We start from the raw sequence: 44,916 nt of genomic DNA, 5'->3' as shown, positions 1-44,916 counted from the left end.
GGCACGTCCGGGACCGGGCACGTCCGGGACCGGGCACGTCCGGGACCGGGCACGTCCGGCCCTCGTCCCGTCCCCTGTCCCTCGTGTCCCCTGTCCCGTCCCGTCCCTGCCCCTCGTCCCGGACAGGGCCCGTCGGCCCCCGAACCCGCCTCGGAAAGGGACCATCGGCCCCGTTCGAGAAGACCATCGGCCGCCGCGCCGGCCACCGCCGCCGGTGGATGCTGACGGCGACCGATCCGGAGGAATCCCGTGCACGATCACACAGCCTTCCCTCGAGGCCGATCCCACCGCTGCCGCTCACGGTGGGAACCGCGCGCGCCCAGGTCCGGTCACCGTCCGGCCGCCCGCCCCGTCTGCCCTGACTCCAGGGCGGCCGGACACACTCCCGGACCGCCGCGAAGGGCGGGACGATGATGAGTGCCGCAGGGGCCATCCGCCACCAGCGCCACAACGCGGGGCAGCGGCCGTTCATCGTCATCTGGGAGTCCACCCGGGCCTGCCCGCTGGCCTGTCTGCACTGCCGGGCCGAGGCCGTGCCCGACCGCGACCCCCGGGAGCTGGACACCGTCGCCGCTCAGGACCTGCTGCGCCAGGTGGCGGCCTTCGGGCAGCCGGCCCCCCTGTTCGTGATCACCGGAGGGGATCCCTTCCAGCGCCCCGACCTGACGGACCTCATCGCCTACGGCCGGAGGATCGGCGTCCGGGTCGCCGTCTCCCCGTCCGGCACCCCGACGCTCACCGAGGAACGGCTGCGCGCCGTGCACGCCGCCGGCGCCTCCGGGCTGTCCCTCAGCCTCGACGGCTCCACCGCCGAACTCCACGACACCTTCCGCGGGGTGCCCGGAGTGTTCCGCTGGACCCTGGACGCCTGGGACGCGGCGCGCGCCCTCGGCCTGAAGGTGCAGATCAACACCACGGTCACCCGGCACAACCTGCACGACCTCCCCGACATCGTGCGCCTGGTCGCCGAGCACGGGGCGATGCTGTGGAGCGCCTTCTTCCTGGTGCCCACCGGCCGCGGCCGCACCCTCGGCGTACTGACCCCCGACGAGGTCGAGGACGTCCTCAACTTCGTCTACGACGTGGGCCTGACCATCCCCGCCAAGACCACCGAGGCCCATCACTTCCGCCGGGTCGTGCTCCAGCGGCAGATCCTCACGAACAAGGGCGAGGACCATGTCGCGGCGCTCGGACTCGGCCCCCTGTACAGGGAGTTGCGCGACCGGGCGGCCGAACTGGGCCTGGCCGACGCGGTGCGCCGGGTACGGCGTCCGCCGCTCGACGTCAACGCCGGCCGCGGCTTCGTCTTCGTCTCGCACACCGGATCCGTCCACCCCAGCGGCTTCCTTCCGCTCGGCGCGGGCAGTGTGCGCGAGCGGCCGCTGACGGAGATCTACCGCACCTCCGAGCTGTTCACCGGCCTGCGGGACGCGGACCGGCTGGGCGGCAGGTGCGGGGCGTGCGAGTTCCGCCGGGTCTGCGGCGGCTCCCGCTCGCGCGCCTACGGCGTCACCGGCGATCCGTACGCGGAGGAGCCGTGGTGCGGCTACGTCCCCGGATCCTTCCCCTACCAGCGCGAACTGGCCGCGCTGACGGCCGGCGGCTCCCGTCCGCGACCGCCCGCCGGCCTCCGTCCGCCCACAGGCCCCCGGCCGACCGCCGCCCCGGGCGGCAAGGAGCACCACCGTGCGCAGCAAGACCGATGACCTGACCGCCGGAGGCACCCGGCCGCCCAGCAGGTTCAAGGCGTCCGGACAACGCGGCCGTCACCTGGCCGCCCACGCCCTGGTCGCGGCCTGGGCGGCGCTCGCCCTGCTGGCGGCGAGCGAGCGGCAGACCCTGCCGGTGGCCCGCTGGCTCGCGATCCACCTGTTCCTGCTCGGTGCCGCCACCACCGCGATCGTGGTGTGGAGCGAGCACTTCGCGGTCGCCATGCTCCACACCCGGCTGCCCGACCGGCGATGGAGCAACACACGGCTGGCCGGTGTCAACGCCGGGGTCGCCGGTGTCCTCACCGGCGTGTGGGCTGATCTGCCCGCCCTGACCGGCGCCGGCTGCGCGCTGCTGATCGCCGCGATCACCGCGCACCTGGTGGTGCTGGTCCGCATGGGGCGGGGAGCACTGGGCGGACGGCTCGCCCCGATCGCCGACTACTACCGGGCCGCCGCCGCGGCGCTGCTCGTCGGCGCGGTCCTCGGCTGGCTGCTGGCCACCGGCCGGGGCGGCCCGCGGCACTACACCGGGCTCGAGCTGGCCCACGTGCACATCACGCTGCTCGGCTGGATCGGACTGCCCGTACTGGGCACGCTGTTCATGCTCTGGCCCACCGTCCTGGGCGTGCGCATGGCCGAACGCACCACGCGGCTGGCCCGCCGGGTACTGCTGCTGACCGGCGGCGGCCTGCTGACCGCGGTCGCCGGACTGGCGGCCGGACAGCGCCCCGCCGCCGTTCTCGGCATGACCCTCTACGCCGCCGGCGTCGTCGTCACCGGGTACCTGTTCGCCCGTACGCCGCGCAGGAGTCCCGCGGTCTCCGCGGCGGCCGCGTGGATGCTGGCCGCGGCCATGGGATGGCTGGTCATCGGCGTGATCGCCGACCTGGGGCTCCTGACCGCCCGGCCGCTCGCCGCGGTCCAGGAGGACCTCGGCACGCTGGTCCCCGTACTGCTCGTCGGACTCGTCGCACAGGTCCTCGTCGGGGCCCTGACCTATCTCCTTCCCGTCGTGCTCTCCTCCGGTCCCAAGGAGCGGGCCGCGCTGCGCGCGGTACTGGAGCGGTACTGGCCGGCGCGGCTGGCGGTCCTCAACCTCGGCGTCGCCCTCATGGCGCTGCCGCTGCCCGGCCCGGCCGGTACCGCGGGCGGGCCGCTCGCCGGGGCGGCCGCGGCGGCGTTCCTGGCCCTGGTGGTGGCCGTGCTCGTCCGCGGCCGCCGCGGTCCCTCACGGACGGCCGACGGATCCGGCGCGGCACGGCGCCCCGTCCTGTGGGGCACCGCCGCGGGCGCCGTGGTGACCGTGCTGGCCGTCCTGGTGGCGAACAGCGGTGGTGACACGGGCGGTTCCGACGTCGCCGCCGGAGCGGCGGGCGCGGGCTCCGGGGTCACCCGTACCGTCGCCGTCACCCTGGCCCACATGCGGATCCGCCCGGCCCGGATCGAGGTCGCCGCCGGCACCACCCTGCGGCTGGAGGTCACCAACAGCGACGCCATGCGCCACGACCTCAAGGTCGAGGACGGCCCGGCGACACCGATGCTCGCCGAGGGGCACACCCGCACCCTCGACGTCGGGCGCATCACCGGGAACCGCGAGGCATGGTGCACCCTGCCCGGCCACCGGGCGGCCGGGATGGCGATGTCCATCGTCGTCACCGAAGACACCGGCAGCAGCAGCGGCACCGACGCCGCGGGTGCGCACGACCACGACCACGGTTCCATGGCCGCGGCCTCCGACGGCGGTCTCGACCTCTCCGCCGACTTCTCCGCGGGCTGGCGGCCCCGCGACGCCGCACTGGCCCCCGTGCCCGGCGGAACGCTCCACGAGGTGGAACTGCGCGCCGCGCACACCGAGGTCGAGGTGGCCCCGGGTGTGAAGCAGCAGATGTGGACCTTCGGCGGCAGCGCCCCCGGCCCCACCCTGCACGGCAAGGTCGGCGACGTCTTCGAGGTCACCCTGGTCAACGACGACACCGGCATGGGCCACGGCGTCGACTTCCACGCCGGCTCCCTGGCCCCCGACAAGCCCATGCGCACGATCCAGCCCGGCGAACGCCTGGTCTACCGCTTCCGTGCCGAGCGGGCCGGGGCCTGGCTGTACCACTGCAGCACCTCACCGATGCTCCAGCACATGGGCAACGGAATGTACGGCGCCGTGATCATCGACCCGCCCGGCCTGAAGAAGGCCGACCACGAGTACGTGCTGGTCTCCTCCGAGCTCTACCTCGGCACCCCGGGCAGTACCGCCCAGGTGAAGAAGATGCGCGACGACACCCCGGACGCCTGGGTCTTCAACGGCATCGCCGACCAGTACTCCCAGCGGCCCCTGAAGGCGAAGGCCGGTGAACGGGCCCGCTTCTGGGTGGTCGCCGCCGGACCGAGCGACGGCATCGCCTTCCACATCGTCGGTACCGTCTTCGACACCGTGTACAAGGAAGGCGCCTACCTGCTCCGGCCGGACGGGCCGGGCGGCTCGCAGGTGCTGGACCTCGCCACCGCGCAGGGCGGCTTCGTCGAGACGGTGTTCCCGGCGGCCGGGCACTACGCCTTCGTCGACCACGACATGCGCCACGCCGAGGCCGGAGCGCACGGCATGGTGGAGGTGAGCGACTGATGGGCACCGTCGGCTGGTGGTCCCTCGTACGCTTCGCGCACGTGACGGGCGCCGTCCTGTGGGTCGGCGGTCAGCTCGCCCTGTCCCTGGTGATCCTGCCGCTGGCCCGCCGCCTGCTCGCCCCCGGGGCCAAGGACCGCTTCACCGCCGCGGCGGGACGCCGGTTCGGGATGCTGACCGGGGCCGTGTTCCTGCCGGTGCAACTGGGCACGGGCTGGGCCATGGCCTGGCACAGGGGCGTCACCTGGGCCTCGCTCGCCGAGCCCGGCTACGGCCGCACCCTGGCGGCCAAGCTCGCCCTGTTCGTCATCGTCATGATCGCCGCGGCGGGCCACGGCATCGCCCAGGCCAAGGGCCGCCAGGAGCTGGCCCGGGCCCTGGCGGTCGTCTCCCTCGTGGGCTCCCTGGGCGTGGTCCTGCTCGCCACGGCGCTGCCCTCCACCTGACCTCGACCGTCCCCCGTCCCACCGTGTGAAGGAGCCTCGATGCAGACCCGGAAAGTCGACGCCGCGACGGTTCGTACCCTGCTGGCCGCGGCGGTGGCGGCGCCATCGATCCACAACACCCAGCCCTGGCGGTTCGGCCTGGACCCGGACACCGGAGTGATCCAGGTCCGCCTCGACCGGGGCCGTCGGCTGCCGAAGGCCGATCCCCGGCTGCGCGCCCAGCACCTGTCGGTGGGCGCGGCCGTCTTCAACCTCCGGGTGGCCGCCGAGCACCTCGGCTGGGACCCGGTCGTCCGGCTCTGCCCGGACCCGCACGATCCGGACCTGCTGGCCACCGTGTGGCTGGCCAGGCCCGCCCCGGACGCGCCGTCGCCCCTGCGCGACCTGTACGACGAGGTCGAGCGCCGCCACACCAGCAGGATGCCCTTCACCGGCCGCCCCGTGCCGGAACCGATCACGTACGAGATGATCAGCTCGGCCCGGGCCGAGGGCGCGCACCTGGACGTGCCGGACATCATCGGCACGCGGCGCCTGCTGCGCCTGACGCAGGCGGCCGAGGCCCGCAACGCCGCCGACCCGGCCCGGGTCGGCGAGGAGCGCTCCTGGGTCACCGTGCCGGGGGCCGACGCGTCGTACGGCATTCCGGTCACGGCGCTGGGCGCGCGGGACGCCTCCGGCCGGATGCCGGTGCGGGACTTCACCGCCGGGCTGTCCGTGCCACGGCTGCCGGCCCTGCGCTTCGAACGCCACGCGCAGGTGGCCCTGTTGTGGACCGCCTACGACTGGCGGGAGGACTGGCTGAGGGCGGGGCAGGCCCTGGAGCGCGTACTGCTCACGGCGACCCGGCACGGGGTGCGCACCTCGGTGCTGCACCAGGCGATGGAGTGGCCTGACCTGCGGGCGGCGATGGCCGGGGCCAAACGGCGGTGCGGCCCGCAGGTACTGATCCGCTTCGGATACGGCACCGACGGGGGCCGCACGCCGCGCGCCTGCGCGGACCCCGTACCGGAGGCGGATCCGGGGGCCGCGGGCTTTTCGGGAGGGTCCTGAGCGGCGGGGAGGGCGTGCGGGCGGGACCCGGTTCGCGGGGAGGCCGTGCGGGCGGGTCCGAGCGGCCGGGAGACCGCCCGCGCGGACCCGGACCGCGGGGAGGACGTTCGGGCGGGGTCCGGCCGGCGGTCACCGCCTCAGGCGTGTCACCTGAGGTCGCGTCCGGTGACCATCTCCGATTCGATCCGCACGAACACCGCGTTCCGCAACGGCATCCAGGACGTCGGACCGACCTGCGACAGCCGTTCGCACTCGGCGGCGTCGGTCACGACGGTGGCCCGTCCGGTCACGACCACGCTCCAGCCGGACCGGGTCTCCACGTCGAACTCGTCGGCTTCGAAGGCGACCACGACGCCGTCGATCGCGCGGACGAGTTCCGAGCCCGACGAGGTGCGCAGCAGAACGGAGTCGTCCGTGTCCAGACAGAAGTTGACCGGGAGGACCGCGGGCAGTGCCTGCCGGGTGTACACCACGCGGCCGACCGGGACCTTGGCCAGGAGGCGCAAGCACTCCTGCCGGTCGAGTTCGTGAAATCTGTCTTCCTGGGACATCCCGTCATCGTCCCTCCACGAGCCGGGACCGTGTAGGGCCGGTCGGCCCTACCGAGGGGGTGCCGAAGGGCCTGTCCGTGCCGGACGGCCCGGCGGCACGTCCCGTGCCGGAGGACGGCCCGGCGGCACGTCCCGTGCCGGAGGACGGCCCGGGGACTCGTTCCCGCGGGCGTCAGCCGGGCTCGCCCACCGGCAGGGCCTCGCGCACCATGAACACGTCCACCGGATCCTCCGTCTCGACCGTGAACCCGTGCCGCTCGTACAGCCGCCGGGCCGGACTGCCCCGCAGCACGTTCAACCGGACCCGGTCGCCGGAACGGTCGCACCGCTCCAGCAGTCCGCCCAGCACACCCGAGCCGATGCCGCCCCCCTGGAGGCGGGGAGCCAGGTAGAAGTGTTCGAGCCACCGGGCGTCGTCGTCCGGTCGCAGGGCCACGCAGCCGGCGAAGGCCCGGGAGACCTCGATCACCCAGGTGTGCGCCGGTTCGAATCCGTCCCGCAGCCGTTGCCGCACCCGGTGCGGGTCGTACCGCCCGAGCCGCTCCAGATCCGCCCGCAGCACCACGGCACGCAGCTCGGCCACCGCCTCGACGTCCCGGAGCGACGCGGGCCGAAGGTTCCAGTCGGCCATGACGATCACACCCTCGCCCTGGATCCCGTCCGGTCCCGCGGGTCCGTCCCCGCCGCCGGACTCCGGCCCGCAACGCCCGGTGGACCCCCCGGCGCGATCAGAGTCCCGCCGCCTTCCGTTCGGCCTCCGTCAGCGGAGGGCCGTCCAGAAGGGGTTCCTTCCGGCCGAGGAAGACACGGAAGAGCATGTCGGGCGCGAGGAGCCGGGCCGGGGGCCGCTCCATGCTCATGACGTCCAGGAGCACCCGCAGGGCGTGGGGGTTGCGCGCCCCGGCGTCGACCGCGCGGTCGATGAACCCGGCGGCGACACGCTCCAGTCTGCCCGGCGTCTCGTCCGTGGCGCCCGGGTAGAGGACGTCCTGGCCCACGGCGAGATCCCAGGCCTGCCCGACGGGGCGTGCCGCGCGACGCTGGATGTGCCTGGCCGTTTCCGGGGAGTCGAGGGCGTGCCCGGCGAGCACCCGTTTGAGCGCCAGGACGCTCTGCGCGGCAGCCGTCAGGCCGTGCCCGTAGACGGGGTTGTATCCGGCGACCGCGTCTCCCAGGACGGCGAAGCCGGCCGGCCACCTCGGCGACTTCTCGAAGTAGCGCCGCTTGTTGGCCGTGCTGTGGGTGGTGACGACGTCGCTGATCGGCTCCGCCCCGGCGAGGAGGTCTCCGATGACCGGATGGGCGAGGGAGCGGGCGAAGGGTACGAACTCGCCGTTGTCGCGGCTGGGCCGGCCTCCTCTGGTGCCGGAGAGGGTGACGAGCCACCGGCCCTCCTCGACGGGGAGGATGATCCCGCCCCTGCCCGGCGGCCGCCTGGGGTCCGCCTGTACGTTGACGATGGGGAAGTCCTCGCCCGTGGAGGCGGGGGCCCGGTAGAACCGGCTCGCGTAGCCCACGCCGGCGTCGACGACCCGCTCCTCCACCGGCGGCAGGCCGAGGTCCGTCAGCCAGACCGGCGCGCGGCTCGCGCGTCCGGTGGCGTCGATGACCAGGGCGGCCGAGAGCACCCCGTCTCCCACGGAACCGCGTACGCGCACCCCGGTCACGCGGTCCGCGTCCCCTTCGAGGGCGATGAGTTCGGTCCGCTCCCGCAGGGTCACGCGGGGAAGCCGGAGGACTTCGGTACGGATCGTCGAGTCGAGCAGGTCGCGGCTGCACACGAGGTTGAGGTGGCGGGCGTCGTCGAACCGCCTGAACCACTGTCCGGAGGGCGCCTTGCTGACCATGCCCGACATGATCGGCACGCGGCGGGCGCCGCGCGTGACGAGCCGGTCCGTGATGCCGGGCAGCAGGTTCTCCAGGGCCCGCACCCCACCCGACCAGAGCAGATGGGCGTGGCGGGCCTGAGGCAGTCCCTTGCGCGGGGCCGGCAGCCGGGGCAGGACGTCGGACTCGACGACCGTGACGTCCGCGTGGTCGGAGAGCACGGCGGCCGCGAGCATGCCGGTCATGCCTCCTCCGATCACGAGCGCGGCAGGGCGACGACCGGACGATCTCTCGGGCATTGGCGGGAGCACCCTTTCTGGCGGCCGTCCGGCCGTGAAGGCCCCTGGCGGACAATTGCCGTCAGAAGCACCGGAGTTCGAACTGCGGGGGACAACGTACCGTCACGTCCACGTCCACGGCCGCCGGGGCGCGGGCCGGGGCGGCGTCCGACGTGCCCGGCACCGGCCGACGGCGCGGCCCTTCTGACGGGAGCGGCGCCTCGTACGCGGTCGGGACCGCTCCGTCGCCGCGGTCATTCTTGGCGTACCTCTTGCAGGGCCGCCCGCCGACGGGCTGCCGCGACGATGGGCGAGGTCTCGATGGCCCGGGCGAGCCTGACCCTGGTGTGGGGTCTCTCCACGGTTTCGAGGAGCTTCACCTCGGGTGTGCGGTAAGCGTTGTGACGGCCCGTCACATGTATGCGGGCCGCGGCCAGCATGGCGGCGTCCGCCACCACCCTCGCGTCCTCCAGCACCGTCTGCGGCGCACCGGCGGCCGGGTGCGGGCCCGGGGCGGCGGGGCGGGGCGAAGGCCGCGGCTTCCGTGTGCCGATCCTCGCCCACCGGCCGCGGACGCCCGGGGAAGGGCCGAAGTCCGCCGGTGGGACCGACTGGCGAAGCGCCTCGGCGTAGGCGGCGTCACGGATCTCCCTGTCCAGGTAGGGCACGCAGGCCAGGACGCCGTCCAGGATCGTGATCTCCTGCTGGGTCAGCCGCACCACGGGAGAGGTCCACCAGCGGAATTCCGCTGTGGCCGGGCCGCGCAGCTCGCGCAGTTCCGCCCAGAGCGGTTTCTGGAGCCGGTAGCGGTTCCAGGCGCGCACGTTGTCCGCGAGAGGGGGGCCGAGGCGGGGCAGCGCGAAGCCGGCGGCGACGAGGACGCCGGCCGTCGCGACCAGGGGCGGTGACACGTCGGTGCTGAGGAAGTCCCAGTCGTGGCCGGTCCAACGGGCTGCCATGGAGGTGTACTTCGCGACCTGGTAGGACAGGTCGAAGCAACTGCCGATGCCGATCAGGGTCAGACCGGTGCGGGTGATGCCGGTGATCATCCGGAGCCAGCTGAGGCACATGCCCGTCAGGGCGACGGTGGCGAAGGTGTGGAACACCAGGTACAGCAGGATCATTTCGCGCATGTACGGTGTGCCGGCGTAGTAGGTGTCCATGTCCCGCGTCCGCTCGACGGGCACGTCGGCCAGCGCGAAGAGCACCACGATCCCGATGATCACCAGCGTGTAGAGGGCCACGACCAGGAGCGTCCGCCGCTTGAGCGCGGAGTGCGGCCCGCCCCGCCACGCGATCATCAGGACGAGGTACGCGGCGCTCAGCGCGGACATGCCGGAGTACACCAGCGGTCCCGAGAAGTTGGCTATCCCGGTGAACGCGTTGACCGCGGTGATCGTCGGGGGCGCGGACAGGACGCACACGGCGGAGCCGATCAGCAGGATCGCGCTGCTGGGCAGGGTCGCGGGGTCCCGCCAGGTCGCCTTCAGGGAGGGGGCTTTGACCGCGACGGCGATCAGCAGGATCGCCCCGGGGACGTAGAACACCAAGCCGCTGCCGTTCATCGCTCACGGCCTTCCGGGTAGGGGCTCGTGCGCGGGTTCACCGCGAGCCCGGGCGCGAGGACCTCACTGCACGGCCGGGTCACGGTACGGGTGCGTAACCGTGACCCGGAGGAGGCGAAGGACTCCGCCGGGTCCGCGGGCGCACCGGTCCGGCGGGGGAGCGGCGCGGCCGTGGGCCCCGCGGGTGGGGTGGCGGAGGGGCTCATGTGGGTGATTTCTCGCCATCCTCGACGTGTTCGGCGGCAGGGCGGGACGGCACCGCGCGATCCGCGTGGACGGCGGCCACGATGGGGGAGCTGTGCAGGGCGCGGGACACGCCCACGAGAGCGGCGCGCGCGGTCGGGACGGCGGAGTCCCCGGGAACGCGCGGTACGCGGGTGCAGCCCTGACGAGTGGCCTGCGAGGCCGCGCGGATCATCGCCGCCTGACCGATGAGGACGGCGTCCGGACCGGTGCTGCCGGAGGCTTCGGCGGCCGATTGCGCGCGTGCGCGGAACTCGTCGTCGAGCTGTGGACGCACGAGGCTCAGCCCGTCCTGGATGCCTGCCTCGCGTCGGGTCAGGTGGACCTGGGGCGAGGCGTACCAGCGGATGGGCGCGGCGAGGGACGTGCCGGGGCTGGCGCCGCTCAGTTCGTCCCACAGCGGCCCGAGCCGTACGTAGGCGGCGAGGGTCCGTCCGGTGGTGACCACCCAGGGCCCCACCAGGGGCAGCAGGAATCCGACGATGGCGAAGGGGGCGGCCATGGCCGAGAAGAGAGGGGAAAGGGTGGTGCTGAGCACGTCCCAGTCCAGGCCGCTCCTGTGAGCGGCCACCGCGGCGAGCTTGAGGCCGCTGAAGGAGAGGTTCAGCAGCCAGCCGACGCACAGGATCCACAGGCCGGCACGCAGCCAGCCGCGGACCTGGAGAGCCCAGCGCCAGCACATCAGGGTGGTGACCAGAGCGGCGGTCATGTGCGCCAGCAGGTACAGCATGATCATCTCGCCGATGAACGGCGCCGACGCGTAGTACGTGTCGAAGTCGGTGCGGCGTTCGACCGGAGCGTCACCCAGGCCGAACAGGACGATCAGGACGGCGACGACCAGCGTGTACGCGAGGAGCCAGTGCCGTGAGACGCGCCGCACGTGCTCGGGCGGCCCACCGCGCCAGTGGACGATCAGCAGCAGGCAGGAGGCGCTGAACCCGCTGATGATGATGTACACCAGCAGACTCGAGACGTTCGGGACACCGCTGACGTCGTTCACCGCGGCGATCGTCGGGGGAGCCGCGAAGAAGAACCCCGCGCCGCCCACGGCGATGACGACGCAGACCGACCGGATGAGCGGGTCGCGCCAGGCTCTCCACAGGTCCGGAACCTTCACGGCGAAGCAGATCCACAGAGCGGCGGCGGGTATGTAGTAACCGAAGGAGTTCACGGCTCAGACCTGCTGACGGCGGTTTCCCAGCGACGCGCTGATGCGTCCGGCGATGTCACCGCGGCCCGTGGGTATGGCGCCGGGCTCGCTCTCCAGCCAGACGCGGAACCGCGTGGCCGCCAGCAGGCCGAACGTCTCGGCGGTCCTCTCCTCGTCCTGCTTGAACTCGGAGCGCGCGGCCACCCTGCGCACCGTTTCGTCGAGCGCGGGCAGATCCGGGCGGCTGGAGAGCATCCGGGTCGCCACGGACCGGCCCACGGCGTGGTTGCCGCAGGCGCCGTCGAGCAGGTGCCATACCTCGTGGAAGAAGATCGCCAGTTGGTGGAGCGGGGTGGCCCGCTCGTCGATCACGATGATGTCGCGGTCGGGCAGGTCGAGCCAGAGACCACTGGCCGTCCGGTGCGGGAACTCCTTCCGCAGGACGACGAGTTCCCGCCCCGTCTTCGCGCTGACCGAGCGGATCAAAGCGTCGAACAGGGCGTCCGGCTCCGTGGGGACCGGTAGTGCGACACCGGCGACCAGTTCGTCGACGAGACGACGCATGACCCTTCCCTTACGCACTGTTCTCCCCAGGAAGTGCGAGAAGCCTGCGGCTTCGTGTCGGCGTTCTTCGCTCTGTGCCCGTCGGCGCCGATGCGGCACGGCGACGCGGTCGGTCTCCGTACGCAATATGCCAAACCCGGGCTTGCTGTGCACGGACAATCATTCGGAGGCGGCGCCGCGGTGGGTCGTATGATGCTGAACAAGTCCGATAAAAGCAGACCTGTGAGTGCTCGGCCGGATGACTGGTTATGGCCGTCGCCCGTCCGCCGGGAAGTGTCCTCCACGCACCCCGCTCCACGGTCCGGTGGCGAGGCGGACGAGCGCCCGTGCTCCGTCCGGACGGCCCGCGGGAGACCGGACGGCCGTGCCCGCCTCGCCCGGTCGTCCACCGGGCGGCCCGAAGGAGAAACGGTCATGACCACATTCCCCACCGCGCGAGCCGTCCGGACGACCCCGGAGGGCCTGCTGTGGGAGCCCAGCGAACGCTGGGTGCGCGGCCGCCGGGGCGAGGTGACCGTCGTGGACAGCAGGCACCCCGTCCTCGTGTGGGAGCCGGAGGTACCGGTGCCGACGTACGCCTTCCCGCGCGAGGAGGTGCGCGAGGACCTGCTCCGGCCCGCGAAGAACCCCCCGACGGGCAGTCACACCGGATCGCGCGTCTTCTACGACCTCGAGCTCGACGGCGAGCTGCTGGAGAACGCGGCCTGGACCTTCCCCGCGTCCGACCTGGCCGGCCACATCGCCTTCGAGTGGTTCCGGCGCGTCGGCCGGGGCCTGGACCACTGGTACGAGGAGGAGGAAGAGATCTTCATCCACCCGCGCGACCCGCACAAACGGGTGGACGCCGTGGCGAGCAGCCGTCATGTCCGGGTCGAGATCGACGGCACCCTCGTCGCCGACACCGTCCGCCCGGTCCTGCTCTTCGAGACGGCACTGCCCACGCGGTTCTACATCCCGCGCGAGGACGTCCGCCTGGAACTGTTCGTCCCCACCGACCACCGCACCGGCTGTCCCTACAAGGGCACGGCCGAGTACTGGTCGTGGCGGGGCGGTGCCGCCGTCCCGCCGAACATCGTCTGGAGCTACCCGGATCCGCTGCCCGCGGTGGGCACGATCAAGAACCTCCTGGCCTTCTACAACGAGGCGGTCGACATCACCGTGGACGGCGAGGCCCTGGAGCGTCCCGTCACCCCGTTCACCCGGGCGCTCTCGGAGCAGACCCCGAGGTGAGGGAGAAGTCGCCGTCCTCCACGGGCAGTTCGGTGTGGGAGGATCCGGCATGGTCAGGTACCTGAGATTCTTCTTCGAAGCCGGCGTGGACACACCGCTGTGGCCGGAGGACATGGACAGCGAGTACGGCTACCCGTGCGATCTGGAACGCCTGCCGATCAGTCCGGCCCTGCGGGCCGAGCTGGCGCGGCTGTCCACGTGGTACCAGTCCTCGATCGACTGGGAGTACCCGCCGAATCCCTCTCCCTGGACCGGCCTGGAACAGCAGCTGTTCAAAGAGCAGGCGCACACCGCGCTGGAGTCCCTGCGCGACGAGTTGGGCGCGGAGTGGAAGGTCCGGGACGAAAGCCTGTTGTGACGGCGCGCGGGTGACCGTCCGGCCGTGACCGCACCGGTGGACGCGGTGGCCGTTCAGCCCCGCAGGTGGCCCACCACGGACCGCACCGCGCGTTCCACGGCGCGGCGCGCCTGCCCGGAACGGTCGGTCGTCTCGAAACCGTGGCGTCCGCCCGATACGTCGATCACCTCGACATCGGCCTCGCACTCCTTCGCGGCGGCCAGGAACTCCTCGACCGTCACCGCGATCCCGGCGCGCTCCCGTTCCACCCGGGTCAGCACGATCGGCAACCGTTCCGCGCCTCGTACGGCGACCGCCGGACGGAACCGGGGATCGACCGTTCCCCAGCCCGGCACCGGTGCCAGGACCGGATAGGTCGCCGCCACGCACCGCAGCCACGGCGGGGGCGCCGCGAGCCAGTCCGCCGACAACAGCCCGCCGACGGAGAAGAACCACAGAGCCACGCGGTCCGCGTCGACGCGCGGATCGGTCCGTACGAGGTCGACCGCCTCGGCGATGTCCTGGGCGGCCCGTCCGCAGTCGGCGAGATCGTGCAGCCGGTGGTCCAGCGTGACGCCGACCGCCCCCAGGCCCGCCACGGAGCGGGCGTAGCCGACGAACCCCGGCCAGTCGCGCGGGGTCGGCCGCACGTCGGGGTGGACCGGACCGCCGTGGACGAACACCACCGCCGGCCAAGGCCCCCCGGCTTCCGGGAAGCCGGCGGGGAGGTCACCCGGAAGGGTCCCGGGGAGATCACCGGGGAGGTGGAGGTCGACCCGTCCGATCCGCTCACGGCGCCGTCGCGGTACGTCCAGCAGGAACGGGCGGAGGTGCCCCGGCCGCTCGCCCGCCGCGGCGGTCACCCGGTGGCCTTCCCCCGCGGCGGCCCGCAGCAGTGTCGCGGCCACCTCGTCCGCGCGGGAGAGCATCGGCCAGTGCCCGGTGCCGAGTTCGAAGAAGGTCACCCGGGGGTCGGCGAGGGCCCGGAACCGGGGGTCCCCCATCCTCACCAGGTCCTCGACCATCGCGATGCCGGAACCGTTGCCGGTGCACAGGACGCCGGTCGACGGCAGCGCGGAGACCGCTCCCGTCAGGCGCAGCGGCTGGGTGAGCGTGCCCGCCGGCTGCGGGACGGCCCTCTCCGCCAGCCGTGTCAGGACGGCCGGTGGGATGTCGGCGACGCTGCCCCAGCGCTGCCACGCGTCGAGCGCCGGCGGAGGGACCGGCCGTGCGCCGTCGGCCGCGCCGGGCCCGTGCGACAGCCGGTCGCGGACGGCCTCGTCCGGCACCAGCGTCAGGGCCTGGTCGCCGTTCCGGTGCATGCCCGCGTCCAGGTGGACGATCCGGGCGATCCGTTCGGGACGCCGGTCGGCCGCGCCGAGCACCGGGAAGATGCCGTAGCAGTGACCGACCAGGACCACCTCCGCCGCGTCCACCTCGTCGATCAGCCGCAGCAGATCGTGGATGTGCGTCTCCAGGTCCGTGTCAGGACCCGCCGGACGGTCCGGGTCACCCATGCCGGTGAGCGTCACCGGATACGCCCGCGCCCCCGACTCCCGCAGCCGGGCGGCCACCTCCCGCCAGACCCAGCCGCCGGTGTGGGCCCCCGCCACCAGGACGAACGCCGTCATCACTGCCCCCTCTCACGATGGCCCGCAGGGACTGGCGTACCGCCGCCCCGCGCTCGCCGGTACGGTAGGAACTCCCCCTGAGGGAGGTTCAAGTCCGTGTCCCCCGACAGCACGTGGAGCATCGGAGAGCTCGCCGAGCGCGCCGGCGTCACCGTCAAGACCGTCCGCTTCTACTCGGACCGAGGGCTGCTGCCCGAAGAAGCCCGCAGCGGCGGCGGCCACCGCCGCTACGGTCCCGAGGCACTCGACCGGCTGCACCTGATCCGCTCCCTGCGCACCCTCGACCTGCCGGTCCCCGAAGTGGAGCGGGTCCTCGACCAGGACGACACGCTGGAGGACGTCGTCGCGGGGCAGCTGCGGCGGATCGGCTCGCGGCTCACCGCCCTGCGCTGGCAGGAGGCCGCCCTCCGACTGGTCCAGGACTGCGCCCCGGAGGAACGCGCCGCTCGCCTGCGGCTCATCGGCGCCGTGCCCGTCCCGCCCAGCACCGCACCGCTGGCGCGCTTCTGGCGGCGCTGGCTGCCGCCGCGGCTCCCGGCCCGGCTCGCCTCCGTGATCGTCGAGCACTCCGTGCCGCAGCTTCCCGAGGTCCCGACACCGGCCCAGGTGCTGGCCTTCACCCGGCTGCACGCCTTCGTGACCGCCCCCTGCCCCGGCACGGGCAACGGCCAGCCCGCGGCACACGGACCCGGCGGGGGCCGTCCGGACGTGCTCTACGACGGTCTCGTCGAGGCGTACGCGCTGGCGTCGTCGCAGCTGCGGGCGGAGCGGGCACCGCGAGCGGGCGAGGCGCTCGACTGCTTCGTCTCCGCCTACGCCCGCTCACGCGGCACGCGGGACACCCCCGCCTTCCGCCGCGGGCTCAGCGGGCAACTGGCCGCGGATCCCCGCATCGACCACTACTGGAGTCTGACCGCCGAGGTCACGGCCTCCCCGGACCCGACCCCCGGCGCCACCCACGACTGGCTCCGCGCCGCGCTGGACGACCAGCTCGCCGGGACGGCGGACTGATCACCCGGCCGCGTCCGCGGGCCCGTCGCTCAGAACGACCACCGTGTGTGGGTGTAGACCCCCTCGTCGCGGCCGAAGCCGTACGCCGTCGCCGGAGACACCGCGAACACCGTCGCGTGCCCCTTCCGGAACGCGTCCCCGATCCCGTGGAAGGTGCCCTCGGGCGAAGTGATGTGCGGCCCGTACTTCGCCTCGTACGCCGCGATCACGCTCTCCAGCGTCGTCGGATCGGCGACGGGCTCCGCCCTGCCCTCGACCACCAGGTCGAGCCCCGCCGTGAGCGAGTTCCCCCCGGTGGTCAGCGCGCAGTGGCCGTCATGGGCGAGATTCTTGGCCTTCTGCTCCCCGGCACCGGTGGAGAAGTACAGCACCCCGTCGTGCCACGCGGCGATCACCGGGGTGACGTGCAGCCGGCCGTCGGGCCGCACCGTGGACAGCCAGAAGATCTCGGCGGTCTCCAGGTACCGCCGGGCCTCGGCCCACTCGGTGGCGGTGACGTCGGCGGCACCCGGGCGGGGGCTGAGCGCGGAGCTGTACCGGGCGTCGAGCTCCGTGGTGGGTTCCTTCGCGGGTTCCTGCGTCGGCATGACGGATCTCCCTCGCTCTCGCGACGACTGCGCCTGTCCTCGATGAGACCGGTCGGCCGCCCCGGACTCATCGCGCCGCGCCTGCCCGATTTCCTGTCGCCACCCCGGTGGGGGAGGGGCGACACGGTCGTCACCGGCGCGGCCGACCCCTGGTCCGGCCTGTGCCGACGGTCGCACCAGGTCCGATCGCGTCCGATCGGGTCCGATCGGCTCCGGCCGGGGAACGCGCGTCCGGGCCCGCGTGCCGGCCGGATCAGGAAGCGACCAGGGCGCTCAGCCCGTAGTCCAGCTCCGCGCCGTCGACCAGCAACGCCTCGACCGTGCGCGTACGGGGATCGATGTCGGCCACGATCCCGTCGCCCGCGTAGCGGGGGTAGCCGGTCTCGCCGGTCTCGCCGGTCGCTTCGACGACCGCCGATCGCACAGCCACGTCCTGCGCGGACGCGGTGTCCTTGTTCTCGACGTACTCGGGGACCAGCAGGACGGTGAAACGCTGGGATTCGGTGGTCACGCTCCGGTATTCAAGCGCCTCATCCGGCTCCCGTCGCGCAGGCGCACGGTACTTCTTCGCCCTCGGCACCGTCACGTGTCGCGGTCACGCCGGTCACACCGGTCACGGTCCGTCGGGTACGGGGACGTCCGCGGGCTCGAGCGGCATGGTGCCGGCAGAGGGCCCGGGAACGGATCCACCGCGCAGTTCCGGTGTCCTCGCGCCGACCCAGAGCACCGCGAACAGGCACAGGAGCCCACCGCTGACCAGGGCGGTCGTACCCGAGGTCCAGCCGGCGACGACACCGCCGCGCAGGTTGCCGAGATGGGGGCCGGCCTGGCCGACGATCTGCTCGGCCGCCGTCACCCGGCCCAGCAGGGCGTCCGGCGTGTGGGTCTGTACGATCGTGCTGCGCGAGATCACCGAGACGGCGTCCCCGGCCCCGGCCAGGGCCAGGAGCACGAGGCCGGCCCACGGATCACGCACCAGGCCGAAGGCGGCGAGCGCCCCGCCCCACAGCCCCGCCCCGCACAGCATCACCGGTCCCGGACGGCCCAGCCGTGTGATCGTTCCGGACAGCGCGGACGCGGCGATGCCGCCGACGGCGAGCACGGACAGGAACAGACCGAGGGTGCGTGGACCACCACCGAACCGCTCGGCGTTGACCAGGGGGAACAGGCTGGTCGGCATCGAGAGCACGGTGGCGGCCAGGTCGGTGACGAGGGCGCCGCGGATCGCCCGGTGCCCGGCCAGGAAGCGGAGGCCGTTCAGCACCCCGTGCAGCCCGGCCCGGGACGGTTCGCCCGCGGGCGGCAGGGCGGGCAGCCCGAACGCGCCGTAGAAGGAGAGCCCGAAGGACAGGGCGTCGACGAGGTAGCAGGTCCCGATGCCCGCCCGGCCGAGGAGGATGCCGCCGAGCGCCGGGCCGACGAGCATCATGGCCTGACCGGTGACCTGCTGGAGCGCCAGACCGGCCGCCACCTGCTCCTTCGGCAGGAGCCTCGGCACGAACACCCCGGCCGCGGGACCGGCGACCGCCGAGCAGCAGGACTGCGCGGCGACCAGCGCGAGCACGCCCGCCACCGGGACGTGTCCGGTGAAGCCCTGGACCGCGAGCAGCAGGGAGACGGCCGCCTGACCGACGGTCGCGTACAGGAAGATCCGCCGCCGGTCGCCCCGGTCCGCCCAGGAACCGGCGAACAGCCCGAACACGATCATCGGCAGCGCCTGCGCCAGTCCCACCGCGCCGGTCCAGACCGTGCTGTGCGTCATTTCCCAGACCTGGTACATGACGGTGACCATGGTCATGAAGCTGCCCAGCACGGACACGGTCCGGCCGATCAGCAGGCGCCTGAAGACGGGGGACGTACGCAGTGGCCGGACGTCGATCAGGGTCCGGGTGATGCTCATGAAGGGCGGCGGGAGGCGCGGGGGTCGTTCACGTCGCGCAGGGTAACGGGCGCCTTCCGGCCCGGGCGAATTGTTTCGGCCCGGTCTTCGCCGCCCCCCGCCGGACGGACCGGCGGCGTCAATCCGTCCGACGGCGGGCCTGTATCACCTCGCGGTGGACGGCCCAGGCGTCGGCGACCGGACCGAGGTGGCCGAGCTTGTCCGGGTTGAGCACCGAGCGGATGGCCCGGATCCGTCCGTCGAGCACCTCGAGGGACAGGGTGTGCAGGATCCTGCCGTCCGGGGCCCGGAAGACCGCGCCGGGCTGACCGTTCACCTCGTGCGGCTCGAACGTCACCTCGACCCGGGCCATCAGGGGGAAGGCCGAGGCCAGGAGCCGGGCCACGTTCTCCGCGCCGACGACGGCCCTGGCCAGGTTCGGGGCGTTGCCGCCGCCGTCCCCGACCATCTGCACATCGGCCGCCAGCAGACTCCGCAGCGCGTCCACGTCACCGTCCTTCAACGCGTCGAAGAACCGTGACGCCAGTTCCTGCCGCTCCTGGCGGTCCGCCGTGAACCGCGGCCGGCCCGCCTTCATGTGCTGTCGCGCCCGCACCAGCAACTGCCGGCACGCCGCCTCCGAACGTCCCACCGCCGTGGCGATCTCGTCGAACCCGAAGGCGAACACGTCCCGCAGCACGAACACCGACCGCTCCAGCGGGCTGAGCCGTTCCAGCAGCAGCAGGGCCGCCATGGACACGGAGTCGGCCAGCTCGGCCGAGCGCTCCGGATCCTGGTACGGATCACTCAGCAGCGGTTCGGGCAGCCACGGACCCGTGTACTCCTCTCCTGCCCCGCCCCGGCCCGTCCTGGCCGGGCTCCGATCGTTCACGCCCCGAGCCCGAGCCCGGCAGCCGGGACCGAACCGGCCGCCGACGCCGTTCAGTGGAGCTGTCCGGGCTCGTACGCGCCCGTCGGCCGGGTGATGACGTTCAGTCGGTTCACCGCGTTCATCGGTTCTCCTTCGTTTCCTCCCCGGCCTTCAGGCCGGGGTGGGGGTACCTCCTGCTTGCGGGGGAGAAACGAAGCTCCTGCGGAGCAGGGCAGGGAGAGGCGAATCGCTTCCTGGGCGATTTGGCGTCTGCGGCCACTCGCGGACATCCGCTGCTCACACGGGAACTGATAGAATGTGAGGCGTGACACAGCAGGTCAAGCGGGCGTTCAAGTACCGCTTCTACCCCACGGACGAGCAGGCGGCCGAGCTGTCGCGCACGTTCGGCTGTGTCCGCCTCGTCTACAACAAGGCGCTGGAGGAGCGCACGCGGGCCTGGTACGGCGAGCAGCGCCGGATCTCCTACGTGCAGTCGTCGGCCGCGCTGACGGAGTGGAAGAAGACCGAGGAGCTGGCCTTCCTGTCGGAGGTGTCCTCCGTCCCGCTGCAGCAGGCGCTGCGCCATCTCCAGACGGCGTTCGGGAGCTTCTTCGCCAAGCGTGCGAAGTACCCGCACTTCAAGTCCCGGAAGAAGTCGAAGGCGTCGGCCGAGTACACCCGCAGTGCCTTCAAGTGGCGTGACGGGAAGTTGATGCTGGCGAAGATGGCGGATCCGTTGGACATCCGCTGGTCGCGTCCGCTGCCCGAGGGTGCGGAGCCGACCACGGTGACGGTGTCCCGTGACGCGGCCGGCCGCTGGTTCGTGTCCCTGCTGTGCGAGGACACCATCACCGCCGTGCCCGCCGCCACGGCGGCGGTCGGTATCGACGCCGGGATCACCTCCCTCGTGACCTTGTCCACCGGCGAGAAGATCGCCAACCCTCGGCATGAGCGGCGTGACCGCGCCCGCCTGGCCCGTGCGCAGCGTGAACTGTCGCGGAAGGCCAAGGGCTCGGCCAATCGGGAGAAGGCCCGGCGCAAGGTCGCCGAGGTCCATGCGCGGATCGCCGACCGGCGCCGCGACTTCCTGCACAAGCTGTCCACTCGGCTCGTCCGTGAGAACCAAACGGTCGTGATCGAGGACCTGACCGTCCGCAACCTGCTGAAGAACGGCAAGCTCGCGCGCGCCGTCTCGGATGCGTCGTGGACGGAACTGCGCTCCATGCTGGAGTACAAATGCGTCTGGTACGGGCGCGAACTCGTCGTGATCGACCGCTGGTTCCCCAGCAGCAAGCTGTGCGGGGACTGCGGAGCGGTCCGCGAGAAGCTGCCGCTGAACGTCCGCGAGTGGACGTGCGGCTGCGGCGCGGTGCACGACCGCGACGTGAACGCGGCACGCAACATCCTGGCCGCCGGGCTGGCGGCTTCTGCCTGTGGAGACGGTGTAAGACCTCAACGGGAGTCCTCCCGGACGGGGCAGCCGTCGGTGAAGCAGGAAACCCAGCGGGCGACCGCTGGAATCCCCCGCCTTTAGGCGAGGGAAGAAGTCAAGAAGGAGACCAGCATCACCAGAGCCGTGAGCTGTTCCCCGTCGTAGTGCTCGGCGGCGTGCGTCCCCACCTCGTCGCCGATCTCCTGGGCCGCGTCCGCGATCCGGGTACCCTCCTCGGCCAGCGCCAGCGCCAGCGCCAGCGCCAGCGCCAGCGCGGCGCGCTCGGCCTCGGTGAAGACCGCGGCCTCCCGCCAAGCCGTGACCAGGTTCAGCCGTACCGGGGTCTCGCCCGCGGCCTCCTTGGTGTGCATGTCGACGCAGACGGCGCATCCGTTGATCTGGTTCACCCGCAACGCCACCAGCTCCTGCGTCGTGGCCGGCAACGACGAGTCCTTCAGCACCTTTCCGGCCGGCATGAAGTACTTGAGAACCTTGCCGGCGGTCGGGGCGGCGAAGTAGTCCAGTCGCGTGTCCATCGTGGGCTCCTCGTGCTCGTCGGTGATCACACTCTCGAGACGAGGCACCTCGGCCGCCTGTGACACGATCGGATGTGATCCACGTCATGCCGCGCCCGCCGACAAGTGATTTTCGGCCACTGGGTAAGATCCGCGGTCGAAGCCGGCCCGCTCGGGCGGCCGAGGTCCGTGGGGGACTCCGATGACGTTCCGTCCGCGTGCCCTGCGCGCCGTCCTGCTGCTCGCAGGCTTCTTCCAGATCGGCATCGCGCTCCTGGCCGCCATGGCGGTGCTGGACTGGTTGCTGGTGACCCGGTTGTTCACCGCGCGGGCGGCCCGGTTCGAGGGCATGATCATCGCCGTCACCGTGCTGCTGGCCGTGATCATCCTGCGGGGCATGTTCACCTTCCTGCGGGCCGGATGCCTCGGACGCATGGATCATGGCGTCGCCGTCGGCCCGGACGATCAGCCCGAGCTGTGGGCCGAGGTCCGGGCCGCCGCCGAGGTGGCGGGCGAACGGCCGCCGGACGAGCTGTACCTGGTCGCCGAGGTGAACGCGGGGGTCGCCGAACAGAGCCGCCTGCTGGGGCTGTTGCCCGGACGGCGCCGGATGCTGCTGGGTCTGCCGCTGCTCGCCGGTCTGACCGTTCCCCGGCTGCGCGCCGTCCTCGCCCACGAGTTCGGCCACTACAGCGATCGCGACGGCAGGCTCGGCGCTCTCACCATGCGCGGCCGGAAAGCGGTGCTCCACACGGTGGAGATGTTCCACGAGGGCAGCACCGCTCTCCACGAGGCGATCGGCGGCCTGTATGTGGGCTACGCCCACGTGTTCCTGCGCGCCTCGCAGTCCGTCGCCCGCGACCAGGAACTCACCGCCGACCGGATGGCCGCCGAGCACGCGGGCCGGGACGCGACGGCCGCGACGCTGCGAGCCCTGCCGGTCCTCGCCGCCGCCCACACCCACTACATGAAGACCTACGCGGGGATGGGCGAGCCGTTGGGAGCACTGCCTCCGGTGGGCGAGGTGTACGGCGGGTTCCGCCGCCTGCTCGCCGCCCGGCCCGGCGAACTTCTCACCACGTTCTCCGCCGGGACGCGTCCCCCACGGCCGCACCGCTACGACTCACACCCGCCGGACGCCGAACGGATCGCCCTGATCGAACGGTTGAGCGCCGACGGCCGGGCCGACGGCGGAGACGGCCCGCCCGCGCTCGGCCTGCTGCACGACGCGGATGGCGTGTTCGTGGCGATGGAGGCACGCGGACTGCCGGACGGGGTCGCGCGGCTGCCCCGTATGCGCTGGGAGGACCTGGTCCTGGCCCGCGCCGTCGCGGATGCCGAGGACTGGTCCCGGCCGCTGCAGGTCGCCGTCGCCAGGGCGCTGCGCTCCGCGGCCCCGGCCTTGGACGCGACGCTCGTCCACCGGACCGACGTGACCGCTCCGCAGGAGGAACCCGTTCCGCCCGGCCTCGACGAAGTGCTGGACGCGATCGACCGCGGACTGCTGTGGCCGGAGGTGGCCGACCGTCTGCCCAAGCCTCCCCAGGCGGCCCGGCTGACCGGTCCGTCGGCCCGGAACTTCATCCGGCCCAAGGTCTTCGACGGGCTCGCCGGTCTTGTCCATCTGCACCTCGTCCGGAGCGGACACGCGGTTCCCGACACCGGCTGGTCGGGGCGGCCGGGGCTCGCTCTGCCGCAGGAGTGGGAGGAGGGCCTGGACGACGCCCTCGACGCGGCCGTGGCCGACACGCCCGACACCACACCGCTGCGCGCGCTGCTCGTGAGCAGCGCGACCGTGTCCGCGTAGCGGCTGTTCGGACGGCTGGTTAGCCTGCCGGGATGTCGCAGCTGACGCTCACGCCGCTCCGCTTCTCGCCGGAAGAGATCGCCGAGGTGGTCGGTCTCTACGCTAGCAACCCGGAGTACTGCCGTGCCGCCGGCGAGTACGACCCCGAGCGTGTTCCGGCCGACCGGGTCGAAGCGGACCTGCGGGAAGAGGCGGGGACCGAGGGCTGCGAGGTCCTGCTCGCCCGTGACGAGCGGAACCGGGCCGTCGGCCTGGTGTGCCTGTTCGACCGCCATCCCGTCGACGGACACCCGTGGATCGGGCTGCTGCTGGTGCACGGGAGCCTGCACCGGCAGCGGATCGGCGGACGGCTGGCCGGACTGGTGGAGGAGCGGTACCGGCGCGAGGGCAGGGACGGCATCCGGCTGGCGGTCCTGGAGAACACTCCGGAGTCCTCGGCCTTCTGGACCTCCCTGGGCTGGCAGGAGATCGACCGCCGTACCGACCGTCAGCACGGCCGCCCGTGCATCGTCATGCACAAGCGGCTGGCCTGAGGCTCTCCACGGACCCTCCCCGCCGCGTTCACCGGAGCGCGAACGACGCCCGCTGTCGCCACCGCGATCCGTCGTGGACCATGAGATCGACCGACGCCACGCGGGTGACGACGGGCAGCCGGCCGCGAAGGTCCGCCTCGGCCTCGTCCAGGACGGCGTCGTCCTGCCCCTGGGCGATGGTCAGATGCGGCACGATCTCGGCGAACTCGCCCCCGAAGGGCGGGGTTTCGGGCCACCGGTCCACCAGGGCCTCGGTGAGCGCGCGAAACGGCGCGTCCGGCTCCGGGGCGAGGTACAGGACGCCGGGGAACCGCCCGCAGCGTTCGAACCCGGCCTCGAAGGATTGGTGACGCCCGATCACGTCGTCGACGGCGGCCAGGGTCCTCCCGTCGAAGCGGCTCTCGTGGAGGAAGGGGAAGAGCACCGTGACGTGCGGCGGCATGCCCGAACGGACGGCCGGGTCCAGCCGGTCCCGCCACGCCCGGACGACGGGCTCCGCCTCGGGGACCCTCACCACCAGTCCCGAACCGCCCGCTCGACCGCTGCCAGAATCATCGTTCGTCATCGCCCCTGTCTATCCGTGGACGAGGAGGGCCGCGGCCGGTTTTTCGCGCCATGTCGCCGGCGCGGCCCCTCGCTCCCGCTCACCCGTCGCCCCGTCAACTTCCGCGCATGGCGGGGGAAGGGCGTTCCTTCGTGTTACGGCCGCAGGCCCGCCTGCCTGAGGGTCAGCCTGGACAGGTCGGCGATGACCCGCTGGTCTCCGCGCCGCCAGGCATCGGCGAGGCCGCCCGGCGGGGCGGGGATCGCGGCGAGATCGCGCTGCGGTCCGGTCAGGGCGCGCAGGGCGAGCAGGTCGGCGCCTCCGGGAGCGTCGAGGAGACGGCGGGTGGTGGCGCTGCGCCGGATCCAGCGCAGGCGCGGCGGAAGCCACAGCACCAGGACGAAGGCCACCGAGAGGACGATCAGGGCCACCGTGGCCAGCAGGGCCACGCGGCCCACCAGGTCCTCCAGCGACTGTCCGGCGTCGGAGAGACCGGTGGCGGCGTCGGCGGCGGACCGGAGCGGCTTCTTCAGGGAGCTCCCGACGAACGGCACCTTCGAGGCCGCGTCACCGGCGTCGTCGAGGTCGCCCGCGAGGCTGTCGCCCGCGCTCTGGGCCTTCCGCCCCGGCTCGGCCAGCAGCATGATCGCGTGGTGGACCACCAGGGCGAACCTCACCGCGGCCGCGATCAGTGCCACGGCGATCAGATCGGCCACGATCTGACGACTCCGACGCGCTGGGGTCTGGGCGTAGAGGCGCATGGGCGTGCTCCTGTTCCGGCGATGCCGTGGACCGGACCGGCCGTACGAGGTGCGGCGGGTCGTGCCGCCGGGACTCGGCCGGTCGTGTGTGCGTACGGGGGAGTGGAAGCGGGTTTCGAGGAACGGATTTCCACGGCCGGTGAGTTGAATCGGAGTGGCCGGGCGGCGGTGCCGTACCGGATGCCGACAGGGGCGCGGAGCGGGCCGAACGGTTTCCCGGGCAATGGTGACATTCCGTCAGGGCGGCGTCCCGTCTTTCACGCGGTCGTGCACGGCGTGGTGTGCCGGGGAGGCACCCCCGGCGGTGGTGACGGACGTACCGGCCGTGGAGCGATGCCCCGGTCAGCCGCGTCCCGCTCGGGCCAGGGCCCGGCCGGCCTCGGAGGAGAGGGTGGCGACGAGCTCGGCCGCGGGCGGCAGATCGGTGACGAGGTCGACGCCCTCGCCCGCCCAGACCGGCAGCGGGGGCACGTCCCCGTTCGCCACGTCGGCCCGATACGCCAGGCGGGCCGCCGCGGGGTCCGCCGCGAGTTCTCCCTCCCGGCCCCGCCACCGGTCGAGGTACGGGTGGCCCAGGGTGCGGGCCGTGTACTTCGACGGCCATCGGGACCCCCGGACGATGTCGAGGACGCGGTTTCGCTCCGTGTCCTGCCCGCGTCCGCCGACGAGCGCCTTCGCGGTCGAGGGATCGACGAGGGCCTCGGCCGTGGCCTGGAAGCGGGTGCCGATGACCGCCCCGGCGGCACCCAGAGCCAGGACGGCCGCCAGGCCCCGGCCGTCCGCGATCCCACCGGCCGCCAGCACCGGCACCTCCCCGGCCAGGTCCACGACGACCGGTACGAAGGGGAGCGTGGAGCGCCCGCGCCGGGCCCCGTGCCCGCCGCTCTCGGTGCCCTGCGCCACGATGACGTCGGCGCCCAGGTCCACGGCCCGTCCGGCCTCGTCGAGGTCGGTCACCTGGATGATCACGGCCGCGCCGGCCTCACGGACCCGTTCGGTGTACGGGCTCGGATCGCCGAAGGAGAACATCACGGCCGTGGGGCCGTGCTCCAGCGTCTGCTCGATCACGGCCGTGCCGGCCGCCCAGGTCTGGAACCCGACCCCCCACGGCTTTCCGGCCCCCGCCACGATCGGCAGCTCCCGCGCCAGCCAGTCCGGGTCGCCCCCTCCGGCGCCCAGCAGGCCGAGCCCGCCTCCGCGCGAGACGGCCGCCGCCAGCTCGCCGCCGGCGGATCCGCCCATCGGCGCCAGGGCGATGGGATGCCGGACACCGAACATCGTCGTGAACGCGGTCGACAAGGGCATGACGGCCATCATCGCCCCTCCACCGGGCCGTGCCCAGGGGGCGTCCGTCCGCCGCTCCTCCTCGCGGGCGAGGACGCCACGGGCGACCCGGTCCCGTCCGTCGGACCGCCCGGCCCGGCCGTCCTGTCGGCCTCGACGGTGCCGGTGCCCCTCACCCGGAGTGCGCGAAGGCTCCGGCGGTCACAGGGAGGTGAGCAGGCCGTCGAGCGGGGCGGGGACGCGGTCGGGGGAGAGCGCCTCCACGAGGACGCGGCCGTAGCGGATCTTGCGGCCCTTCTTCGTGGCGAGGAAGCGCCGCAACTGCCGCTGTGCGGTGCGGCCTTGCTGTGCCGGCTGGCGCAGAAAGGTCTGGAAGGCCCGCAGATCGCCCTCCGCCCGGATCAGTTCCTCCACCCGGGACACACCCAGAGCGCGGATGAGTTCGTCCTCCAGATCCGCCGCGCAGACGAAGAACTCCTGCCGCGCGTCGGTCCCGTCCTCGCTTCCCGGTCCCAACGCGCGGGCGTAGTAGCCGCGTTCCGCCTCGTCGCACAGTCCCGTGAGACGAAGGCCGAGGCCCGGTGGTCCGAGGAGACGGGCGAAACGCCCCACGCTCATGGCGCCGTTCATCGCCAGGACGCAGATCCCCTCGGACGCCAGGTCCCGGCCTCGGCGTTCGGTGAGCGCGTCGACCGCCGCGAGATCGCTCGGTCCTTCGAGCAGAACGGCCGTCCTCACGGACAGCCGCGCGGCCAGCTCGCGCGCGAGGTCACCGGAGCCACCGGCCGCCCAGGCGGTGACCGCCTCACGGAACGCCCCCATGTCGGTCATGCGCCGAGTCTGATTCCCTCCCGTGCGGCACGGCAACGAATTTGTTCCTCGGCGTCGCCGGGGTCCGCAGCGCGGAACGGCGAACGGAAGTCCTCACCGCGTACTCGGACGTCAGCGTGAGTATGCTCGCGGAGTTGTCCGTCATGAAGCGGCGGAGTGGTGGCGGGTGTGGGGGTCCATTCAATGATGACGTCGCAGCCCGGGGCCACCGGCGTGGCTTCGCCCGAACTGGACCGCACCGCGGCCTGGGGGACGGAGGAGCCGTCGGTGCTCCTGGTGGAGGACGACCCGGGCGACGCGCTGCTCGTGGAGGAGATGGTCGCCGACAGCGCGCTCGGCATGAGCCTGCGCTGGGTGCGCTCGATGACCGAGGCCTGCGACGTGCTCGCGTCCGAGGTCCCCGACTGCGTGCTGCTGGACCTCCATCTCCCGGACGCCCAGGGCCTGGAAGCGGTGTCGAGGGTGCGCGAGCGCGCCGAACACGTCGCCGTCGTGGTCCTCACCGGACTCGCCGAGGAGGGGACCGGTCTGGCGGCCGTAGCCGCCGGCGCGCAGGACTACCTGGTCAAGGGCCGGGTCGAACCGGAACTGTTCGGACGGGCGGTCCGCTACGCGATCCAGCGCAAGCAGGCCGAGCGCGACGCCGTGGCGCTGCAGGCCAGCCAGATGCAGGCCCAGGAGAACGCCCGCCTGGAACGGGGCCTGCTTCCGCGCCCGTTGCTGCGCGGGGACGGCGTGGAGGTCGTGACCCGTTACCGGCCCGGCCGCGCGCACGCGCTGCTGGGCGGGGACTTCTACGACATCGTGCAGAGCGCCGACGGCACCGTGCACGCCCTGATCGGTGACGTCTCCGGGCACGGTCCGGACGAGGCGGCGCTCGGGGTGGCGCTGCGCATCGCCTGGCGCACCCTCGTGCTCAGCGGTGTCACCGGCGCCGACCAGGTGGGGCGGCTCGAGGAGATCCTCCTGGCCGAGCGGGCCAGGAGCGGGGTCTTCGCCACCTTGCTCATCCTCAGCGTCGGCCCCGGTCGAAGACGCGTCCGGATGGTGCGGGCAGGTCATCACGGAGTGCTGCTGCGCGGGCACGACGGGGTCGAGTGGGTGGAGATCCGGGGCGGCCCGGCGCTCGGCATCATCCCGGGAGGGGCGAGCTGGCCCGTGGAGGAACTGGAGTTCCCCGAGGGCGCGGCGCTGGTGCTGTTCACCGACGGCCTCTTCGAGGGGCGCGTCGGCCGCGGCACCCAGCGGCTGGGCGAGGAGGGACTGCTGGCGATGGCCCGTGAACTGACCGGTCTGGCCCCGGCCGCGTTCGTCGACGGGCTGATCGACCGGGCCGAGGCCCTGGCCGAGACGCAGGGCGGCCTGGCCGACGACGTCGCCGTCCTCTACCTGCGGTGGGGCTGATGAGTGTGAAGAGCGTGCGGGACGACAGGGACTTCGAGGACGGGACGGGAAACATGACCGGCGAGCGGTGGGCCGGACGCCGGCTGACGGTGCAGGGCTGGATCAGACTGGTGCTGGCACTCATGGCACTGGTGGTGGTCGTGGGCGCCGGGGTCGGCGCCGGGCTGCTCCAGCGGACGACCTCGGTCACCGACCACCTGCTCCTGGACGTCGAGCCCGCGCAGACGGAGGCGTACCGGTTGCAGTCGGCCCTGGTGAACCAGGAGACGGGGGTCCGCGGCTACGCCATCGCGGCCGACCGCCAGTTCCTGGCGCCCTACACCCAGGGCCGCGAGGACGAGGAGCACGCCGTCGCCCGGATGCGCGCCCTCATCGGCGACCGCCCCGAACTGCTCGGTGAGCTGGAGACGGTGGAGAAGCGGGCGGACGACTGGCGGCGCACCTACGCCGAACCCCTGATGGACGGCATCACCACGGGCGAACCGCGCACGACCGACGCGGCGACCGCCGAACGCGGCAAGAAGTCCTTCGACCGGATCCGCGGCGCGTCCGCCCGGCAGATCGCCGGGCTGGCGGCGGCGGTCGACGAGGGCCGGGACCAGCTGGACTCCGCGCGCGCGTTCCGCGACGCGGTGCTCATCGGCATGGTCGTGGCCTTCCTGCTGACCGGCGTGGTGCTGACGATCCTGATCCGCCTGCTGGTGACACGACCGCTGGACGACCTGCGGATCGCCACACGCCGGGTGGCACAGGGAGACTTCGACCACGTCATCACCGGTGGCGGTCCCGTCGACCTCACCGCCGTGGCGCGTGACGTCGAGAACATGCGGCAGCGGATCGTCGCCGAGCTGGACTCCTCCCGCGAACAGCGGGAGGCCCTGGCCCGGCAGGCCGCCGACCTGGACGCGCAGGCCGTGGAGCTGCGCCGTTCCAACGCCGAACTCGAACAGTTCGCGTACGTGGCCTCCCACGATCTGCAGGAGCCGCTGCGGAAGGTCGCCTCCTTCTGCCAGCTCCTGGAGAAGCGCTACGGCGACCAACTGGACGACCGCGCACGGCAGTACATCGACTTCGCCGTCGACGGCGCCAAACGCATGCAGATCCTCATCAACGACCTGCTCACCTTCTCCCGCGTGGGCCGCGTCAACGACGCCCGCCTCCCGGTCGACCTGGACCAGGCGCTCGGCAAGGCGCTGGCCAACCTGGACAGCGCGGTCACCGACAGCGGCGCGCGCATCGACCGGCCGGACGAGCTGCCCCGGGTCGTCGGGGATCCGACCCTGGTCACGATGCTCTGGCAGAACCTGGTCGGCAACGCCGTCAAGTTCCGCCGCCCCGACCGTCCGCCCCACGTCCGCATCACCTGCGAGCGGGACCCGGAGGACACCGGTTCCTGGCGCCTGTGCGTCACCGACAACGGCATCGGAATTCCCGGCGAGTTCGAGGAGAAGGTCTTCGTCATCTTCCAGCGGCTGCACAGCCGCGACGCCTACGGTGGAACAGGCATCGGCCTCGCGCTGTGCAAGAAGATCGTCGAGTACCACGGCGGCCGCATCTGGCTCGACACCGCCTACACCGACGGCACCCGTTTCTGCTTCACCGTCCCGTCCGCCGACGCGGCGGACGCCCTTCACGACAGCACCGAGGACAAGGCACTGATATGACGACTCCCGCCGGAACCCCCATCGACGTCCTCCTCGTCGAGGACGACCCGGGCGACGAGCTCATGACGCGGGAGGCGTTCGAGGACAACAAGATCGGCAACACCCTGCACGTGGTGCGGGACGGAGAGGAGGCGCTCGACTTCCTCTACCGGAGGGCCGCCCACGCCGACGCGCCGCGGCCCGACCTGATCCTCCTGGACCTCAACCTGCCCAAGTACGACGGCCGGCAGGTTCTGGAGAAGATCAAGTCGGACCCGGCCCTGTCCCACATCCCGGTCGTGGTCCTCACCACCTCGGCGGCGGAGGAGGACATCCTGCGCAGCTACAAACTGCACGCCAACGCCTACGTCACCAAGCCGGTCGACCTGGACCAGTTCATCGCGGCCGTCCGTCAGATCGACGACTTCTTCGTCCAGGTGGTGCGCCTGCCACGGCAGAACGGCTGATCAGGAACCGGCGTCCGCCGGCTGCCAGGTGGCCCGCACCAGAGCCCGTTCGACGCCCGCCAGATAGACGGCCGCGGCGAGCCAGGCCCGTGCGTAGCGGTCCGGGTCGGCCCCGCCCGTGCGGCCGAAGACGTCACGGGTGCGTCGGTCGGCCTCCGCGGTGAGGCCGGCCGCCAGGTCGGCGGCCGTGTGGAAACCGCCGCGTCGCAGGGCCGCTCCGTCACCGCGCAGGTCGCCGTCGCGCGCGGGTTCCGCGACGGCTCTGCGGCCGCCCGAGACGGCGACCTCGACCAGCCGCCGCAGCCGCCACAGGGGGGCCTGCGCCAGCGGGTCCGGCGGGATCTCGCACGGGCCGTCCGCAGGGGGCGCGGCGGTGGCGGTCATGACCTCCGGAGGCGGGAAGTGCGCGCCCTCCAGGCGGTCGTAGCCCAGGTCGGCGTGGCCCTGCCACTCCGCGGGCAGCCGCAGGGTGGCCTCGGTCTCCGGCAGCGGGGCGACGGCCAGCGGGCGGAGCGTGGCGGCGCGGTCCGGGTCCAGACGGCCGACGACACGCAGCCGCAGCCCCGGCCGGGACGCGAGCCGACGGAAGTTGGCCGTGTGGGCGAGGCCGGGGTGACCGCTCGACGGGACCAGCCGCATCAGGGTGCCCTCCGTGTCCGGCCGCCCGGAAGGCAGTTCCCTGGCGATCAAGTGGTCGCCGGCCGCTCCGACGAGGACGAGGTCGCAGCCGACTAGCTCGCGCGCCGCCCGCTCGGCCTGCTCCGGGTCGGCGTCCGGCGCCGCCGTGAGCCGTTCGGCGACGGCTTCGGCGAGCGGGCGGGCGAACAGCGCGGCGAGCGGACCCGAGGTCCACGACCCGCCGGCGAGCGGAGTCGCCCGCACGCCCTTGCCGGAGCCGAGACGGCCGTCGGAGGACACCGTCGCGCCCGAGACCAGCAGCCCGCCCCGGGAGAGCTGGGCGTGATCGAGGTTGCCCGAGCCGAGCGCCACGGTGGCGGTGGCCGCGCCCTGGGCGCGAGCCGGTCCGCCGGGTTTGACGTCGGCGACCGAGAACCAGCGCCCGTCCTCGGAGACGAGGTGGGTGACGACGCCGCCGTAACCGGTGGCGGCGATCACCGGTTCCCGGCAGACCCCGTGGACCCGCAGGCTGCCGCCCGGCCGGTAGGCGCGGCGGGCCGTGCCGATCAGCGCTGGCTCCGGGCCCCCCGCGGCCAGCAGGGCCGTGGTGAGCAGCAGTTCCCGTACCTGAGCCACGAGGTCGGCCAGCCGGTGGCCGTCATGGCGGGCACGCGCGCCACGCAGCCCCCGTACGACCCGCAGCGCGGCCGCCTCGGCGCGGTGCAGCCCGGCGAGCCGGGCCGTGTGCGCGGCCCTGAGCAACTCGGCCTGGGGGACCGCGCCCGCGGCGGGCACCCCGGCGGTGAGCAACGCCGCGGCCGCCGACCACAGTCCGGACGCGGCGGCCAGCTGGGCAGCCGTGAGGGGGACGGTCTCCTCGGGCTCCGCGGCCGTCCCGGTGGTGGGCGACACGGCGGGAGCGGCGGTGTCCGCGGCGCCGAGGGCCGTGCCGTCGCCCGCGGGGGGCACACTGTCGCCCTCGGTGTCCGCGGTGTCCGTGGTGTCCGCTCCGGTCTCCGGGTCGGCCAGCGGGCAGGCGCCGAGGACGGCGGCCCTGTGCAGACACCGGGGAGCGAGCAGACAACTGCACACCGCCTGGTCCGGGTCCGTGACGGAACCGGACGGACCGGGGGTGAGAGCGACCTCCGCGTCCTCACCGCACCGCACCCGTCGGACCGTGCCGTCGACGACGACCGGCAGGGCCGCGTACGACTCGATCGCGGCGTCCAGCTTCTTGCGCAGCCTGGTGGTCAGGCCCTCCACGGCGGCGGCGACCACATCGGGTGCCGCCGGGGGCAGTTCGGCGTTCATCGGGTCTCTCCGCGGAGACGGTCGCCCACCCAGCGGGCGAGGGCGAGGGGACTGAGCGCGGCGACGGGCATACCGGCCGCGACGAGCTGCTGGGCGACGGGCACCGAGTAACGAGGGGTACCGGTGTCGTCCAGGGCGGCGCATCCCATCAGATGCACCCCGGAGTTCGCCAGGGCCCGTACCTCGCCGAGGAGCCCGCCCAGCGGGTAGCCCTCCTCGAAGTCGCTCACCACCACCACGAGGGTCCGGCTGGGCACGGTGACCAGGGAACGGGCGTGGCCGAGCCCGGCCGCGATGTGGGTGCCGCCGCCGACGCGCACCTCCAGCAGCAGCGACAGCGGGTCGTCGACCCGGTCCGTCAGGTCGATCACCTCCGTCGAGAACGCGAGGAAGTGCGTGGACAGGGTGGGCACGCCGCCCAGGACGGCCGCCGTCAGGGCGGACCAGACGACGGAGGCCTCCATCGACCCGGACACGTCGACCACGAGGATCAGACGCCAGTCCGCCTCCTTGCGCGAGCGGGTGCTGAAGACCGGCCGCTCCGGCACCACCACGGTGCGCCCGTCGGCCGTCCGGCGCGCGTGGGCGAGGTTGGCCCGCAGGGTGCGCGGCAGGTCGAGCCGGCCGCCGGGCCGCCTGGTGGGACGGGGCGTCGCGAGTCCGGTGAGGGCCGGGCGCATCCGGGTCGCGAGCTCCTCGGCCAGCTCGTCGACCAGGCGGCGTACGAGCGGACGCAGAGCGGCCAGCTGCTTCTCGGGCATTCCGCCCGCGAGGGACAGCACCGAGGTCAGCAGGTCGACCGACGGACGCACCGCGGCGGGGTCGAGTTCGGCCAGTACGTCACTGCGGCCCTGGTCGGCGGCGCGGGCCAGCACCTCCTCCCGGACCTCTGCCCCGAACAGGGCCTCCAGTTCCTCGGCCCACTCACGGGCCGTCGGGAAGGACGCCTCGCGGCCACCGCCCCGACCCGGGGAGCCGCCCTCCCGGCCGAGGTCGGAGGAGCCCTCTCCGCGGCCGGTGCCGTACAGCTCGTCGAGCGCGTGCGCGTACCGGCGGGCGCTTCGCGGGAGCTTGTCGGTCTCCCGGCCGAGCAGCAGTCGCCAGCGGTCGGTGGGCGTGATCCGCGGCTCGGCGGACGGCGCCGCGGTGGCGGGCGCCGCCACGGCGCGCGACGGGCCGGAGTGCGCGGGGTTCCCGGGCCGGCCGGGGACCGCGCCGGCCTCGGGGCCCGCCGTCGGCCCGGTGCCCGTCCCGGCGGGCAGGCGCAGTGCGCGAAGGGCGGCGAGTCCCGCCGCGTCCGCGGCCGTCCACAGGGCGAGGAGCCCCGGCGAGGCGGTGAGCGACAGATCGGGACGGTCACCGAGCCGCTCGGTCACGGTGTGCAGGAGACGGTCGCGGCCTGCGGGGGTGAGCGTGTCGAAGCCCCCGCGCAGGGCGGGCAGCCGGTCGAGGAAGCCCTGGTCGGTGAGCGTGTCGATACGCTCGAGGAGCGGGTCGAGCGCCGTCGGCGCCGCCTGGAGCAACGCGGCCGCGCCACTGAGCAGACCGCCGAGCCGACGGCCCAGCGCGTGGCGTGCCTCCGGTGCGGTGGCCGTGTCGATCCAGCCCGCGGCGCGCGCGCCGAGGGCCGCCGCGTCGTCGAGGTCGAGCAGCACCCGGGCGGCCAGCGCGGCGCCCTGGACGAGCGGGGAGCCCGTGCGGGCGAGGGCGGCGAGGGCGTCGTCCATCCGCAGTCCGAGGCGCTGCTCACCGGCCCGCGAGGCCAGCTCGACGATCGCGGCCGTGTCTTCCGGCCGGTCGCTGCCCGCGAGTCCCGGCAGCGCGCGGACCGCGGACTCCAGCAGATCGGTGGCCAGTCCGGCGGCGGTCCGCCGGGTGTCCGGGGTGGTGCCGGGCAGATGGCCGCGGCCCAGGGCCTCCAGCAGGTCGAGCGCGGCGAGGAGCTCGGGCAGCGTGGCCGAGGCGGGGAACAGCGTGGCGGCATCGGCGAGCCGCTCGGACACCAGCGCGGGCAGGTCGCAGCGGGCGGCGGCGCCGAGCGCCGCGAGGACGTGGGCGCAGGTGGGCCCGCCGTCCGCGGACTCCCTGCGGAAGGTCTCCCGCAGGGTGCCCTCGGCGGCCAGGGCCGCGGTCACACCCCGCATCCCGGCCAGGTCCAGCCGTACGGGGACGGACGGTGTCCACGACACCCGCCACCGGGTGGTCAGGGCGGCCCCGTCGCCCGTACCGGTCACCGCCACGGTCTCGCCGTAGCCGACGCCGCACACGGCGAGTCGCTGGAGCAGGACTTCGCGGCGGCCGTCGAGATCCGAACGGAGCGGGTCCAGGCGCACCTCGCGTGCCGCGGGGTCGTCCGGGCCGGGCAGCCGCAGCGCGGCGACCTCCGCCTCCACGCACGGGCCGAGACCGGAGCGCGGTGTGCCCGGCGCGATCCGGCCCCGGTCGGTGCCGACCAGGACCACTTCGAGCGCCCGGGCGAGGGCCCGGCCGCGTCCCAGGGGCTCGCCCTGGCCCATCACGCTCGTCAGCGCCTCGACGACCTCGCCGCGTCCCGGTGCCGCGAGCCCGCGCACCCGTGCGAGGTCGCCCGCCATCCGCACGGTCTCGGCGGCCTCGCCCGTTCCGGCGGGGTGCCCGGCCGCGCGGAGCTCCCGGCACACGTCGGTGACCGCTCGCGCGGCCGCGTCCCGTACCAGCCCGGGGTCGCCCCCGGCCCGGAACACCGCCTGCTGCCAGCGCGGGTCCCGGATGCCGGCCGGGTAGCCGGAGCGGGAGTCCAGCAGATCGAAGGCGTAGGGGACGAGGGAGGTGACGACGTCCGGGTGCTTCGCGCCGGCGCCGTGAGCGACCGCCGTCGGCACCGCGTCGGCGGCACCCGGCGCCGGAGCCGCGCCGGGCGCCGGGACGGCCGCCGTCAGCGCCGGGGCGTGGAACGCGCCGACGACGGCCGCGACCCGGCGACCGTCCCCCGCGGCACGGGCGATCGTCTCGCGCATGTGGGCCTCACGGGCGAGGTCCAGCGCCGGTGCGCCGCCCGAGGCCTCGGCGTCGCTGCGCAGTGCCCAGCCGACACCGAGCGCGGCGCGGCGGATCGCCTCGGGGGTGGATCCCGGGGCGAGGACCTCCACGCAGCGGTCCCACAGGTCGTCACCCTCACGGCCGGTCCCGGACGCGGCGAGCGCGTTCCCGAAGGAGACGGCCGCGCCCGCGGGCGCCTCCTCGGCGACCGCGGTCCGCGTATCGCCCGACGGGAGGGAACCCTCCGCGGTCCACCGGGGATCGGACATCGGCAGGTCGCAGCACACGACGTCCGCTCCGCGCTCCCGCGCCCAGCGGACCGCCGCCAGCTCCGGGGAGAAGTCGGCGAACGGATAGAAACCGAGCCGTCCGTTCTCACCGGCCCCGGCGAGCGCGACCGGCGCGACGGTGCCCGGCGCGCCCAGATGGGGCAGCCACGGCTGGAAGTCGGCGGGCAGCTCCACGCACACGACCTCCGCCCCGCAGGCGTCGAGCAGGGCGGGCACCGCCGCGGCGAGCGCCGGGCTGTGGTGCCGTACGCCCAGCAGGTACGGAGCCTCGGAGCCGGCGAGGGCGGCGACGGCCGCCCGTGGATCCTGGGGGTACGTCACCGGAGGTTCTCCCGCAGGTCCCAGAGCCTGCGCCACACCGCGGAACCGTCCTCGGCGCGGCGGCGCACCGGACCGTCCCAGTAGCCGAGCAGCCGCGCGTGGTCGGCCGGGTCGTCCTTGCGCACGACGCCCAGCAGGTGGCCCGGGACCAGGTCGAGGGAGTCGGCCCCGGGGAGGTAGGCGGCGGCCACCCCGAGGGAGACCGCGACCTGCACCGCCTCGGCCGTCGACATCACCGTGCCGGGCCGCTCCACGTCCCAGCCCTCCGCGGACCGTCCGGCCCGCAGGTCACGGAAGACGGTGACCAGCACGTCCAGCACCGCGTCGTCGACGCCGAAGGCGGCACCGGCCCGCTCGACGGCCGCGACGGCCTGCCGCCGTACGAGCGCGGTCTCGGCCTCGACGTCGGCGATCGGGTGCACGGTCTCGAAGTTGAAGCGCCGCTTGAGCGCGGCGGACATCTCCGAGACGCCGCGGTCGCGCAGGTTGGCGGTGGCGATGACGGTGAACCCGGGGGCGGCCGCGACCTGGGCGTCGTCCGTGCCGGCCAGTTCGGGCACGCTCATCCGCCGGTCGGACAGGATCGACACCAGCGCGTCCTGCACCTCGGGCAGACAGCGGGTGATCTCCTCGACGCGGGCCACCCGCCCGGCGCGCATGGCGGCCAGCACGGGGGAGTCGACCAGCGCCGTCGGCGTCGGGCCCTGGGCGAGCAGGAGGGCGTAGTTCCATCCGTAGCGCAGGGCGTCCTCGGTGGTGCCCGCGGTGCCCTGGACGGTCAGCGCGCTGGTGCCGCAGACGGCGGCGGACAGCAGCTCGGAGAGCATCGACTTGGCCGTGCCCGGCTCACCGACCAGCAGGAGCCCGCGTTCTCCGGCGAGGGTGACGACACACCGCTCCACCAGGGCGCGTTCGCCGACGAACTTGGGGGTGATGACAAGCTTGTCGGGCAGCGTGTCGTGGGGCTCGGGCAGGACGAGGGACTCGCCGCCGCTGCCGCACACGAAGGTGATCACGGCGCGGGGCGTCAGCCGCCAGCCGGGCGGGCGGGGGCCCGTGTCGTGGGCGGCGAGGAAGGCGAGTTCGGTGGCGTGGCGCTCCTCGGCGGGCAGGGTCTGCCGTGCCGGAAGGACCGTCGCCGTGTCGGTCGCGGTCATGCGTGTTCCTTGATCGGTAGGTACGTGTGTCGTCAGGGGGAGGAAGCGCCGGGGCCCCGCCGGAGATCGCCGGGGCCCCGGCGGTGGATCAGCGGCGGCGGCCGGGTCGCACCTCGAACTCCTCGAACCGGGGCCCGCCGCCCTCCTGGACCAGCCGCCAGGCCCTGCGGTAGAGATCCGCGACCGGTTCGGTCGGCGCGATCACGCCGAGCAGAGCCTCCTCGCGCCACAGCAGGTCCTCGAACAGCGGCCGCTTCCACTGCTCCAGCGGGACGCGCGGCGCCTTCGGCACCACCCAGCCGCCGGGCAGGAACAGCGAGCGCCCGGCCCGGGTGCGGCTGGCCTCCACCACCAGGTCGGTGACGGCGAGTTCGGCACGGGCCGCCTTGAGACGGGCCGGCTTCCAGCCCGTCCACCGGGCCGTCATCCGGTCCGTCGGGTCGGGCATGGCGAGCAGCATCAGATAGAGCGCCGCCGCGTCCTGCCCGAGGCCGTACTCCTCGGCGGCCTCCGTGACCAGGTCCGGCACCGAGCGGGTCGGGTCCTGCGGCCACCAGGTGCCGTCCTTGCCGCGCTCACCGGCCACCGGGTCGCCCGGATCGGCGAGCAGGGCCTCGAAGCGGGCGGAGCGGGCCAGTCGCAGGGCCACCTCCACGTGGTAGGGGCGCTGGCCGGCGACGCGCAACGCCGGCAGGTACGGGTCCTGGCCCGCCTCGTCGAGCAGGGAGACCCGCAGGGCGGGGGAGGGCTGGTCGTCGTGCGTGGCGAGGACGACGGCGCCGTACCGCTCGAACCCCTTGCCGACCTCGGTCGGCGTGCCTGCCGTCTTCCGGAAGTCGGTGATGCTGACGTACTGCCCGAGGTCGAGCATCAGCCCGGGGTGGGACAGCCTCTCGCGCACGGCGTCGAGCGCGGCGGGCAGCGCGGCACGGATCGGGTCACCGGCCGGGAGCCGGTGGGCGAGCCAGGCGGCGAGTCCGACGAAGCCGATCAGGACCGGTCCGGCGAATCCGGCCCCGTCCTTGTCGACGCACCTGACCCGGTCACCCTCGACCGCCCACTCCAGGTCCCGGGTGAGCCGGGGCTCACCGGCCGGGGCGATGACCGCGGGCAGCGCCTGACGGACGTTCCACTGTCCGTGCTTGAAGGCGCGCACCGCCTCGCCGAGCAGCTCCTCGGGTACGGCGGCCCGTCGGCCCAGCCTGCTGTTCCAGACCTCGGCCGCGGCGGCCCGGTCCGGTCCCTCGGTCCACAGCCGGGCGGGGTCGGCGGGCAGCAGCGCGGCCACGACCTCGGCACGGATCACCGGATCGACCTGGCGCAGCTCCTCCTTGGCGACAGCCGCCGCGGCGGCCTTCACCCCGATGGCCGCGCATGCCTGCGCGGTCAGGAACGACCGCTCGTAGACGTCGATCCGGGGCAGACCGGCCACGATCAGCCGGGCCATGGTGTCGGTGACGCCCGTCAGACGCGCGAACTCCTCGGCGGCCTCGGGGAACCAGGGCGCCGGGCCGCGTGCGGACAGCTCCGCGAGGAACGCGCCGAGCCGGCCCGGGTGCCCGTCCTCGCCCAGCGGGGCCGATTTCCGGAGTTCGTAGGGCTCCGGGGTCTCGAAGCGCCCGGCCGGATCGTGGAAGAAGCCGGTGAAGACGCAGCCGTCCTCGTCCTGCGAGACGCGTCCCACCACGGCGATGAAGGCCCCGCCGCCCAGGGGCAGCACGCCGTTCCACGCGCCCTCGCGCCACTCGCCCGACGGGGTGCGCAGCACGCCCGCCCCCAGGTGCAGCTCCACTTGCCGCCAGCGCGAGGACTCGGCGTCCGACACCAGGTCCAGGGCGTCGAACTCGGTGAGCAGCCCCTGCAGGGCCGCGCGGTGGTCCTCGGGGGTGGTGCAGGCCGCTGTCCGGAAGGCCAGGGCGGCCACGCGGTCGAGCAGTGTCTCCAGGTGCGGCTGGCCGACGGGTACCCGTCGTCCGTCGAGGTGGAGGAGCGCCGCCGGTCCCTCGGCGGCGGGGGCGTCCGAGAGCCCGGCCGCCCGCCTCATCTCGCGCAGGGCACGGAAGACGGTGTCGGCCTCGTCGTCCCGATTCCACCAGGAGCGGGTCGTTCCGCTCAGACCGTTCGTGGCGTCGAGGAGCACGGTGTCCGGCGGTCCGGCCGGGCCCTCCTCCTGGGGGCCGCCGTCGAGGGCACGGGTGAGCCGGGCGGCCACCGCGTCCAGGACGGCCTGCTGACCGGCGGCGTGCCGTACGACACCGGCGATCCCCGCGACCAGCGCGGCGTGGGTGACGGGGAGGAGGGAACGGACCGCCTCGGGCAGGACCTCCTTGTCCTCGCCGCCCGCGGCGGACAGCAGAGCCGCCGCCGTGTCACGGTCGATGGTCCGCAGCGACGCGGAGCCCTCGGGATCGCGGGCCGTCAGGCACTCCCAGTACTGGACCGGCGGCAGCAGCAGCGAGCCCTCGCCGAACGCTCCCGGAACGCGGTCGGTCTTGGCCACCGAGGTGGTGACGCCGTCCGCGTCCACGAGGGCGAGGCGCCAGCTCTCGCGGACGACGGCCGTGGCGGCCTCGGCGCCGGGGAAGACCACGAGCGCCGAGGGCCGGCCGGCGTTCGCGGGCATGGTGACGGCGTGTCCGGCCAGGTCTTCGGTACGAACGGAGCCGTCGGGCAGCTTCACCGTCCGCAGACCTACCAGACCGTCCACGGGCGCGGAGGCGGGCCTCGCGTCTGCGGTCGGCGAGGGGTACAGCCGGCCACCGCCGAACGTGCTGCCCTCGGGGGCGTCCCGCAGGGCGTCGGCGAGGAAGGCGGGCCTGCTCGCACGGCCCCGCTCGCCCGTCGCCGGGTCGTACTCGCACCAGTCGTGCGCCCCGCCGTCCGCCGCACTCCACACCCAGTACGAGACGCCGTCGCAGAGCAGCTGGCGCTCCTCGGGCAGGGTGGTGTCACCGGCGTGCAGGACGCCGCCGCCGGTCGTGCGGCCGCCGCCGGGCAGCGACAGCGTGATCGGCCCGCTCCCCTGGTACCAGTCCATGCGGGTGCCCCGGGTGTTGCGGGCGCCCTCCAGGGACAGGAGACGGTCGGGGCTGTTGTGCCAGTAGCCGCGCAGACCCTCGGTGCGGTCGTTCCAGTAGACGAGGAGCTCTCCGTCCACGTGGTGGAGGCCGGGATCGCCCCAGTGGCTGTTCGCGGGGATCCGCAGGTCGTGGGTGAGGAGCGTGCCCTCGGCGCCGATCACCCGCGCCTGGGAGGCACCGGCCACGACGAGATGGGGCCAGGCGTCGGCGACGACCACGTCCTCCACGTCGGACTTGGGGACGAGCGAGGCGACGGCGTCCTCCCAGGCGGGCCAGCCGAGTTCGTCGAAGAGGCCCGCCCGCAGGGTGCGCGCCAGCACCGGCGCGAGATCGGTGCCGGCCGCCTCGCGCACCTCGTCCTCGGCCAGCATGAGCGCCTCCGCGGGCAGCCACTTCAGCCGGCCCAGCGCGTCGGGCAACTGCGGCAGTCCCACGGCGGTGAACCGCCGTACGACCCCGCGCACCCACTCGGCGAGCAGGGGGCGGCCGCCCGGCGACGACGCCAGGAGCGCGATCGCCCGCCGTGACTGATCGTCGTCGCCGAACCGGTCCGCGCCCCGCCGGAAGGCCCCGTGGAAGCGGCTGTCGGCGGCCACCGACAACAGGTCTCGACGTCCTTCGCCCAGGGCCCACTGCGACAGCAGCAGCTGGTCACCCTCCCGCGGAGCGGCCACCGGAACGTCCAGCGACAGCAGCAGGTCGATCAGGTCGAGGTCGTGGACGACCCGCAACGCGCCATCGGAAGCGGCGAGTTCGGTCCGCAACCGGTCCGCGGTCCGCTCCACCAGCGGATACAGCTCGGCCATGCGGCTGGGGTCACGCCACGACCGGGCCCGCTGCCAGTAGTTCAGGAACCGCTCCAGCCAGCCCGCGGTACCGTCCTGGGGCCGCTGGTCCTCGGGCAGGGAGTCGTCCCACAACCCTGCGGTGCAGCCGGAGGTCTCCAGCAGCTCCAGCCACATACCCGGCATGTCGCTGTCGGGCGCGGCGGGCATCAGGTCGAGCAGGGTGCCCCGCACCCGCGGTTCGCGCGTGGCGAGGGCGATCAGCGCCGTGCGGTGGCCCTTCCACCAGCCGGCCGCCGCGCGCAGGGTCGCGGGCAGGGCGAGGAGCTCGGAGACGTACTCCTGCTCGGTGAGGTTCGCGTCCCGGCCCGCGGCCCGGGCCAGCTTGCGCAGGTCGTTCGCCATCTGCACCGACGGCGGCAGCCCGCCCGCCGTGCGGCGCAGGCACAGGCGGATGAAGCGCCGCAGTGCCTCCTCGGCCGGCACCCGCGCCGCCAGCTCCTTGGCGTAGCCCGAGAGGACCTTCACCGGGAGCGCGCCGGCCAGCGCGAACTCCAGGAACACGGCGTCCAGCCGCTCTTCCTGCACCGTCAGACCGTGCTCCGCCTCGGCCTTGCGGGCACGGGTGAACAACTGGGCCGCGTAGGTGGCGTTCTCCTCCGCGAGGAACATGCGCCCGGCCTGCTCGTAGAACGTCGGAAGGAAGTGCGGCACCGAGGCCGCCAGCCGCTCCCCGAGTTCCACGAAGGCGTCGAGCGCGGCCTTCGGGCGGGACTTGACCTGCCGACCGGCCCGCTCCAGGTCCGGCACCACGCGCAGCGCGTGATGGCCGTCCTTCGGGTGGTGCACCAGCACCCATTCCGGGAAGCCCAGCGACTGGCGCGGTCCGAACCCGACGACGACGGGCTCGGCGTCCTGCTCCAGGCCGAGGAATCCGGCGGCCAGGTCCTCCGCCGTCCCCAGCTCGCCCGCGACCAGCCGCACCACCACCCGGTCGTCCAGGCCCGGGTGGCGGTACGTCCGCGCCGTCAGCGGCACCGCCGACTCCTCGGCGTCCTCCGTGTCGGGCGGCAGCACCGCGCCCGCCGTCAGCAGCTCCTCGTACGACACCTGCGTCCCCCCGCTCATGCGTTCTTGCCCTCCTCGATGACGCGGCCGGCGTACAGCGCCGCGGCCATCCGCATCCCCTCCGACCAGGCGACCGGCCCCACCTCGACCAGCGGCAGGGCACGGCCGTCCTGGTCCTGCCAGTTGAGGGCACCGGTCTCGACCCCGCCGTCCCAGTACGGCTCCCCGATCCACACCGCGGCCTCGACGGTGCGCACGCCGTCCCGCACCCGGGTGGTCGCGTAACCCCCGGACACGCGGTAGCCCAGCGAACTGGCCCGCGCGGCGAGCGCGAAGCGGGAGCGGAACGAGCCCCCGGCGAAGTCCCTCACCTCGGTGGACCTGGCGCGCAGGTCCTCCGGCTTTCGCCATGTCCCCCGGTGGATCTGCTCGACGCGCTGCACCATGCCCAGTTCGGCCGCGAAGTCGCGCAGATCGTCGAGGTCGGGCAGCAGCACCGGGTGCGGCAGCGTGACCGTGCGCGGGGCGATCCGGACCGTCTCACCGTCCAGGTTCACCAATTGCAGTTCGCCGGCGTCGGTGGCGCCGCGCAGGAAGCCCACGTCGTCCGGGTCGTCGCCGACCACCACCAGGTCGCGCAGCGCGGACTGCCAGGCCGTGTCGGGCCATACCCGGGCCAGCAGCCCGGTGGGCACGGGCAGCGACGACACCATCCACGCGTCGACCTGAGCCACACACGCCGCGTCGTGCCGCTCGAGCCACTCGGCGAAGCGTCGCAGCCGGTCCACCTCCGGGTGGCCCTTGAGCGCGCGCGGGAGCGACTTCAGCTGCCGTCCCGCCGACCGGCCCGTGGTGGCACGCGCCGCCACCCGCCCTTCCACAAGGGCGACTTCATACCCGTCACCCGTCGACACCCACCCCACGAGCCACAGCCTTCCGCGTGAAGAACAGCATGATGAGAGCACAGTTCGGCCAGGTCAGTGCGTCCCGGGCCGAGTGCGACCATGCAGCGAACGCTAGCGCCGACCACTGACAACAGGCCCCGGGGCCCACAGATCCCGGCCGGCGCACCTGTCTTGAACGCTCGGGCCGGGAGAGGGGACGTCCTGCTTCCGCCGGAGCCGGAGCCGGAGCCGGAGCGGGCGGCCCGGCCCGGGCGCTAGGGTGCCGACGTGATCGACTCGTATGCGGGACTCGAAGACGCCGGGGTCGCGACGGCGGCGGCCCGGGCCGGCGCGGACGTCGTGCGGGCCATGTACGGCCGGCACCTCACCCGCGTCGACAAGGGCGGCGGGGACTTCGCCACCGCCGCCGACATCGAGGCCGAGAAGGCGATCCTCGGTGTGCTCCACGAAGCCCGGCCCGATGACGCCGTGCTCGGTGAGGAGAGCGGGGAGCGGGGTGCGGCGGGGGCCACGCGCCGATGGCTGGTGGATCCCTTGTGCGGCACGCTGAACTACGCCGTCGGCAACATGCTGGTGGCCGTCAACGTGGCGCTGCGCGGTGGCGCCGCGGCGGTGGCCGATCCGTTCAGCGGCGAGGTCTTCTTCACCGACGGCGAGGAGGCCTGGGTACGTCACGACGGTGCCGACTCCCGGCTGGCGCCCACGTCCGCCACCCGGCTCGTGGACGTCAACCTGGACCCGCCGTTCCCGGGCGCGCCCGGCTTCCGGGCCGTGGACCTGCTGGCCCGGCCCGGCTTCGTGGAACACTTCCGGCCCCGCGTCGTGTCCACGACGCTGGCCCTCGCCTGGGTCGCCGCGGGCAAGCGTGCCGCGTACGTGACGGACGGCGGTGACCTGTCCGGGAGCGTGCACTTCGCCGCCGGTATCGCCCTGTGCAGGGCGGCCGGGTGCGTGGTCACCGGGATCGACGGCGCCCCGATCGGGCAGGCGGGCCGCGGACTCGTGGCGGCCGCCGACGACGAGACCCACCGGCTGCTGATGACGATGGTCAAGAGCCCGTCCGGGCACGGCGACTGAAGGCCTTCCGCCGCGCCGGCTCCGCGAGGCCGGCGCTTCGCGGAAGGGTCCCGGTCCGATGCGGATCAGTGGATCAGCGGTCCCTCCGGGACACGGTGGAAGCTCGAGGACCCGGACCCGGACCCGAACCCGAACCAGGACCAGGACCGGCGGCACGGCGGCCTCGCACCGAGGGGCGGACGGGGTCAGCCCCCCCCCCGTGCGGCGCGACCGCAGCGGCGGTCGCGCATCCCTTCCGTCCGGTCTCGAGCGTGCCCGTGGTTTCCCCGACTCCCTTACGGGGCCAGGTCGGTCACAGGGTCTCCTTGGCCGCCGTGGTGTCGAGGCGGTAGGTGGCGTCGAGGACGTCGTCGCGGTCCTCGAGCCAGGTCAGGTCGGTGCCGGGGTGGACGGTGTGGATCAGGACCAGGTCCCAGGGGTGGTCCTGGGGGTCGATCACGCTCTCCTGGATGCCGTCGGTGACGCGGGCGGCGCGGATGAGGGGGTCGGTGAAGCGGACCCGGGCGCCCTCGGCGGCGA

Annotated in this window: 35 protein-coding genes and 1 pseudogene; 14 read left to right on the top strand and 22 right to left on the bottom strand. The window is 73.7% G+C overall.

All coding sequences use genetic code 11. The features are described from left to right. Positions 1 to 410: 410 nt before the first annotated feature. From CW362_RS28470 to CW362_RS28455, 4 genes are read left to right on the top strand one after another with little or no spacing between them, the layout of a single operon-like run. Positions 411 to 1,706, top strand: coding sequence for a TIGR04053 family radical SAM/SPASM domain-containing protein (locus CW362_RS28470; RefSeq protein ID WP_103552464.1), 1,296 nt, complete (start codon positions 411 to 413; stop codon positions 1,704 to 1,706). Further along, positions 1,687 to 4,326, top strand: coding sequence for a multicopper oxidase domain-containing protein (locus CW362_RS28465; protein WP_206301073.1), 2,640 nt, complete (start codon positions 1,687 to 1,689; stop codon positions 4,324 to 4,326). Before CW362_RS28470 ends, CW362_RS28465 begins: the two co-directional genes overlap by 20 nt. Then, positions 4,326 to 4,772, top strand: coding sequence for a hypothetical protein (locus CW362_RS28460; protein ID WP_103552463.1), 447 nt, complete (start codon positions 4,326 to 4,328; stop codon positions 4,770 to 4,772). The genes CW362_RS28465 and CW362_RS28460 overlap by 1 nt, the downstream gene beginning before the upstream one ends. A gap of 39 nt (positions 4,773 to 4,811) precedes the next feature. After that, positions 4,812 to 5,822 (top strand): Acg family FMN-binding oxidoreductase, encoded by a 1,011-nt coding sequence (locus tag CW362_RS28455; protein ID WP_103552462.1) that lies wholly within the window; start codon positions 4,812 to 4,814, stop codon positions 5,820 to 5,822. 146 nt (positions 5,823 to 5,968) lie between these two features. Here CW362_RS28455 and CW362_RS28450 read toward each other — a convergent pair whose 3' ends face one another. From CW362_RS28450 to CW362_RS28425, 6 genes are all read right to left on the bottom strand, one after another. After that, on the bottom strand, positions 5,969 to 6,373 hold the full coding sequence (locus CW362_RS28450; protein ID WP_103552461.1) for a pyridoxamine 5'-phosphate oxidase family protein: 405 nt from the start codon (positions 6,371 to 6,373) through the stop codon (positions 5,969 to 5,971). Between the two features lie 172 nt (positions 6,374 to 6,545). Beyond that, positions 6,546 to 7,004 (bottom strand): GNAT family N-acetyltransferase, encoded by a 459-nt coding sequence (locus CW362_RS28445; RefSeq protein ID WP_103552469.1) that lies wholly within the window; start codon positions 7,002 to 7,004, stop codon positions 6,546 to 6,548. Positions 7,005 to 7,101: 97 nt separating this feature from the next. Further along, complete coding sequence (locus CW362_RS28440) at positions 7,102 to 8,499, bottom strand: FAD-dependent monooxygenase (protein ID WP_103552460.1); 1,398 nt, start codon at positions 8,497 to 8,499, stop codon at positions 7,102 to 7,104. 233 nt (positions 8,500 to 8,732) lie between these two features. After that, entirely contained in the window at positions 8,733 to 10,043 is a 1,311-nt protein-coding gene (locus CW362_RS28435) for a hypothetical protein (protein WP_103552459.1), read from the bottom strand. A gap of 202 nt (positions 10,044 to 10,245) precedes the next feature. Further along, a complete protein-coding gene (locus CW362_RS28430; RefSeq protein ID WP_206301072.1) occupies positions 10,246 to 11,457 on the bottom strand; it encodes an MAB_1171c family putative transporter in 1,212 nt (403 codons plus the stop codon). 3 nt (positions 11,458 to 11,460) lie between these two features. After that, the gene (locus CW362_RS28425) at positions 11,461 to 12,000 is read right to left on the bottom strand and encodes a toxin-antitoxin system, toxin component (RefSeq protein WP_103552458.1); all 540 of its coding nucleotides are present in this window, start codon (positions 11,998 to 12,000) and stop codon (positions 11,461 to 11,463) included. A gap of 414 nt (positions 12,001 to 12,414) precedes the next feature. Here CW362_RS28425 and CW362_RS28420 point away from each other — a divergent pair, with 414 nt between their 5' ends. Continuing rightward, positions 12,415 to 13,230: a DUF427 domain-containing protein gene (locus CW362_RS28420; RefSeq protein WP_103552457.1), complete on the top strand. Its 816-nt coding sequence runs from the start codon at positions 12,415 to 12,417 to the stop codon at positions 13,228 to 13,230. Between the two features lie 49 nt (positions 13,231 to 13,279). After that, positions 13,280 to 13,588 (top strand): hypothetical protein, encoded by a 309-nt coding sequence (locus CW362_RS28415; RefSeq protein WP_103552456.1) that lies wholly within the window; start codon positions 13,280 to 13,282, stop codon positions 13,586 to 13,588. Between the two features lie 53 nt (positions 13,589 to 13,641). On the opposite strand, the gene CW362_RS28410 is transcribed toward CW362_RS28415, so the two are convergent. After that, positions 13,642 to 15,198: an alpha/beta hydrolase gene (locus tag CW362_RS28410; RefSeq protein WP_103552455.1), complete on the bottom strand. Its 1,557-nt coding sequence runs from the start codon at positions 15,196 to 15,198 to the stop codon at positions 13,642 to 13,644. A gap of 96 nt (positions 15,199 to 15,294) precedes the next feature. Between CW362_RS28410 and CW362_RS28405 the strand changes: the two genes are divergently transcribed. Further along, positions 15,295 to 16,209, top strand: a complete 915-nt coding sequence (locus CW362_RS28405; RefSeq protein WP_103552454.1) for a helix-turn-helix domain-containing protein — start codon at positions 15,295 to 15,297, stop codon at positions 16,207 to 16,209. Positions 16,210 to 16,238: 29 nt separating this feature from the next. Here CW362_RS28405 and CW362_RS28400 read toward each other — a convergent pair whose 3' ends face one another. From CW362_RS28400 to CW362_RS28385, 4 genes are all read right to left on the bottom strand, one after another. Then, on the bottom strand, positions 16,239 to 16,796 hold the full coding sequence (locus tag CW362_RS28400; RefSeq protein ID WP_103552453.1) for a pyridoxamine 5'-phosphate oxidase family protein: 558 nt from the start codon (positions 16,794 to 16,796) through the stop codon (positions 16,239 to 16,241). A gap of 253 nt (positions 16,797 to 17,049) precedes the next feature. Further along, a complete protein-coding gene (locus CW362_RS28395) occupies positions 17,050 to 17,307 on the bottom strand; it encodes a hypothetical protein (RefSeq protein ID WP_103552452.1) in 258 nt (85 codons plus the stop codon). A gap of 102 nt (positions 17,308 to 17,409) precedes the next feature. Continuing rightward, positions 17,410 to 18,696, bottom strand: coding sequence for an MFS transporter (locus CW362_RS28390; RefSeq protein WP_103552451.1), 1,287 nt, complete (start codon positions 18,694 to 18,696; stop codon positions 17,410 to 17,412). Between the two features lie 118 nt (positions 18,697 to 18,814). Next, complete coding sequence (locus CW362_RS28385) at positions 18,815 to 19,567, bottom strand: sigma factor-like helix-turn-helix DNA-binding protein (protein ID WP_240658077.1); 753 nt, start codon at positions 19,565 to 19,567, stop codon at positions 18,815 to 18,817. 304 nt (positions 19,568 to 19,871) lie between these two features. Here CW362_RS28385 and CW362_RS28380 point away from each other — a divergent pair, with 304 nt between their 5' ends. Continuing rightward, positions 19,872 to 21,080 (top strand): RNA-guided endonuclease InsQ/TnpB family protein, encoded by a 1,209-nt coding sequence (locus tag CW362_RS28380; RefSeq protein WP_103552450.1) that lies wholly within the window; start codon positions 19,872 to 19,874, stop codon positions 21,078 to 21,080. Here CW362_RS28380 and CW362_RS28375 read toward each other — a convergent pair. Continuing rightward, positions 21,077 to 21,514 (bottom strand): carboxymuconolactone decarboxylase family protein, encoded by a 438-nt coding sequence (locus tag CW362_RS28375; protein ID WP_103552468.1) that lies wholly within the window; start codon positions 21,512 to 21,514, stop codon positions 21,077 to 21,079. The two genes, CW362_RS28380 and CW362_RS28375, sit on opposite strands and share 4 nt — an antisense overlap. Before the next feature lie 181 nt (positions 21,515 to 21,695). Here CW362_RS28375 and CW362_RS28370 point away from each other — a divergent pair, with 181 nt between their 5' ends. Both CW362_RS28370 and CW362_RS28365 read left to right on the top strand, forming a co-directional pair. Then, a complete protein-coding gene (locus tag CW362_RS28370; protein ID WP_103552449.1) occupies positions 21,696 to 23,300 on the top strand; it encodes a M48 family metallopeptidase in 1,605 nt (534 codons plus the stop codon). Positions 23,301 to 23,332: 32 nt separating this feature from the next. Further along, entirely contained in the window at positions 23,333 to 23,833 is a 501-nt protein-coding gene (locus tag CW362_RS28365; protein ID WP_103552448.1) for a GNAT family N-acetyltransferase, read from the top strand. Positions 23,834 to 23,861: 28 nt separating this feature from the next. Here CW362_RS28365 and CW362_RS28360 read toward each other — a convergent pair whose 3' ends face one another. From CW362_RS28360 to CW362_RS28345, 4 genes are all read right to left on the bottom strand, one after another. Next, positions 23,862 to 24,398 carry a 2'-5' RNA ligase family protein gene (locus tag CW362_RS28360; RefSeq protein WP_103552447.1) on the bottom strand — a complete coding sequence of 179 codons (537 nt, stop codon included), beginning with the start codon at positions 24,396 to 24,398 and terminating at the stop codon, positions 23,862 to 23,864. 134 nt (positions 24,399 to 24,532) lie between these two features. Next, positions 24,533 to 25,138 carry a hypothetical protein gene (locus CW362_RS28355; protein ID WP_103552446.1) on the bottom strand — a complete coding sequence of 202 codons (606 nt, stop codon included), beginning with the start codon at positions 25,136 to 25,138 and terminating at the stop codon, positions 24,533 to 24,535. Positions 25,139 to 25,480: 342 nt separating this feature from the next. After that, entirely contained in the window at positions 25,481 to 26,443 is a 963-nt protein-coding gene (locus CW362_RS28350) for an NAD(P)H-dependent flavin oxidoreductase (RefSeq protein WP_103552467.1), read from the bottom strand. 180 nt (positions 26,444 to 26,623) lie between these two features. Then, positions 26,624 to 27,253, bottom strand: a complete 630-nt coding sequence (locus tag CW362_RS28345) for a TOPRIM nucleotidyl transferase/hydrolase domain-containing protein (RefSeq protein WP_103552445.1) — start codon at positions 27,251 to 27,253, stop codon at positions 26,624 to 26,626. 186 nt (positions 27,254 to 27,439) lie between these two features. Here CW362_RS28345 and CW362_RS28340 point away from each other — a divergent pair, with 186 nt between their 5' ends. Genes CW362_RS28340 through CW362_RS28330 form a run of 3 tightly spaced genes read left to right on the top strand, consistent with a single transcriptional unit; the run spans position 27,440 to position 30,767 of the window. Beyond that, positions 27,440 to 28,657 (top strand): PP2C family protein-serine/threonine phosphatase, encoded by a 1,218-nt coding sequence (locus CW362_RS28340; protein WP_206301074.1) that lies wholly within the window; start codon positions 27,440 to 27,442, stop codon positions 28,655 to 28,657. Between the two features lie 53 nt (positions 28,658 to 28,710). Continuing rightward, complete coding sequence (locus CW362_RS28335; RefSeq protein WP_103552466.1) at positions 28,711 to 30,321, top strand: sensor histidine kinase; 1,611 nt, start codon at positions 28,711 to 28,713, stop codon at positions 30,319 to 30,321. Then, on the top strand, positions 30,318 to 30,767 hold the full coding sequence (locus CW362_RS28330; protein WP_103552443.1) for a response regulator: 450 nt from the start codon (positions 30,318 to 30,320) through the stop codon (positions 30,765 to 30,767). The genes CW362_RS28335 and CW362_RS28330 overlap by 4 nt, the downstream gene beginning before the upstream one ends. On the opposite strand, the gene CW362_RS28325 is transcribed toward CW362_RS28330, so the two are convergent. The 5 genes from CW362_RS28325 to CW362_RS28305 all read right to left on the bottom strand — a co-directional run bounded on the left by CW362_RS28325 (position 30,768) and on the right by CW362_RS28305 (position 43,338). Beyond that, the gene (locus CW362_RS28325; RefSeq protein ID WP_103552442.1) at positions 30,768 to 32,696 is read right to left on the bottom strand and encodes a hypothetical protein; all 1,929 of its coding nucleotides are present in this window, start codon (positions 32,694 to 32,696) and stop codon (positions 30,768 to 30,770) included. Beyond that, positions 32,693 to 36,325, bottom strand: a complete 3,633-nt coding sequence (locus CW362_RS28320; protein WP_103552441.1) for a vWA domain-containing protein — start codon at positions 36,323 to 36,325, stop codon at positions 32,693 to 32,695. The genes CW362_RS28325 and CW362_RS28320 overlap by 4 nt, the downstream gene beginning before the upstream one ends. Further along, on the bottom strand, positions 36,322 to 37,482 hold the full coding sequence (locus CW362_RS28315) for an ATP-binding protein (RefSeq protein WP_103552440.1): 1,161 nt from the start codon (positions 37,480 to 37,482) through the stop codon (positions 36,322 to 36,324). Before CW362_RS28315 ends, CW362_RS28320 begins: the two co-directional genes overlap by 4 nt. A gap of 88 nt (positions 37,483 to 37,570) precedes the next feature. Continuing rightward, positions 37,571 to 42,475 carry a DNA-binding protein gene (locus CW362_RS28310; protein ID WP_206301071.1) on the bottom strand — a complete coding sequence of 1,635 codons (4,905 nt, stop codon included), beginning with the start codon at positions 42,473 to 42,475 and terminating at the stop codon, positions 37,571 to 37,573. Further along, positions 42,472 to 43,338 (bottom strand): DUF4132 domain-containing protein, encoded by an 867-nt coding sequence (locus tag CW362_RS28305; protein ID WP_103552439.1) that lies wholly within the window; start codon positions 43,336 to 43,338, stop codon positions 42,472 to 42,474. The genes CW362_RS28310 and CW362_RS28305 overlap by 4 nt, the downstream gene beginning before the upstream one ends. A 249-nt stretch (positions 43,339 to 43,587) precedes the next feature. Here CW362_RS28305 and CW362_RS28300 point away from each other — a divergent pair, with 249 nt between their 5' ends. Next, on the top strand, positions 43,588 to 44,397 hold the full coding sequence (locus tag CW362_RS28300) for an inositol monophosphatase family protein (protein ID WP_103552438.1): 810 nt from the start codon (positions 43,588 to 43,590) through the stop codon (positions 44,395 to 44,397). A 292-nt stretch (positions 44,398 to 44,689) separates the two neighbouring features. Here the strand turns inward: CW362_RS28300 and CW362_RS28295 are convergent. Next, a pseudogene (locus tag CW362_RS28295) lies at positions 44,690 to 44,916 on the bottom strand (nucleotide sugar dehydrogenase); the annotation flags it as partial.

It is taken from the genome of Streptomyces populi (genome assembly GCF_002911015.1).
In the GTDB taxonomy this organism is placed as follows: Bacteria; Actinomycetota; Actinomycetes; order Streptomycetales; family Streptomycetaceae; genus Streptomyces; species Streptomyces populi.
This window is presented reverse-complemented; position numbering and strand designations above follow the sequence as displayed.

Coding starts and splice junctions, on each gene's coding strand:
- CW362_RS28470 (WP_103552464.1), top strand. CDS start 411: ATGATGAGTGCCGCAGGGGCCATCCGCCACCAGCGCCACAACGCGGGG.
- CW362_RS28460 (WP_103552463.1), top strand. CDS start 4,326: ATGGGCACCGTCGGCTGGTGGTCCCTCGTACGCTTCGCGCACGTGACG.
- CW362_RS28455 (WP_103552462.1), top strand. CDS start 4,812: ATGCAGACCCGGAAAGTCGACGCCGCGACGGTTCGTACCCTGCTGGCC.
- CW362_RS28450 (WP_103552461.1), bottom strand. CDS start 6,373: ATGTCCCAGGAAGACAGATTTCACGAACTCGACCGGCAGGAGTGCTTG.
- CW362_RS28445 (WP_103552469.1), bottom strand. CDS start 7,004: ATGGCCGACTGGAACCTTCGGCCCGCGTCGCTCCGGGACGTCGAGGCG.
- CW362_RS28440 (WP_103552460.1), bottom strand. CDS start 8,499: ATGCCCGAGAGATCGTCCGGTCGTCGCCCTGCCGCGCTCGTGATCGGA.
- CW362_RS28435 (WP_103552459.1), bottom strand. CDS start 10,043: ATGAACGGCAGCGGCTTGGTGTTCTACGTCCCCGGGGCGATCCTGCTG.
- CW362_RS28425 (WP_103552458.1), bottom strand. CDS start 12,000: ATGCGTCGTCTCGTCGACGAACTGGTCGCCGGTGTCGCACTACCGGTC.
- CW362_RS28420 (WP_103552457.1), top strand. CDS start 12,415: ATGACCACATTCCCCACCGCGCGAGCCGTCCGGACGACCCCGGAGGGC.
- CW362_RS28415 (WP_103552456.1), top strand. CDS start 13,280: ATGGTCAGGTACCTGAGATTCTTCTTCGAAGCCGGCGTGGACACACCG.
- CW362_RS28410 (WP_103552455.1), bottom strand. CDS start 15,198: ATGACGGCGTTCGTCCTGGTGGCGGGGGCCCACACCGGCGGCTGGGTC.
- CW362_RS28400 (WP_103552453.1), bottom strand. CDS start 16,796: ATGCCGACGCAGGAACCCGCGAAGGAACCCACCACGGAGCTCGACGCC.
- CW362_RS28390 (WP_103552451.1), bottom strand. CDS start 18,696: ATGAGCATCACCCGGACCCTGATCGACGTCCGGCCACTGCGTACGTCC.
- CW362_RS28375 (WP_103552468.1), bottom strand. CDS start 21,514: ATGGACACGCGACTGGACTACTTCGCCGCCCCGACCGCCGGCAAGGTT.
- CW362_RS28370 (WP_103552449.1), top strand. CDS start 21,696: ATGACGTTCCGTCCGCGTGCCCTGCGCGCCGTCCTGCTGCTCGCAGGC.
- CW362_RS28365 (WP_103552448.1), top strand. CDS start 23,333: ATGTCGCAGCTGACGCTCACGCCGCTCCGCTTCTCGCCGGAAGAGATC.
- CW362_RS28360 (WP_103552447.1), bottom strand. CDS start 24,398: ATGACGAACGATGATTCTGGCAGCGGTCGAGCGGGCGGTTCGGGACTG.
- CW362_RS28355 (WP_103552446.1), bottom strand. CDS start 25,138: ATGCGCCTCTACGCCCAGACCCCAGCGCGTCGGAGTCGTCAGATCGTG.
- CW362_RS28350 (WP_103552467.1), bottom strand. CDS start 26,443: ATGCCCTTGTCGACCGCGTTCACGACGATGTTCGGTGTCCGGCATCCC.
- CW362_RS28345 (WP_103552445.1), bottom strand. CDS start 27,253: ATGACCGACATGGGGGCGTTCCGTGAGGCGGTCACCGCCTGGGCGGCC.
- CW362_RS28340 (WP_206301074.1), top strand. CDS start 27,440: ATGACGTCGCAGCCCGGGGCCACCGGCGTGGCTTCGCCCGAACTGGAC.
- CW362_RS28335 (WP_103552466.1), top strand. CDS start 28,711: ATGACCGGCGAGCGGTGGGCCGGACGCCGGCTGACGGTGCAGGGCTGG.
- CW362_RS28330 (WP_103552443.1), top strand. CDS start 30,318: ATGACGACTCCCGCCGGAACCCCCATCGACGTCCTCCTCGTCGAGGAC.
- CW362_RS28325 (WP_103552442.1), bottom strand. CDS start 32,696: ATGAACGCCGAACTGCCCCCGGCGGCACCCGATGTGGTCGCCGCCGCC.
- CW362_RS28315 (WP_103552440.1), bottom strand. CDS start 37,482: ATGACCGCGACCGACACGGCGACGGTCCTTCCGGCACGGCAGACCCTG.
- CW362_RS28310 (WP_206301071.1), bottom strand. CDS start 42,475: ATGAGCGGGGGGACGCAGGTGTCGTACGAGGAGCTGCTGACGGCGGGC.